General features: G+C 63.5%; 43 protein-coding genes (1 of these 43 running past the window's edge). 20 read left to right on the top strand and 23 right to left on the bottom strand.

What is annotated here, in order from left to right:
• Nucleotides 1-144: the 5' end (the start) of a MerR family transcriptional regulator gene (locus tag CKO23_RS10435; protein ID WP_242482344.1), read on the bottom strand. The gene continues 855 nt to the left of window position 1, outside the view; 144 of the gene's 999 nt are visible here — the first part of the coding sequence; its start codon is at nt 142-144; its stop codon lies off the left edge, out of view.
• A 326-nt stretch (nt 145-470) separates the two neighbouring features.
• Here CKO23_RS10435 and CKO23_RS10430 point away from each other — a divergent pair, with 326 nt between their 5' ends.
• The 4 genes from CKO23_RS10430 to CKO23_RS10415 are packed head-to-tail and all read left to right on the top strand — an operon-like array spanning nt 471 to nt 4,436.
• Complete coding sequence (locus CKO23_RS10430; RefSeq protein WP_200330770.1) at nt 471-1,529, top strand: polyamine ABC transporter substrate-binding protein; 1,059 nt, start codon at nt 471-473, stop codon at nt 1,527-1,529.
• A 21-nt stretch (nt 1,530-1,550) separates the two neighbouring features.
• Nucleotides 1,551-2,687: an ABC transporter ATP-binding protein gene (locus CKO23_RS10425; protein WP_200330736.1), complete on the top strand. Its 1,137-nt coding sequence runs from the start codon at nt 1,551-1,553 to the stop codon at nt 2,685-2,687.
• Nucleotides 2,688-2,718: 31 nt separating this feature from the next.
• Nucleotides 2,719-3,639, top strand: coding sequence for an ABC transporter permease subunit (locus CKO23_RS10420; protein WP_200330734.1), 921 nt, complete (start codon nt 2,719-2,721; stop codon nt 3,637-3,639).
• Nucleotides 3,636-4,436 carry an ABC transporter permease subunit gene (locus tag CKO23_RS10415; RefSeq protein ID WP_200330731.1) on the top strand — a complete coding sequence of 267 codons (801 nt, stop codon included), beginning with the start codon at nt 3,636-3,638 and terminating at the stop codon, nt 4,434-4,436. The genes CKO23_RS10420 and CKO23_RS10415 overlap by 4 nt, the downstream gene beginning before the upstream one ends.
• Nucleotides 4,437-4,551: 115 nt before the next feature.
• Here CKO23_RS10415 and pnp read toward each other — a convergent pair whose 3' ends face one another.
• The 13 genes from pnp to CKO23_RS10350 all read right to left on the bottom strand — a co-directional run bounded on the left by pnp (nt 4,552) and on the right by CKO23_RS10350 (nt 19,217).
• The gene (gene pnp / locus CKO23_RS10410; RefSeq protein WP_200330729.1) at nt 4,552-6,651 is read right to left on the bottom strand and encodes a polyribonucleotide nucleotidyltransferase; all 2,100 of its coding nucleotides are present in this window, start codon (nt 6,649-6,651) and stop codon (nt 4,552-4,554) included.
• A 189-nt stretch (nt 6,652-6,840) separates the two neighbouring features.
• On the bottom strand, nt 6,841-7,110 hold the full coding sequence (gene rpsO, locus CKO23_RS10405) for a 30S ribosomal protein S15 (RefSeq protein WP_200330727.1): 270 nt from the start codon (nt 7,108-7,110) through the stop codon (nt 6,841-6,843).
• Nucleotides 7,111-7,300: 190 nt separating this feature from the next.
• Nucleotides 7,301-8,218 (bottom strand): tRNA pseudouridine(55) synthase TruB, encoded by a 918-nt coding sequence (gene truB, locus CKO23_RS10400; protein ID WP_200330725.1) that lies wholly within the window; start codon nt 8,216-8,218, stop codon nt 7,301-7,303.
• Nucleotides 8,219-8,222: 4 nt separating this feature from the next.
• Nucleotides 8,223-8,618 carry a 30S ribosome-binding factor RbfA gene (rbfA, locus tag CKO23_RS10395; RefSeq protein WP_200330723.1) on the bottom strand — a complete coding sequence of 132 codons (396 nt, stop codon included), beginning with the start codon at nt 8,616-8,618 and terminating at the stop codon, nt 8,223-8,225.
• Entirely contained in the window at nt 8,615-11,365 is a 2,751-nt protein-coding gene (infB, locus tag CKO23_RS10390) for a translation initiation factor IF-2 (RefSeq protein WP_200330721.1), read from the bottom strand. The genes rbfA and infB overlap by 4 nt, the downstream gene beginning before the upstream one ends.
• Before the next feature lie 18 nt (nt 11,366-11,383).
• A complete protein-coding gene (gene nusA, locus CKO23_RS10385) occupies nt 11,384-12,886 on the bottom strand; it encodes a transcription termination factor NusA (protein ID WP_200330719.1) in 1,503 nt (500 codons plus the stop codon).
• A gap of 102 nt (nt 12,887-12,988) precedes the next feature.
• Nucleotides 12,989-13,444, bottom strand: a complete 456-nt coding sequence (rimP, locus tag CKO23_RS10380; protein WP_200330717.1) for a ribosome maturation factor RimP — start codon at nt 13,442-13,444, stop codon at nt 12,989-12,991.
• A gap of 407 nt (nt 13,445-13,851) precedes the next feature.
• On the bottom strand, nt 13,852-14,700 hold the full coding sequence (locus tag CKO23_RS10375) for a hypothetical protein (RefSeq protein ID WP_200330714.1): 849 nt from the start codon (nt 14,698-14,700) through the stop codon (nt 13,852-13,854).
• An 89-nt stretch (nt 14,701-14,789) separates the two neighbouring features.
• Entirely contained in the window at nt 14,790-15,530 is a 741-nt protein-coding gene (locus CKO23_RS10370; protein WP_200330712.1) for an S-methyl-5'-thioinosine phosphorylase, read from the bottom strand.
• A 457-nt stretch (nt 15,531-15,987) separates the two neighbouring features.
• The gene (locus tag CKO23_RS10365) at nt 15,988-16,449 is read right to left on the bottom strand and encodes a hemerythrin domain-containing protein (RefSeq protein ID WP_200330710.1); all 462 of its coding nucleotides are present in this window, start codon (nt 16,447-16,449) and stop codon (nt 15,988-15,990) included.
• A gap of 210 nt (nt 16,450-16,659) precedes the next feature.
• Nucleotides 16,660-17,211 carry a hypoxanthine-guanine phosphoribosyltransferase gene (locus tag CKO23_RS10360; protein ID WP_200330708.1) on the bottom strand — a complete coding sequence of 184 codons (552 nt, stop codon included), beginning with the start codon at nt 17,209-17,211 and terminating at the stop codon, nt 16,660-16,662.
• Nucleotides 17,208-18,299 carry a beta-N-acetylhexosaminidase gene (nagZ, locus tag CKO23_RS10355; protein WP_200330768.1) on the bottom strand — a complete coding sequence of 364 codons (1,092 nt, stop codon included), beginning with the start codon at nt 18,297-18,299 and terminating at the stop codon, nt 17,208-17,210. Before nagZ ends, CKO23_RS10360 begins: the two co-directional genes overlap by 4 nt.
• 141 nt (nt 18,300-18,440) lie before the next feature.
• Nucleotides 18,441-19,217: an ABC transporter permease gene (locus CKO23_RS10350; RefSeq protein WP_242482343.1), complete on the bottom strand. Its 777-nt coding sequence runs from the start codon at nt 19,215-19,217 to the stop codon at nt 18,441-18,443.
• A gap of 206 nt (nt 19,218-19,423) precedes the next feature.
• Between CKO23_RS10350 and ftsH the strand changes: the two genes are divergently transcribed.
• Nucleotides 19,424-21,343 (top strand): ATP-dependent zinc metalloprotease FtsH, encoded by a 1,920-nt coding sequence (gene ftsH, locus CKO23_RS10345; RefSeq protein WP_200330703.1) that lies wholly within the window; start codon nt 19,424-19,426, stop codon nt 21,341-21,343.
• Between the two features lie 268 nt (nt 21,344-21,611).
• Here the strand turns inward: ftsH and CKO23_RS10340 are convergent, their stop codons facing one another.
• From CKO23_RS10340 to rimI, 3 genes are all read right to left on the bottom strand, one after another.
• A complete protein-coding gene (locus CKO23_RS10340) occupies nt 21,612-21,851 on the bottom strand; it encodes a BolA family protein (RefSeq protein WP_200330701.1) in 240 nt (79 codons plus the stop codon).
• A 187-nt stretch (nt 21,852-22,038) separates the two neighbouring features.
• The gene (locus CKO23_RS10335; protein ID WP_200330699.1) at nt 22,039-23,619 is read right to left on the bottom strand and encodes a peptide chain release factor 3; all 1,581 of its coding nucleotides are present in this window, start codon (nt 23,617-23,619) and stop codon (nt 22,039-22,041) included.
• Between the two features lie 111 nt (nt 23,620-23,730).
• Nucleotides 23,731-24,228: a ribosomal protein S18-alanine N-acetyltransferase gene (rimI, locus tag CKO23_RS10330; RefSeq protein WP_200330697.1), complete on the bottom strand. Its 498-nt coding sequence runs from the start codon at nt 24,226-24,228 to the stop codon at nt 23,731-23,733.
• Nucleotides 24,229-24,831: 603 nt separating this feature from the next.
• On the opposite strand from rimI, the gene nifJ reads away from it, so the two are divergent.
• The 4 genes from nifJ to CKO23_RS10310 all read left to right on the top strand — a co-directional run bounded on the left by nifJ (nt 24,832) and on the right by CKO23_RS10310 (nt 31,894).
• Entirely contained in the window at nt 24,832-28,416 is a 3,585-nt protein-coding gene (gene nifJ, locus CKO23_RS10325; protein WP_200330695.1) for a pyruvate:ferredoxin (flavodoxin) oxidoreductase, read from the top strand.
• A gap of 83 nt (nt 28,417-28,499) precedes the next feature.
• Nucleotides 28,500-29,516, top strand: coding sequence for a dihydroorotate dehydrogenase-like protein (locus CKO23_RS10320; RefSeq protein WP_200330693.1), 1,017 nt, complete (start codon nt 28,500-28,502; stop codon nt 29,514-29,516).
• Nucleotides 29,517-29,858: 342 nt separating this feature from the next.
• Nucleotides 29,859-30,167: a DUF485 domain-containing protein gene (locus tag CKO23_RS10315; RefSeq protein WP_200330691.1), complete on the top strand. Its 309-nt coding sequence runs from the start codon at nt 29,859-29,861 to the stop codon at nt 30,165-30,167.
• Nucleotides 30,164-31,894: a cation acetate symporter gene (locus CKO23_RS10310; protein WP_200330689.1), complete on the top strand. Its 1,731-nt coding sequence runs from the start codon at nt 30,164-30,166 to the stop codon at nt 31,892-31,894. The genes CKO23_RS10315 and CKO23_RS10310 overlap by 4 nt, the downstream gene beginning before the upstream one ends.
• Nucleotides 31,895-32,277: 383 nt before the next feature.
• Here the strand turns inward: CKO23_RS10310 and CKO23_RS10305 are convergent, their stop codons facing one another.
• The 3 genes from CKO23_RS10305 to CKO23_RS10295 all read right to left on the bottom strand — a co-directional run bounded on the left by CKO23_RS10305 (nt 32,278) and on the right by CKO23_RS10295 (nt 34,190).
• Nucleotides 32,278-33,255, bottom strand: a complete 978-nt coding sequence (locus CKO23_RS10305) for a GGDEF domain-containing protein (RefSeq protein ID WP_207168506.1) — start codon at nt 33,253-33,255, stop codon at nt 32,278-32,280.
• A gap of 138 nt (nt 33,256-33,393) precedes the next feature.
• On the bottom strand, nt 33,394-33,795 hold the full coding sequence (gene fliS / locus CKO23_RS10300; protein WP_200330687.1) for a flagellar export chaperone FliS: 402 nt from the start codon (nt 33,793-33,795) through the stop codon (nt 33,394-33,396).
• Between the two features lie 71 nt (nt 33,796-33,866).
• Nucleotides 33,867-34,190, bottom strand: coding sequence for a flagellar protein FlaG (locus tag CKO23_RS10295; RefSeq protein WP_207168505.1), 324 nt, complete (start codon nt 34,188-34,190; stop codon nt 33,867-33,869).
• A gap of 550 nt (nt 34,191-34,740) precedes the next feature.
• On the opposite strand from CKO23_RS10295, the gene CKO23_RS10290 reads away from it, so the two are divergent.
• The 5 genes from CKO23_RS10290 (at nt 34,741) to CKO23_RS26355 (ending at nt 48,311) form a co-directional block, all read left to right on the top strand.
• Nucleotides 34,741-42,372, top strand: a complete 7,632-nt coding sequence (locus tag CKO23_RS10290; RefSeq protein WP_200330685.1) for a tetratricopeptide repeat protein — start codon at nt 34,741-34,743, stop codon at nt 42,370-42,372.
• 56 nt (nt 42,373-42,428) lie between these two features.
• On the top strand, nt 42,429-43,310 hold the full coding sequence (locus CKO23_RS10285) for a class I SAM-dependent methyltransferase (RefSeq protein ID WP_200330684.1): 882 nt from the start codon (nt 42,429-42,431) through the stop codon (nt 43,308-43,310).
• Nucleotides 43,311-43,312: 2 nt separating this feature from the next.
• Nucleotides 43,313-44,410 (top strand): DapH/DapD/GlmU-related protein, encoded by a 1,098-nt coding sequence (locus CKO23_RS26360; RefSeq protein ID WP_200330683.1) that lies wholly within the window; start codon nt 43,313-43,315, stop codon nt 44,408-44,410.
• Between the two features lie 589 nt (nt 44,411-44,999).
• Entirely contained in the window at nt 45,000-45,293 is a 294-nt protein-coding gene (locus tag CKO23_RS10275) for a hypothetical protein (RefSeq protein WP_200330682.1), read from the top strand.
• A gap of 426 nt (nt 45,294-45,719) precedes the next feature.
• Complete coding sequence (locus tag CKO23_RS26355; protein WP_274600206.1) at nt 45,720-48,311, top strand: flagellin N-terminal helical domain-containing protein; 2,592 nt, start codon at nt 45,720-45,722, stop codon at nt 48,309-48,311.
• A gap of 547 nt (nt 48,312-48,858) precedes the next feature.
• Here the strand turns inward: CKO23_RS26355 and CKO23_RS10260 are convergent.
• The gene (locus CKO23_RS10260; RefSeq protein ID WP_200330762.1) at nt 48,859-49,389 is read right to left on the bottom strand and encodes an REP-associated tyrosine transposase; all 531 of its coding nucleotides are present in this window, start codon (nt 49,387-49,389) and stop codon (nt 48,859-48,861) included.
• 265 nt (nt 49,390-49,654) lie between these two features.
• On the opposite strand from CKO23_RS10260, the gene CKO23_RS10255 reads away from it, so the two are divergent.
• The 3 genes from CKO23_RS10255 (at nt 49,655) to CKO23_RS10245 (ending at nt 52,757) form a co-directional block, all read left to right on the top strand.
• Entirely contained in the window at nt 49,655-50,086 is a 432-nt protein-coding gene (locus CKO23_RS10255; protein WP_200330681.1) for a flagellar protein FlaG, read from the top strand.
• Nucleotides 50,087-50,129: 43 nt separating this feature from the next.
• The gene (fliD, locus tag CKO23_RS10250; protein WP_200330680.1) at nt 50,130-52,148 is read left to right on the top strand and encodes a flagellar filament capping protein FliD; all 2,019 of its coding nucleotides are present in this window, start codon (nt 50,130-50,132) and stop codon (nt 52,146-52,148) included.
• Between the two features lie 312 nt (nt 52,149-52,460).
• Nucleotides 52,461-52,757: a flagellar protein FliT gene (locus CKO23_RS10245; protein ID WP_200330679.1), complete on the top strand. Its 297-nt coding sequence runs from the start codon at nt 52,461-52,463 to the stop codon at nt 52,755-52,757.
• Nucleotides 52,758-52,880: 123 nt separating this feature from the next.
• Here CKO23_RS10245 and CKO23_RS10240 read toward each other — a convergent pair whose 3' ends face one another.
• A complete protein-coding gene (locus tag CKO23_RS10240; protein WP_200330678.1) occupies nt 52,881-53,966 on the bottom strand; it encodes a phosphoserine transaminase in 1,086 nt (361 codons plus the stop codon).
• A complete protein-coding gene (locus CKO23_RS10235; protein WP_200330677.1) occupies nt 53,959-55,167 on the bottom strand; it encodes an ATP-grasp domain-containing protein in 1,209 nt (402 codons plus the stop codon). The genes CKO23_RS10240 and CKO23_RS10235 overlap by 8 nt, the downstream gene beginning before the upstream one ends.
• Nucleotides 55,168-55,452: 285 nt before the next feature.
• Here CKO23_RS10235 and CKO23_RS10230 point away from each other — a divergent pair, with 285 nt between their 5' ends.
• From CKO23_RS10230 to CKO23_RS26350, 3 genes are all read left to right on the top strand, one after another.
• A complete protein-coding gene (locus CKO23_RS10230) occupies nt 55,453-55,860 on the top strand; it encodes a hypothetical protein (RefSeq protein ID WP_200330676.1) in 408 nt (135 codons plus the stop codon).
• A 111-nt stretch (nt 55,861-55,971) separates the two neighbouring features.
• Nucleotides 55,972-57,534: an ATP-binding protein gene (locus tag CKO23_RS10225; protein ID WP_200330675.1), complete on the top strand. Its 1,563-nt coding sequence runs from the start codon at nt 55,972-55,974 to the stop codon at nt 57,532-57,534.
• Nucleotides 57,535-57,569: 35 nt separating this feature from the next.
• A partial coding sequence (locus CKO23_RS26350) for an AAA family ATPase (protein ID WP_200330674.1) occupies nt 57,570-57,671 on the top strand: 102 nt, incomplete at its 3' end.

The following is a 57,671-nucleotide window of genomic DNA, read 5'->3' as shown; positions in this document are numbered from 1 at the left end:
GGTTCCGGCTTCGGATCGCATCGGAGTCACGACATGATAGCGGCGCTCCCAGACGCGGAGGGTATCGGTCGGGACGCCGGTCAGACGGGAGACGGTGCCAATTCGGAAGGTTTGGCCCGAATCAGGCGGATCAGGATCGGTCAAGACGAGGCCCTCGATAATGAACGGGGTAATCATGGCGTCAATGGGTTCGCCGGCCGCCGCCTCCAAGTCTTGGCATCGGCATGGGGCTCGCCGAAACCGCCTCCTCGGCCCGCCATTGCGCGCCTGGCGTGGGCAGGCGCAGACCCCGGACGCACCGCCCTTGGCCAACGGCGATGTGCGCGGCGACCGACATGCAGTAGGATAGGCAGCTGATCGATTTTGGCTTGCCAACCCGATAGTTACGGCCGAATAACAGACGACCGACCACTGAGGTGCGACAATTGACTAAGCCGTTCTCTGCCTTGCGTTTCCTAGCTCCGCTCCTGATGCTGGGCATCGCCTCGGCCAGCGCCGCCGAGCAGCAGGTGCACATCTACAACTGGAGCGACTACTTCGCCGAGGACACGCTCCCCAACTTCCAGGAGCGCACGGGCATCCGACCCGTGCTAGACGTCTATGACTCCAACGAGGTTCTAGAGGCCAAGCTCCTCGCCGGCAGCAGCGGATACGATCTCATCTTCCCAACCGCGCGCCCCTTCGCCGCGCGTCACATCAAGGCCGGACTCTATCAGCCGCTCGACAAGTCCAAGTTGCCGGGGCTCGACAAGCTCGACCCCGAGATCATGGCCAGTCTGGCATCCAGCGATCCAGGCAACCAATACCTCGTGCCCTATATGTGGGGCACCTCCGGCCTGGGGCTGAATGTCGACAAGGTGAAGGCCGCGCTCGGCGACGATACCAAGATCGATACCTGGGGCCTGATCTTCGACCCGGAGAAGGCCGCCAAGCTGGAAGGCTGCGGCATTTCCCTGCTCGACGACCCGACCGAGGTCTTCTCGGCCGCACTCGCCTATCTGGGCAAGGATCCGAACAGCCTAGCAAAGGCAGACCTGGACGCCGCCAGCGCGCTGATCGCGGGCATTCATTCCCACATCCGCTACTTTCACTCGTCACAGTACATCACAGACCTGGCGAACGGGGACATCTGCGTGGCACAGGGCTATTCGGGCGACGTGCTGCAGGCGCAAGAACGCGCCAAAGAGGCCAACAAGGGCGTCGCGGTGACCTACCGTATCCCGCGCGAAGGCGCCGCGCTCTGGACCGACGTGATCGCGATCCCGAAGGACGCCCCCAACCCCGAGGCGGCACATGCCTTCATCGCCTATCTGTTGGATCCCCGTGTCATTGCGGACGTTTCGGACTACGTCTTCTACGCCAATCCCAACACGGCCGCGACACCCATGATCGACGCCGCGCTGCGCAATGACCCCGAGATCTACCCGCCACCTGAGCTGCGCGCCAAGCTCTTCGTCCCCAGCGAGCGCAGCGACCGCGAGATCCGGACACTGAACCGGCTCTGGACGCGCCTCAAGGCCAATCGCTGACGACCGCGACGGATCCTGCCCATGGCCGTGACCACCGACCGGCGCCTGCTGGAGCCCTGGCAGGATCCGAAGGCGCCGCCCTACCTGCGCATCGACCGCGTCACCAAACGCTTCGGTGACCTCTACGCGGTCGACGACGTCAGTCTGAACATTTTCAAAGGCGAGTTCTTCTCGCTGCTGGGCAGCTCGGGCTGCGGCAAATCGACCCTGCTGCGTCTGCTCGCGGGCTTCGAGTATCCGACCTCCGGCCGGATCTTCATCGATGGAGTGGACGTGACCGACGTGCCGCCCTACTCCCGTCCCGTGAACATGATGTTCCAGTCCTACGCCCTCTTTCCACACATGACGGTGGAGCAGAACGTCGAGTTCGGGCTCAAGCAGGACCGCATCCCCAAGAAGGAGCGACAGGAGCGCGTCGGCGAGATGCTCGACCTGCTCAAGATCACGGAACTGCGCAAGCGTCGGCCGGATCAGCTCTCGGGCGGTCAGCGCCAGCGCGTCGCCCTGGCGCGCAGCCTGGCCAAGCACCCCAAGCTCCTGCTGCTGGACGAGCCGCTCGGCGCGCTCGACAAGCGCCTGCGCGAGAGCACCCAGTTCGAGCTGGTCAACCTGCAGGAGCGCCTCGGCATTACCTTCGTGACCGTGACCCACGATCAGGAAGAGGCCATGACCATGTCCACGCGGATCGCGGTCATGGACGCCGGGCAAATCATGCAGGTGGATACGCCGACGGCCATCTACGAGTTTCCCAACTGCCGCTTCACCGCGGAGTTCATCGGCTCCGTGAACCTCTTCGAGGGCAAGGTGATCGAACGCGAGGCCGATCAGGTTCTGATCGAGGCCCATCACGGCGGCACCCTGCGGATGCGCAGCTTTCACCCGCATCCGCTCGGCACCCCGGTCACGGTGGCGATCCGCCCGGAGAAGATGCGACTGAGCGAGGCCCCCAGTCCAGATGGCGTCAACCAGCTCAGAGGCATCGTCGAGGACATCGCCTACCTGGGCGACGTGTCCATCTATCGCATCCGTTCCAACGGCGGGCAGCTGGTCGAGATGACGCTGACCAACCATCAGCCGCGGACCGAACAGGCGCTGACCTGGGAACAGGCGGTCAGCGTCGAGTGGTCGCCGACCAGCGGCGTGGTCCTGACCGAATGAGCGACGCCAGCTCGACGCCGCGGGCCGCGCCATGAGCCAGAGCACCCGCCATCACCCGAAGGGCCGACGCCGCCTGAGCCGCCTGGTCAACATCGGCGTCCCCTATTTCTGGCTTGGCCTCTTCTTCCTGCTGCCTTTCATGATCGTGCTGCAGATCAGCGTCGCCGAGACGGCACTGGCACAACCGCCCTACACGGCACTCTGGGAGTGGGTCGCGGACGGCCTGCTGCAGATCCAGATCAATCTGCAGAATTTCATGCTGATCTGGGAGGATGACATCTATCTGGCGGCCTTCCTCAATTCGCTCTGGGTGGCGCTGATCTGCACCCTGCTCTGTCTGCTGCTGGGCTATCCCATGGCCTATGCCATCGCGACGGCAGCGCAACGCCGACGCATGCTGCTGCTGATGCTGATCGTGCTGCCCTTCTGGACGTCGTTTCTGATCCGGGTCTATGCCTGGATCGGCATCCTCAATTCCAACGGCCTCCTCAACAGCTTCTTGCTCTGGCTGGGCATCATCGATGCGCCCTTGCAGATCCTGCACACCCAGACCGCCGTCTATATCGGCGTCGTCTACTCCTATCTGCCCTTCATGATCCTGCCGCTCTACGCCAACCTGACACGGCTGGACCCGGCCCTGCTGGAGGCCGCGTCAGACCTCGGCTGCCGACCGCTGCGCGCCTTCTTCAAGGTCACCCTGCCCTTGTCCAAACCCGGGATCATTGCCGGCAGCATGCTGGTGTTCATTCCCGTGGTCGGTGAGTTCGTCATCCCCGATCTGCTCGGTGGCCCCAGCAGTCTCATGGTTGGCAAACTGCTGTGGACCGAGTTCTTCTCCAATCAGGACTGGCCGCTCGCCTCCGCGCTGGCGATCGTGCTGCTCGCGGTGCTGGTGGTGCCCTTCGTGCTGATGCAGCGCCTGCAGCAGAACATGGACGAGGCAGCCTCATGAAGCGACGCGCCTGGCCGTTGATCGGGATCCTGGCGTTCGGATACGCCTTTCTCTACGTCCCCATCCTGCTGCTGATACTCTATTCCTTCAACGAATCCAGGCTGGTCACCGTCTGGTCCGGCTTTTCGTTCAAGTGGTATGGGGCGCTGCTGCACAACCACCAACTGCTGGACGCCGCCTGGCTGAGCATCCGCATTGCCGCGACCAACGCCACCGTCGCCATGGTCATGGGCACGCTCGCGGCCAATGCCTTGGTCCGGCATGGGCGCTTCCGCGGCCGCACAGGTTTCGAGCTGCTGCTCACCGCCCCGCTGGTAATGCCGGACGTCATCATCGGCCTGTCGCTGCTGCTGCTCTTCGTCGCCATGCAGCAGCTCATCGGCTGGCCAACCGGGCGCGGCTTCACCACCATCACCATCGCGCATGTGACCTTCAGCATGGCCTACGTGGCCGTGGTCGTGCGCTCCCGGCTGGGACAGATGGACGCCTCGCTGGAGGAGGCCGCGATGGACCTGGGGGCGCGCCCGCTCGGCGTCTACATGCGCATCACCCTACCGCTGATCGCGCCGGCCCTGCTCTCGGGCTGGCTGCTCGCCTTCACCCTCTCGCTCGATGATTTGGTCATCGCCAGCTTCGTCTCGGGTCCGGGTGCCACGACGCTGCCGATGGTCGTCTACTCCAGCGTCCGCATGGGCGTCTCCCCGCAGATCAACGCACTGGCGACACTCATCGTCGCCGTCGTCGCGCTGGCCGTGGTGATTGCCGGGATCTCACTGGGGCGCAAACCAGGGCGCTGAGCTGGCGCCCCTCGGCGATCGCACGCACGGCCTTCCCGAACGGACATGAGCAAGAACGAAAAAAGGGGCCACATGGCCCCTTTTTTCTACCGCAATCGAGCAGCGTCGATCGGCATTACTCGCCGGGCTCGACCGCCTTCATGCTCAGACGGATGCGGCCCTGCTTGTCGACTTCCAGGACCTTGACGCGCACCACGTCGCCTTCCTTGAGCTTGTCGCTCACGGACTGGACGCGCTCCTCGCAGATCTGGGAGATGTGAACCAGACCGTCGCGTCCGGGCAGGATGGTGACGAAGGCGCCGAAGTCCATCAAGCGGGCGACCTTGCCTTCGTAGATCTTGCCGACCTCGACGTCCGCGGTGATGAGGCGGATGCGCTTCTTGGCCTCTTCGCCGGCGGCCTTCTCGACCGAAAAGATCTTGACCACGCCATCGTCGTTGATGTCGATGGTCGCCCCGGTCTCTTCCGTGATGGAGCGGATGACGGAACCGCCCTTGCCGATGACGTCGCGGATCTTCTCCGGATGGATCTTGAACTCGATGATGCGCGGCGCATGCTCGGACATCTCCAGGCGATGCGAGTCGATCACCTTGTTCATCTCGCCGAGGATGTGCATGCGGCCGTCTTTCGCCTGCGCCAGGGCGATCTCCATGATCTCCTTGGTGATGCCTTCGATCTTGATGTCCATCTGCAGGGCGTTGATGCCCCCGGAGGTGCCCGCGACCTTGAAGTCCATGTCGCCGAGGTGATCCTCGTCACCCATGATGTCGGTCAGGACGGCGAAGCGCTCGTCTTCCTTGATCAGGCCCATGGCGACACCGGCCACCGGCGACTTGATCGGCACGCCGGCATCCATGAGTGCCAAACTGGTCCCGCAGACGCTGGCCATGGAGCTGGAGCCGTTCGACTCGGTGATCTCCGAGACCACACGCACCGAATAGGGGAATTCCTCGATGCTCGGCATGACGGCGAGGACACCGCGCTTGGCCAAACGGCCGTGGCCGATCTCGCGACGCTTGGGGCTGCCGACGCGACCCGACTCACCCACGCAGAAGGGTGGGAAGTTGTAGTGCAGCATGAAGTGCTCGCGGCGCTCGCCGTCGAGTGCATCGATGATCTGCGAGTCGCGCTCGGTGCCGAGCGTGGTGACGACGATCGCCTGGGTCTCGCCACGGGTGAAGAGCGCCGAGCCATGGGTGCGCGGCAACACGCCGGTGCGGATGGTGATCGGGCGCACGGTCTTGCCGTCACGGCCGTCGATACGCGGATTACCGGAGAGGATCGACTCGCGCACGACCTTCTTTTCGAGCTTCTCGATCGCCGCCCGCACCTGGAGTTCAGTCCACTTTGGCGCGTCGCCGCCGCAGAGCTGACCGATGACGACCGCACGCGCGGCGTCGAGCGCGGCGTAACGCTCCTGCTTCACCTTGATCTGATAGGCCGCAGCAACCTGCTCACCGCACCCGCTCTGCACCGCGTCGGCCAGTTCCAGATCGGACTCGGGCGGCGACCACGCCAGCGGCGTCTTGTTGACCTCGGCGGCTAGCTCGCGGATGGCCTGGATGACCGACTGCAGCTGCTCGTGACCGAAGAGCACGGCACCCAGCATGACCTCTTCGGACAGACCCCGCGCCTCGGACTCGACCATGAGCACGGCCTTGTCGGTTCCGGCCACGATCAGATCGAGGTCGGAGTCAGGGCTCAAACCCACGACTGCGGGATTGAGGATGTACTCGCCGTTCTTGTAGCCAACGCGCGCCGCGCCGATCGGACCGTTGAAGGGCAAGCCCGACACCGCCAGCGCGGCCGAGGCGCCGATCAGGGCCGGGACTTCGGGGTTGACTGCCGGATTCAGCGACTTGACGGTCGCGATGATCTGGACCTCACGCGTGAAACCATCGGCGAAGAGCGGACGGATCGGGCGGTCGATGAGGCGTGCGGTGAGGATCTCGCCCTCGCTCGGACGGCCCTCGCGGCGGAAGAAGCCACCCGGAATGCGGCCGGCGGCATAGGTCTTTTCCTGATAGTCGACCGTCAGTGGCAGGAAGTCGCGCTCAACGCCGGGCCGCTTGTCCACGACGACGGTCACGAGAACCACGGTGTCGTCCATGTTGACCATGACAGCACCATCGGCCTGGCGGGCGATCTCGCCAGTCTCCAGCGTGACTGTCTGCTCTCCGAATTGGAATTGCTTAACGATGGGAGTGGGAATCACGGAAAAATCCTCGGGGGTGTTTGGGCCGTCTGGGCTGCGGACCCTGGTGCACTCCGACCTTGGCTCGAGCCAGCAAGAGAACGGGTGGCAGCAATTGCTGTCTGCTCAGAGCGCGGCCGAGAGGCCGCGACGAGCCGGCAAGCAGGAGATCGCAGACCGATCATCCGCTCGCCGAGGTTGGGACGCGTCTTAACGACGCAGCCCGAGACGCGAAATCAGATCACGATAGCGGTCCAGATCCTTGCGCTTGAGGTAGTCGAGCAGCTTGCGGCGGGAGTTGACCATGCGCACCAGCCCGCGACGGGAGTGATGATCATGCTTGTGCTCCTTGAAGTGCTCGGTCAACTGCAGAATGCGCGCGGTCAGCAGGGCGACCTGGACCTCGGGCGAGCCGGTATCCCGGTCAGCACGTGCGTAGTCGTCAACGATCTTCTTCTTGTCCTCGGCGGTCATCGTCATTGCTGGTCTCCTAGATTGTTCAGGATGAAGAAAAGGCCATCCGCCACGACAGAGGCTGCCGCGGGGGATCCTCCCGACAATGACTTCAGGAGGATCGGGCCGGTGAGTAAGACTGGTCGAGATTCTAGTGCCTCGCAGTGGCGCATCCAAACCCGACGGCCGGTGCACTCACTCAAGGCCAGACAGGCTCCTAGATCAGCCGCTTCGGCTGCACCTTGCCGTCTTCGAGGATGAAGCCGACACCGATGAAACGGGCGGAGGGATCGTAGAGCCGCACCAGGCCCTCGGTCGGGGCCTGTGGTACCAACACGGGCTGCCCTTGACGCAGATAGAAGGCCGAATCCTCTGACAGTCGCAGCGCGGGGCAATGCCCCAGCGCCGTATCCAGCGGCAACAGCAGGGCGTCCAGTGCCTGGAAATTCTCTTGCTCGGCGAGCGCAGCCACCTCGTCGAGCGCAATGAACGGCCCGCTGGACTCGAGGTAGGGGCCGACGCCCGTGCGCCGCAGGGCAATCACATGGCCTCCGCAGCCGAGCGCGCGCCCGATATCCTCTGCCAGGGTTCGCACATAGGTGCCCTTGGAACAGTGCACGTCCAGCTCGATCTCCGGCAGCTCAAAAGCCGTCAGCTCGAGCGCGTGGATATCGATGCGGCGCGGCTGACGCTCGACCTCGACCCCCTGCCGCGCAAGCTTGTAGAGCCGCTGTCCCTGGTGTTTCAGGGCGGAGTACATGGGAGGCAGTTGATCGATGCTGCCGGTGAACCGCGTCAGAACTTCCCTGAGGCGCTCCTCGTCGACACCCTCGACGGGCCGCGTCTCGACGACCTCGCCCTCGGCGTCCGCCGTCGTCGTCGTCACACCCAGGCGCACGCGCACCCGATAGCGTTTGTCGGCGTCCAAGAGGAAGGCCGAGAACTTGGTGGAATCGCCAAGGCAGCAGGGCAAGAGACCGGTCGCGAGCGGATCCAGGCTTCCGGTGTGCCCTGCCTTGGCCGCGCGATAGTGCCGCTTGACGCGCTGCAGGGCATCGTTCGAGGTCAGGCCCAGCGGTTTATCCAATAGGAGAATGCCGGTGACGTTGCGTCCCGGATTTCGTCGACGTCCCATGCGCTTAGTGCTCCTGATCCGCGCTGTGCGGATTCGTGGCTTCGGACGTCGCCACAGCCTGATCGATCAGCGACGAGAGACGCTCGCCATAGCCGATCGATTCATCGTGCACGAAGCTCAGCTGCGGGATGGTGCGCAGACGCACCTCCTGCGCGAGCGCATGTCGAAGGAAGCCGGCGAGACGACTGTTGAGGAGCTGGGCCTGCGTCGCCGTATCCTCATCGGCCGGGAAGCAGGTGAAGAAGACCTTGGCATGCGCCAGATCCTTGGTCACACGCACTTCGTGAACCGTGATACTGGCCAGCCGCGGATCCTTCACCTGATCACGCAGCACGACCGAGAGGACGCGCTGCAACTCGGCACCGATCCGCTCCGTGCGATCGAATTCACGTTCGCTCACAGGACGCGGGCCCGCTCGGTGCGCTCGAAGACCTCGATCTGGTCGCCTGGCTGGACGTCGTTGTAGTTCTTGACGCCGATACCGCACTCCATGCCGGACTTGACCTCGCTGACGTCGTCCTTGAAGCGGCGCAGCGACTCCAGCGCACCCTCGTAGATGACGACGTTGTCGCGTAGAACGCGAATCGGGCTGTTTCGACGGATGACACCCTCGATCACCATGGAACCGGCGATGGCACCGAACTTGGACGAGCGGAAGACGTCCCGCACCTGGGCCAAGCCGATGATCTCCTCGGTCACGATGGGGCTCAGGAGACCCGAGATCGCCTGCTTCACATCATCGATCAGCTCGTAGATGATGCTGTAGTAACGCAGATCGAGGCCCTTCTCTTCCACCACGCGGCGGGCAGCGGCATCGGCGCGCACATTGAAGCCGAGCAGAATCGCGTTCGAGCTTACGGCCAGATTGGCATCGGACTCGGTGATCCCGCCGACGCCCGAGGCCACGATGGCGACCTTGACCTCGTCATTGGTGAGCTTGAGCAGGCTGTCCTTGAGCGCCTCGAGACTGCCTTGAACGTCGGCCTTGACGATGAGATTGACCGACTTCAGCTCGCCATCCTTGAGCTGGGAAAAGAGCTGGTCGAGGCTGGCGCCACGCTGCTCGTCGAAGCGACTCTGGCGCAGCTTGGCCGAGCGCAGATCGGCCACCTCACGTGCCCGACGCTCGTCGCTGACCGTCATGACATCATCGCCAGCATTCGGCGTTCCGGAGAGACCCAGAACCTGAACCGGGATCGAGGGCCCGGCCGACTCGACCGGATTGCCGGCCTCGTCGAACATGGCACGCACACGGCCATACTCGCCGCCGCTGACGATGATATCGCCACGCCGAAGGGTTCCTGTCTGAACCAGGACGGTCGCCACGGGACCACGGCCCTTGTCGAGGCTGGATTCGACGATGGCACCGCGCGCAGGCCCGTCCACCGGGGCCTTCAGCTCGAGCACCTCGGACTGCAGCAGAAGGGCGTCGAGCAGCGCGTCGATGCCATCGCCGGTCTTGGCCGAGACCTTGACCATCATGGTATCGCCGCCCCATTCCTCGGGCAGGACTTCGTGCTGCGTGAGCTCCTGCATGACCCGATCCGGGTTGGCGTCCGGCTTATCCATCTTATTGACGGCAACGATAATCGGCACACGGGCCGCACGTGCGTGCTGGATGGCCTCGATGGTCTGCGGCATGACACCGTCGTCGGCCGCGACGACCAGGATGACGATGTCCGTCACCTTGGCGCCGCGTGCCCGCATCGCGGAGAAGGCGGCGTGGCCGGGGGTATCCAGGAAGGAGACCGTGCCCTTCTCCGTCTCGACGTGATAGGCGCCAATGTGCTGCGTGATACCGCCGGCCTCGCCGGAGGCGACACGGGTGCGTCGAATGTAGTCGAGCAATGAGGTCTTGCCGTGGTCGACGTGGCCCATGATGGTCACGACCGCCGGACGCGGCAACGCCTCGAACTGACCTTCCTGCTCCTGCACCTCGTCGATCAGCGTGCCCTCGGCGTCGCGCTCGTCGGCGACGATTGCCTTGTGCCCCATCTCCTCGACCACGATGGTCGCGGTGTCGCGATCCAGCTTCTGGTTGATGGTGACCATCATCCCTTGCTTGAAGAGTTCCTTGATGACCTCGGAGACCTTCACCGACATCCGGTTGGCGAGGTCACTGACCGAAATGCTCTCCGGAACCTCGACATCGCGCACCACGGGCGCCGTCGGCCGCTGGAAGACGTGCTTGTCCTGGAGTTGGGGCTTGGGCGCCTTTTTCCTGCGCCGCGGACCGCGACCGCCGCCGGGGCCATCGACCTCTTCATAGTCAGTGCGTGCGGCGGTGTCCAGATCCCGCGCGCGGATGGCATCCTTACGGGCGGTTTTCTTGCCAGCGCGCTCTTTCTCGACCGGCTCGGCCTTCTTGACGGCTTTCTTGGGCTTGGCCGCTTCGGCAGCCCGGCGCACAACCTCGCCTCCCGCCGCCGCAGGCTCTTCATCCTCGATCGGTGCGGCGTCCTGTCCGGCCTTCAGCTGGGCGATGGACTCGCGCTCGAGGCGTTCGCGCTCTTCCGCTTCGGTGCGGCGGCGTGCCTCTTCTTCGGCACGACGGACCTCCGCTGCCTCACGCTGGCGAATCTCCTCTTCCCGAGCAATACGCTCCTGCTCCTCCTGGTCGGCTAGCCGACGGGCTTCCTGCTCGGCGCGGTGGGATTCGAGTTCGGTGCGGCGCCGCGTCTCGTCGAAGGTCGCGGCGGTCTGCGCCTGCCGCGCGCGTCCGCCGCGGCTGGAGTCGCCGCCCTGACGACGGGCCGACGTGGATGTCCCGCCCGCGGTGGAGCCGGGCTCATCGGCGCGCTTCACATAGGTGCGTTTGCGGCGAACCTCGACGCTCACCGTCTTTCCACCGCGCGGCGCCTGCGGTGGGCGCACCCCCGCGGTGCTGCTGCGCGGGGCAACCGTTGGCTGGCGCAGTTCGCTGACCGACTTACGCTTGAGCGTGACCTGGCTCGGCGCGGCGCTGCCGTCACCATCCTCCTTGCCATGGCTGCGACGCAGATAGCCGAGCAGCTGAATCTTCTCCTGCTCCGTCAACGTGGCGTCGGCACCGCTCGCGGTGATGCCAGCCTCGTTCAGCTGTGAAAGAAGGCGCTCGACCGGAATGCCGACCGTGGAGGCGAGTTGCTTGACCGTGACTTCACTCATGGACTGTCTTTTGTACCTCTATTCCTCTGGGGCATCCGCGAACCAGGGCTCGCGCGCCTTCATGATCAAGCTGGCGGCACGCTCTTCGTCCATGCCCTCGATCTCCATCAGCTCATCGACCGATTGTTCGGCCAGATCTTCGAGCGTCGCCACACCGCGGTCGGCAAGGGCCTCGACGAGGGCCTCATCCATTCCTTCGAGCGTCATCAAGCCCGTCGCGCCCGAATCGTCAGCGACCTCCTCGGTCGCAATGGCCCGCGTCAGCAGGACGTCGTTGGCGCGTTCGCGCAGCATGTCGATGGTTTCGTCGTCAAGCTCGTCGATGGCCTGCATCTCCGCCAGGGGCACATAGGCCACCTCGTCGACGCTACTAAAACCTTCTTCGACGAGCAGCATCGCGAGACTTTCGTCGACCTCGAGCTGCTCCATGAAGCTATGGACGAAACGCAGGGACTCCTGCTCGCTCTTGGCCGCCGCATCTCGCTCGTCCATCACGTTGAGCTCCCAACCACTGAGCTGGGTGGCGAGTCGAACGTTTTGGCCGAATCGACCGATGGCCTGCGCCAGGTTCTCTTCCTTCACCGCGACGTCCATGCTGCGCGCCTCCTCGTCGATGACGATGGAGACCACGTCTGCTGGCGACATGGCATTGATGACGAACTGCGCCGGATTCTCGTCCCAGAGAATGATATCGACTCGCTCGCCGTTCAGCTCGTTGGAGACCGCCTGGACGCGCGAACCACGCATGCCCACGCAGGCGCCGACCGGATCGATGCGCGGATCGGCGGTCCGCACCGCGATCTTCGCCCGTGACCCCGGATCGCGTGCCGCGCCCAGGATCTGGATCAGCCCCTCGCCAACCTCCGGCACCTCGAGCTTGAACAACTCGATCAGCAGCTCGGGCGCTGTGCGGCTCACGAATAGCTGCGGACCTTTCGGCTCGGAGCGCACATCGTAGAGATAGCCGCGCAAACGATCGCCAGGGCGAACCGACTCGCGCGGGATGACATGCTCGCGCGGGATCAATGCCTCGGCGTTGTTACCAAGATCGAGCACGATGGTGCCGCGCTCGGCCTTCTTGACGATGCCGGTGACCAGCTGTCCCCTGCGCTCCGCGAAGGCGTCGACGATCTTCGCACGCTCGGCGTCGCGAACCTTCTGGACGATGACCTGTTTCGCCGTCTGGGCGGCAATGCGGCCAAACAGCTCGGAGTCGATCTCTTCCTCGATGAAGTCGCCGACCCCCAACTCGGGCTCGAGCACCTCGGCGGCGGACTGAGTGATCTGACGCGAAGGCGCCTCCAGCCCTCCCTCCTCGGGGTCCGGAACTATCTCCCAAAGACGGAAGGTGCGGTAGTCGCCCGTCTTACGGTCGATGCTCACGCGCACCTCGATCTCACCGCCGTGCTTCTTGCGGGTCGCCGAGGCGAGCGCCGCCTCGATGGCCTCGAAGATGACACCTTCGGGGACGTCCTTTTCGTTGGAAACGGCCTCAACGACCAGTAGGATCTCTTTGCTCATTCCACCTTTGTCCGACTCAGCGCATTAGGACCCAGACGATTCCGAGCCATCGCGACCAGCTTGCCAGCAACCAGCGCCAGTCTCCGGCCGCTGCATGTCATCTCAGAGTTCCGGCACCAGGCGGCTGGACTCCACCGCACAGAGCGGCACCTCCCATTCGCGTCCGTCCGCGTCTAGCCTGACCACGCCATCCAAGCAACCGAGGAGGCGACCTTCAAGCTTCCGCCGACCTTCGATCTTGTCCGCCAACCGGATGCGGATCCGCTCGCCGACAAATCGCTCGAAGTGCTCGGGGAACACCAGGGGCCGATCCAAACCCGGCGACGACACCTCGAGGTCGTAATGACCCGGAAGAGGATCTTCGACATCGAGCACACCGCTGAGCTGATGACTCACAGCCGTGCAGTCGTCCAAGCCGATACCGCGCTCGTGATCAATGTAGACCCTGAGCGTCGCGCTGCCACCGTGCTCGAAGTACTCCACCCCGACGAGCTCGTACCCCATGGGCTCGACGACCCTGCGCGCCAGAAGTGTGAGCTGACTATCAGCAGATTGCATCGATTCCGCCTTCAGAAACAAAAATTGGGCCAGCGGCCCAACCTCTTAAACCGTGCCGCAGCGCCTTTCGAGGCTCTTGGCACCATTTCACGAGCGACAAAAAAACCCCGAAACGGGGTCCCTGAGACAACGAGCCTGGCGAGCGACTGGATCAACACCATCCTTAAGCGCTCGAACTATACATGCATTGCATGTTTACCGCAAGAGTGACCGCGAATCCGGGCAGGGCCATCACTGATGCGCGCCGGCCAGCTACTGAGGTCGGGCCGACGCCAAGACGCCCAACTTGCACCCTTTTGCAGGGCCTCGTCCCTCGGCTCAGCCTTCTATTTCAGACATCAGTGGTGCCACGAATCAATCGGCCTTGCCGCGCCGATCAGCGACGCAGCGCGGCAAGGCCTACGGCATCAACGCGGCGGCGCGTAGACCCCTGGCGCATAACCCGGGGCGTACCCAGGATAGCCGTAGGGCATTGCCGGGGCAGCGGATCTCATGCGCTCCCAGTATTGACGCATGCGCTGATCGGCCTCGCGGCGCATGGCTTCGTACTCCGCAAGCATCTGATCGCGCTGCTGCTGCATGGCGCTCCAGTCGCCAGGGGCAGGGCTTGCAGGCGCCATCGCGACGCCAGCCGGCGCTTCAGGCACGGGCGCAACCGGCGCCGGCATTGCCGCGACTTGCGCCGCGGGCGCCGGAGCCGCCTGCTGGCTCTGCGCCGGGACCGGCGCAGCCTCCACAACAGGCTCCCGCGCCTTGACCTCGGGCGTGGCGGCTTGTGGCTTTGCCGCAAGCGCTGAGTAGCTCGCCGGGGGCGCGATCTCCACCTGGCGCCGAGGCGCCATCGGCTCTGGCTCTGGCTTGCCAGTGGCCGCGACGGCCTCGACGGCCTTCTCCGCCGCCGGCTCAACCGTTGCCGCCTCAGGCTTCATCAAGGACTTGGCGAAGACCGCCGACTCAGCATCGCTGACGGGCTTGTGGTCCGACGCCTTCTCCGACGGCGTGGCATCGGCCTGTGCGACCTCGGCCTCCACAGCCGGCGTTTCCTCGCCCTTCGACATCCCCGGAAGCGCGGAAATCGGGACGGGACTGAGTTTCGAGATGGAAGAGATCAGCGAGGACGCGGTCGTCTGACCACCGCCTTCACGGTCAATGGAGCTGAGATAGAGATAGCCGAAGGCGATCACGACCGACCAAAGGATGAGCTTCGGCAGGAAGCCGATACCCGAACGAGACGAGGTTTTTTCCGAGCTAGCCATTCTGAATTACTCCTGCAAGCATGCAGTCTTTCTATAATGATCAACGAATTCTCCAATGCCCTGCGTGCTCGAGCCCACAACGACTGCCATCACCGCGCGCCTGCGACGGCCGTGAGCACCGACATCACCCGCTCGACACAGAGGGCGAGATTCTCCTCGATCTCCTTCATGGTTATGATGCTACCGCTCTTACCGGCGGCCCAATTCACAACGAACGCGAGACTCGCATAGCAGAGCCCGAGCTCGCGAGCCAAACTCGCCTCCGGCATGCCTGTCATGCCGACGATATCGCAACCATCACGCTCGTATCGTCTGATTTCGGCAGCGGTCTCGAGCCGTGGCCCCTGGGTTGCGCCATAGGTTCCGTGGTCGACCACCGCATGCCCGTTCCGGGCGCAAACCTCTAGCAGAGACTGCCGCAGCGCGCCACAGTAGGGATCCGTGAGATCGACATGCTCGACCTCGCCGCTGGCACCATCGTAGAGGGTATGCTCGCGACCATAGGTGTAATCGATCACCTGATCCGGAACACTGAGCACGGTCGGTCCGAAGGACGGGGTGATCCCTCCAACCGCGGCCAGTCCCACGACATGCTCGGCGCCACTCGCACGCAACGCCCAGAGGTTGGCTCTGTAGTTGATGCGGTGCGGAGGCAGATGGTGGGCAGGGCCATGCCGGGGAATAAAGAGTACCGCCTCCCCGCCCAGACGGCCACGCGTCACCGGCGCAGAGGTGGCACCGTACGGCGTCTCCATTTGACGCGCGTCCAGCAGCTCCAGATCGGGCAGGCTCTTGAAGCCAGAACCCCCGATAATCGCGAGAAGACCCATGCATCCACCGCCATCGATAAAGACGCGCAAGTCTACCGAAGAGCGCCCGGGAAACCAAACCCGGCAGGGCCGGCGGCACACGGATCTAACAGACTATGTGGAGCAAGCTCAACGCACCGACAGCACAGGCGCGGATCGAGCGACGGGCTCGCCAGCGCGTTTGCGCGTTGACTGGATCTGGCAAGAAACGGGGGTTCTTGCCCTGCTCGACCCCATCCGAGTAACAACCAAGACCCGACGAGCGGCCACGGCGGCGTAGTCGACGCCCTGAGCACCCATGCCAATGGGGCTCCGGCTCCTCTTCCCCGCGCGGATTCCAGAGACGCCTTGAGCAGATGAGATGGCGAAGACGCCACGAGTCTCCCGCGCTCAATCTGGCGGAATCAGGTCGCCGAGCCTCGGCTCAATGCCCGCGGTTGACGCCGAGGGCGGGCTAACGCAGGAGCCAAGCGCAGGGTCAATAGGCGGAGCGGTCTGAGCCGGGCTGCTCCTGGAAAAGCCCGATCTCCACGAGTTTGGGAAAGAGCACCTGCTCTTCGCGATCGATGCGCTGCGCCACCATGCCGAACACCTCATGGGTCTCCGCCAAGAACTCCTCGGTGAAGTTGAAATCGCAGTTCTTCAGCCAGCGCTTGTGATAATCGTCGAAGATCTTTCGCAGCGGCTTTTCGCCACTGATGAACCCCCAGGCGATCGACTTGACCCTGGGGTCCTCATGAATCAGCAACGTCGGGTAGATGCTGCGGTCCTCTTCCGCCAGATGGCGGCGAACCTTCACGCCCAAATCGCATAACAGCTCGTAAGCCGTCTTTGCATTGGGCCGGATATGCAAGAGATCGGGCCTGAGGATCGCCTTCAGATCATCGATCATCTGCCTCAGCTCCGCATGGGAATTGCGATAGTCCTCCAAGGTCGACATCAGCCATCCTCCTTCAAAAGGCGAGCAACGCGGCACAGGGGGGCGTTGCTTCGCGTTATTCGAGTCCGAGGCGCCCCTCGAAACGATTGGGCGCCACCATTGCGGTCGGCATCACACACCTTGAAGGGGATGTATAACAAAAGCGGTCGATAGTCAAAAAGTCATTAATTATATTGGCATTTTATCGAATAGCATCATGACGCCGCGGCGTCAGACATCCTCGTCGGCCACGGCATAGATGCCGCGGACATTGCGGAAATAATTCTTGTAGTCCAGACCATAGCCGTAGAGGTAGCGGTCCGGCACCCGCACCCCGACGACGTCGACTTCGCACTGGTGCGGGCGTTGCTTCTCGACGAGCACGGCGGAATGCACGCTGGCCGCACCATCCTCATGGCAGGCGCGAATCACCTGATCCACTGTCACCCCTTCGTCCAGGATATCGTCCAACACCAGGACATGCTCGCCGCGGATGGCCTCCGACGGACGATGACGCCAGGTGATCTCTCCACCCTTGGTCGCGCCGCGATAGCGCGTCGCGTGGATGTAATCGAGGCGCAACTGGAAGTCGAGCCGCGGCAGGAGCAGGCCGGTCACGATGGCGGCACCCGTCATGACGCAGAGCACCAAGGGGTCTTTCCCGGCCAATCGCCGCGTGAGCTCCAGGGCCATGCGGTCCAGCGCCACCTCCATGTCCTCATGTGTCACCAGGCATTCCGCGCGGGCCGCCACGGCGGAATAGGTCGTCGAGTCGAGCTTCATCCTGCTTTCTCCGGGTCTGTTGGGTCGTCGTCTCTCGGGGCGTCGAGCCCGAGATCCAGGGTCTCGAGTGCTTCGAGCTGAGCGACGTAACGGACGGCACGCTGCCACTCGGGCTGCTCATGCAGCCTCAACCGCTCGCCGCACTTGCGCCCGTGCATGCGCAGCAGTCGCAGATTGGCGGCCGGATCGCGATGATCCGCAAAGGCATCCAGGATCCGCACGGCCGCCGGTCGATTGTTGCAGATCAGCAGCATGTCGCAACCTGCCTCTGAGGCAGCACGGGCGCGTTCTGGGTAGTCGCCACCTGCATCCGCGGCGCCCATATTGAGGTCATCGCTGAAGATCACGCCCTGGAAGCCGAGCTGGTCGCGCAGGATCCCTTTGAGCCAGACTGGCGAGAAGCCCGCGGGGCGCGCATCGACGCTCGGATAGACCAGGTGCGCGGGCATCACCGCCTCCAGCCCCTGATCGATCAGCCGCCGGAAGGGCACCAGATCCTCGATCTCCAGGTCCACGAGCCGGCGTCTGTCTTCGGGCAGCTCGGCATGCGAGTCCGCCGACACACCACCATGCCCCGGGAAATGCTTGCCGACGGCAGCCATGCCGGCCAGCCGCACGCCCTCGCACCAGGCAGAGGCCAGATCGCAAACCCTCTGCACATCGCCCCCGAAGGCCCGATCCCCGATCACATGACTGATGCCGCGATCCAAGTCCAGCACGGGCGCAAAACTGAAATCCACCCCCACCGCGCGCAGTTCCGCGGCCATCAGCCAGGCCAACGAGGCGCTGACCTGGCGGGCACGCTTGGGATCGGAGACGGACAATGCCCCGAGCCGGCCCGCGGGCGGCAGCCGCGTGAAACCCTGACGGAAACGTTGAACGCGCCCGCCCTCCTGATCGACGCCGATCAGCAGGCTGGGGTGACGTAGCACATGGATTGCGTCGGTCAGCTCGGCGAGCTGCTCGGGCGACTCGAAGTTGCGCGTGAAGAGAATCACACCACCCACGGCGGGATGACGCAGGATCTCGCGGTCTTCGGCGTCGAGCGCCGTCCCGCCAAGATCGACCATGATGGGGCCAAGCGACATGTTAGGCATTCGCAAACGCGGTCATTGAAGGGGAATGCGTGAGCTGCATCCGGAAAACGAAGGGGCGCCAATTCGGCTAAAGGGTCTTTGTAGCATAGGCACGCCAGGGCGGGCGAGCCCGCCAGGACCAAACCACAGGCCTCAGCCCGCCTGGAGACGTACGTCCAAGCCGTCCCTCAAGGCATCGCCAAGCAGATTCACCGAAAGCACGACGGCGAAGATCGCCAATCCTGGAGCCAACACCAGATGCGGGGCGACCAGCAGATAGGACACGCCATCGCGGACCATGTTGCCCCAGGAGGCCTCCGGCGGCTGCACGCCGAGACCGAGGAACGACAACCCCGCCTCTGCGACGATCGCGGAGGCGACCCCAAAGGTCGCTTCCACCAGCAGGGGAGCGAGCGCAAGGGGCAGGAGGTGGCGGAAGAGGATGGCCGCGCCCGCGCATCCGAGCGCGCGTGCGGCGGCGACGTGATCCCGGCCGACCAGCGAGAGTACCTGGGCGCGCGTCAGCCGCGCGTAGCCGACCCAGCCGACCGTCACCAGCGCCAGAATGACGTTGTCGACACCCGGCCCCATGACCCCGGCGAGCGCGATGGCCAGCAGGATGCCCGGAAACGCCATGAAGAGATCGATCAACCGGGCCACCAGCCTATCCACCCAGCCACCCAGGAGGCCCGCGAGCCCCCCGATGAGCGTGCCGACCAGGGCGCTGATCGCGACGACCCCAACGCCCACGATCAATGAGGTGCGCGCCCCGGCAAGCAGACGATCCAGCACCGGGCGCCCGAGATCGTCGTTCCCCAGGAGCGACAGCTCGCCGGGCGGCGCGAGGATGGCGGAGAGATCGACGCGATTGGGCGTCAAGCCCGCCAGCGGGGCGAACAAGGCGGACAAGACCCAGAGGACCAGGAACAAGCCCGCAACTCGCAAAGTCCAACCAATGCGCAAACCTGATAAGCTCCGGTCGAGAGTAGGCGTCGCGCCGCTCGATCTGGCGCGCCGATCGAGCCTTCGCTCCAACCACTCTGTTGGATTTCCAGCCCCAGACCCGATCTGTGCTGTTAAGTGAAAAGCGGTGGCAGCAGCGTACCGCTTCAGGTCAACGAGGATAGCCTTAAAGAATGAATGCTAAAAACCTGAACATCCTTCTCTGGATTGCCGTTACCTTCTGGCTCGTGATGATGCTCAACAGCCTCACCTCGCCGGGACAGATCGAGCCGCGCAACCTGAGCTACAGCCAGTTCCTACAGGAGTTGTCAGACGGCTCGGTCAAGGAGGTCACCATTCAGGATCAGACGATCAAGGGCGTGCGCAGCGACGGCTCACGCTTCGAGACCTATGACCCGGGCGATCCGGGACTTGTGGGCGACCTGCTGAAGAACTCCGTCACCATCCGCGCCAAGCCGCCGGAGGAGCAGAGCGTGCTGATGCAGATCGTCGCCGCCTGGCTGCCCTTCGTGGTCCTGGCGGGTGTCTGGATCTGGTTCATGCGCCGCAACGCAGGCGGCGGTGGTTCTGGCGGCATCTTCAACTTTGGCAAGAGCCGGGCACGCCAGCACGCCGAGGGCGAGGTGAAGGTGACGCTCCGCGACGTCGCGGGCGTCGAGGAGGCCAAGGAAGAGGTCGGCGAACTGGTCGACTTCCTGAAGAATCCGCAGAAGTTCTCCAACCTGGGCGGGCGCATTCCGCGCGGCGTGCTCATGGTCGGCCCACCCGGCACAGGTAAGACGCTGCTCGCCCGCGCCATCGCCGGCGAGGCCAAGGTGCCCTTCTTCAGCATCTCGGGCTCTGACTTCGTCGAGATGTTCGTCGGCGTTGGCGCCTCGCGGGTGCGCGATCTCTTCGAGCAGGCGAAGAAGAGCGCCCCCTGCATCATCTTCATCGACGAGATCGACGCTGTCGGCCGCAAGCGTGGCGCTGGCCTCGGCGGCGGTCACGACGAGCGCGAGCAGACGCTCAACCAACTGCTCGTCGAGATGGACGGGTTCCAGGGCAATGAGGGCATCATCGTCATCGCGGCCACCAACCGTGCCGACGTGCTCGACCCCGCGCTGCTGCGACCCGGCCGCTTCGACCGCCAGGTTGTCGTGGGCCTTCCGGATCTCGCGGGCCGCGCGGCCATCCTCGAAGTGCATATGCGCAAAGTCCCGATCGCCACTGACGTGGACGCACGGACCATCGCGCGCGGCACGCCCGGCTTCTCGGGTGCCGACCTCGCCAACTTGGTCAACGAGGCCGCCCTGTTCGCCGCGCGCGCCGGACGCACCGACGTCTCCATGGACATGTTCGAGAAGGCCAAGGACAAGATCATGATGGGTGCCGAACGACGCAGCATCGTCATGTCCGAGTCCGAGAAGAAGCTCACGGCCTATCACGAGGCTGGTCACGCCATCGTCGGCCGTCTGGTGCCGGAGCACGACCCGGTTCATAAGGTCAGCATCATCCCTCGCGGCAGAGCACTGGGAGTCACCCTCTTCCTGCCCGAGCGCGACCGCTACAGCATGAGTAAGCGCCAGCTCGAAAGTCAGATCTCCAGCCTCTTCGGCGGCCGTCTGGCGGAAGAGATGATCTTCGGACCCGAGCAGGTGACCACGGGCGCCTCGAACGACATCGAACGCGCGACCGACATCGCCCGCAACATGGTGACCCGTTTTGGGCTCTCCGACGGCATGGGGCCACTGGCGTATGCGGAGGACGAGGGCGAGGTCTTCCTCGGTCGCTCCGTGACCCAGCAACGCCAGGTCTCCCCGGAGACCGCGCAGGCGATCGACAAGGAGGTGCGAGTCATCATCGACCGCAACTACCAGCGCTCGAAGCGCCTGCTCGACGAGAACATGGACAAGTTGCACACCATGGCCGAGGCGCTCTTGAAGTTCGAGACCATCACCAAAGAGCAGATCGAAGACATCATGGAGGGTCGCGCGATGCGCGAGCCGGAAGATGACGCTGGCAGCTCCACCCCCAAGACCGGCGGCGGCAACGGCGCGGCCAAGGGCGGCGCAACAGCCAAGCAACCACCGATCCCGATCGGCGGTGTTTGACCGGCTTAGCGAGATCGGCTGACGCCCAAGAAAAAGCCTCCGCATGATATGCGGGGGCTTTTTTCGTTCGAGATTGCGGCTTGATCAACCGCAGTCGGTAGGATGGGCAAAGTCCGCACTCGGCGCTTGCGCCTCACCTCGGCGCTGTAGGGGCGTGCCCATCCTGCAAGGCACTGAGCTGGGATGATGGGCACGCCCGCCGACCCTCGGCGCTACGAACGAAGCGCATCGCACGGGCTTTGCCCATCCTACACGCTCAAACGACCGATCAGCCTTGTGCCGCTTGCTGAGTCGGGGTGCGGGCCTTGACGGAAAGCGCATGGAGTTCGCCGCTCGCGACCTGATCCTTGACGGTCTCCATCACCAGACGCTCGCGCTTCAAAAGGGACAACCCCTCGAAGACCTCGCTGACGATGATGGCCTCGAAATGGCTGCCGTCACCCGTGACCTGGACCTTGGCCCCTGGAATACCGGTGCGGATGAGCTGGACGACTGCTTCTGTTTCCAAAATTCACTCCTGAGCAAGACCTGAATTGAAGGCTCTCTCGATCAGTGACGGACGACGGCGGGTCTGGCATACGCCCTCACGAGCCGGCGGCATTTTTCCCCGCGCGACACAAGAACGCCGCCGCAACCGTCAACGCCCCACTGGCAACTGGCAACTGGCAACTGGCAACTGGCAACTGACAAGCCCCCTACAACTCGCGTGTCGCCAGGAAACGCACCTCGGGCCAACGCTCCTCGGCCAGGCTCAGATTCACCATGGTCGGTGCCAGATAGACCAACTGGTCGTCGCCATCCAGGGCGAGATTCTCGTAGCACTTATCCCGGAATCGCTCCAACATCTTGGCGTCGGCACAGTCGATCCAGCGCGCCGTCTTGACGCTCACCGCCTCGACGATGGCGTCCACGCCGTACTCGTCCTTGAGGCGATAGGCCGCGACGTCGAACTGCAGGATACCGACCGCGCCAAGAATGAGGTCGTTGTTCTTCAGCGGGCGGAAGGACTGGGTCGCCCCCTCCTCCGAGAGCTGCAGCACGCCCTTCTGCAGCGCCTTCATGCGCAAGGGATCCTTGAGGACGACACGGCGGAAGAGTTCCGGAGCAAAGTAAGGAATCCCCTCGTACTTGATGTCCTCACCCTCGCTGAAGGTATCCCCAATCTGAATGGTCCCGTGATTGTGCAGACCGATGATGTCGCCTGGCCAGGCCTCCTCGACATGGCGACGCTCGTCGGCCTGGAAGGTGATGGCATTGGCCACCTGGATGCTCTTGCCGATGCGCACGTGGCGCATCTTCATGCCCTTCTTGTAACTGCCGGAGCACACGCGCATGAAGGCGACGCGGTCGCGATGGGCGGGGTCCATGTTCGCCTGAATCTTGAACACGAAGCCGGTGAAGGCGGCTTCGTCGGGTTGAATCAGCCGCTGACGGGTCTCGCGCGGGCGCGGTGCGGGCGCATAGTCCACGAAGGCATCCAGCAGCTCGCGCACGCCGAAATTGTTGATGGCCGAGCCGAAGAAGACCGGCGTCTGCTTGCCCGCCCGATAGGCATCGAGATCCAGCGGATGACTGGCCCCTTGGACCAGCTCCATCTCATCGCGCAGCTCCTGCGCCTGATCCCCCAGAATCTCGTCCATCCGCGGGTTGTCGATCCCATCGATGATCTCGCCCTCGGCAATCTTACCGCCGTGCTGGGCACTGAACAGATGCGTTCGACCGGTACGCAGGTCATAGACCCCTTTGAAACGCTTGCCCATGCCGATCGGCCAGGTGACCGGCGCGCACTTGATCTTCAGGATATCCTCGATCTCGTCGAGGACGTCGATGGCATCGCGCCCTTCGCGGTCGAGCTTGTTGACGAAGGTCAGAATCGGCGTATCGCGCAGCCGGCAGACGTCCATCAGCTTGATGGTGCGTTCTTCGACGCCCTTGGCGACGTCGATCACCATAAGCGCGGAGTCGACAGCGGTCAGCGTCCGGTAGGTGTCTTCGGAAAAGTCCTCGTGGCCTGGGGTGTCGAGCAGGTTGACGATGGACGCGCCATAGGGGAACTGCATCACCGACGAGGTGACCGAGATACCGCGCTCCTTCTCCAGCTCCATCCAATCCGAGGTGGCATGGCGCGCCGCCTTACGGCCCTTGACCGTGCCCGCGAGCTGAATGGCGCCGCCGAAGAGCAGCAGCTTCTCGGTCAGCGTGGTCTTGCCGGCGTCCGGGTGGGAAATGATGGCAAAGGTGCGGCGTTTGCCCAGTTGCTCTTCGAGCTCGCTCATAAAGCTGCCAGTCAGGTGGTGTTCGCGCTGGTTAAACCTGGAAGTATACCCGGTTGCCGAGCACCGATGACAGCGGATGAGGTCACCGCACCGCCGCCGCGCCCGCCCACCTCAGACGAGGTCGGCGCCCGCGCCGTCCAGCCCCACGAGCTCGCGGGCCAAGACGGTCGCGTCCTCGCGCCCCCTGTGGGACGGGTAATAGCTCCGTCGCGTCCCGATCTCGCAAAAACCCTCGGAGGCATAGAGCGCCCGCGCGCCGACGTTGGATGCGCGCACCTCCAGGAAGGCGGTCTCGGCCCTGCGCTTGACGGCCAGCGCGAGCAGATGCCTCAGCATCCTGCGACCCAGGCCCTTGCCCTGCCAGCTCGGATGGACGCAGAGATTGAAGACGTGACACTCGCCAACCGCCACCGACATGATGCCGTAGGCAACGATGACCCCCTCGATCTCACCCACCCAGCAGCAATAGCCGACGCGCAGGCAATCCCTGAAGACGCCCTCCGCCCAGGGAAAGTCGTAGGCCGCGCATTCGACCGCGAGGACTGTCGCGAGATCGCTCTCCCGCATCGGTCGAAGTAACAAGGATGGTGTTTCCGCCACGTGGCTCATTCAATCGCGCCCCAAAGTCCAGGAAAGCGCTGGCGTCGACCAAGCGCAGACAGCGTTGCGACACCCTAATCGATGTTGCGACACCTGATCGATAGGGCGCGGACGCGATGTAAACCGATGCCGTCAACGTGCGTGATCGGGCTGTTCGAGCACCCAGGCCGCACCGCCCCCTTCACAATCGGCGACAAGCGACCGACACTATGCGGGCGACACGATGCGGCCGACACTATAAGGGAGGTGACGCCGATCATGTCACGACTGATTCATGGAAAAAGCCTGCTAAGACCGTCCCCTTCAGCCTCCATTTTGGGTCTATAGTAGCCATTGCGTTTCACCGAGCGCTGGATCCGGCGGATGAGCCGCCACGTTCTGACCACCGGAACAGGCTGACTTGGATTCGATCACAACTGCTTCATGCCCCCAATCAGATCAAACCGAGCGCGCGCCGAGCCTGGCGCGCCCTGCCGCAGCCCCTGGCGCTCCGCGTCGATGGCGCGCGATTCGCAATCATCCCTTCATCAACCACGGTTAAGGCTGGCGAGGTTCTAGACTTCGTCGAGACTTAACGGTCACCCCCTTTCCACCCACCAAGCGGACAGTTCGATGTCTCACAAGAGCATGGCCACACTCGACGGCAATGAAGCCGCCGCCTATGTCGCGCATATGACCAACGAGGTCATTGCCATCTACCCGATCACGCCCTCCTCGAACATGGGTGAGTGGGCGGACGAATGGTCCTCGCAGGGCATCAAAAACCTCTGGGGCACGATCCCCGACGTGGTCGAGATGCAAAGCGAGGCAGGCGCGGCGGGCGCCATTCACGGCGCCCTGCAAGGCGGGTCCCTGGCAACCACCTTCACGGCCTCCCAGGGCCTGCTGCTGATGATCCCGAACATGTACAAGATTGCCGGCGAGCTGACGCCCGCGGTCTTCCATGTCTCGGCACGCGCGCTGGCGGCACAGGGTCTGTCGATCTTCGGCGATCACTCCGACGTCATGGCCTGCCGCGCGACCGGATACGCCATGCTCTGCGCGGCATCCGTGCAGGAAGTCATGGACTTTGCGCTCATCGCCCAGGCGGCAACCCTGGAGAGCCGGGTGCCCCTCGTGCACTTCTTCGACGGCTTCCGAACCTCCCACGAGGTCGCCAAGATCGAGCGGCTGCCGGTCGAGGTGATCCGCGCCATGATCGACGAGGATCTGGTCTGCGCCTTCCGCGAGCGGGCGCTGAACCCGGACCATCCCCGCCTGCGCGGCACATCCCAGAATCCGGACGTCTACTTCCAGGGCCGCGAGTCGGTCAACGCCTACTACGCGGCGGCACCCGGCATCATTCAAGGCGTCATGGACCGCTTTGCCCAGCTGACCGGTCGCCACTATCGGCTCTTCGAGTACGTCGGCGCACCCGATGCCGAGCGCGTCGTCATCCTCATGGGCTCGGGCATCGGCGCCGCCGAGGAGACCGTCGAGCACCTGAGCGCGCGCGGCGAGAAGGTCGGCCTGATCAAAGTCCGGCTGTTCCGACCCTTTGATGCGGACGCATTGCTGAACGCCCTGCCGGCGAGCGCCCAGCGCATCGCCGTTCTGGATCGCACCAAGGAGCCCGGCGCCGACGGCGAGCCGCTGTACAAGGACATCGTCACCGCCATCGCGCAGGCCTTCTCGGATGGACGCCTGAGCGCCATGCCGCGGGTCACGGGTGGCCGCTACGGCCTCGGATCCAAGGAATTCACGCCCGCCATGGTCAAGGGCGTGTTCGACGAACTCGCGAGGGACACACCCAAGAACCAGTTCACGGTCGGCATCATCGACGACGTCACCAACAGCAATCTGGACTGGGATCCGGCCTTCAAGGCGGACGCGATCGACGGCGTGACGGCCTGCGTCTTCTACGGCCTGGGTTCCGACGGCACCGTCTCCGCGAACAAGAACTCCATCAAGATCATTGCCGAGGAGACGCCCAATTACGGTCAGGGCTACTTCGAGTACGACTCCAAGAAAGCCGGCGCCATCACCATCAGCCACCTGCGCTTCGGCCCGCGCCCCATCGACAGCACCTATCTGATCGGCGACGACGAGGCCAGCTTCGTCGCCTGCCATCAACCGACCTTCGTCACGCGCTACGACCTGCTCGACAAGGCCCGCCATGGCGGCGTCTTCCTGCTGAACGCAGCGACCCCGGCCGACCAGATCTGGAACGAGCTGCCACGCAAGATGCAGCAGACCATGATCGACAAGCAGCTCTCCTTCTATGTCATCGACGCCTACGGCATTGCCGGCCAGACGGGCATGGGGCGGCGCATCAATACCATCATGCAGACCTGCTTCTTCGCCATCTCGGGCATCCTGCCCAAGGACGAGGCCATCGCCCACATCAAGACGGCGGTGAAGAAGACCTACGGCAAGAAGGGCCAGCGCCTGCTCGACCGCAACTACGAGGCGATCGACGCGGCGCTCGCCGGGCTGCACCAGGTCACGGTGCCGAATCAGGTCACGAGTACCTTCGACCGACCGCCTGTCGTGCCGAACGACGCGCCGGAGTTCGTGCGCCAAGTCACCGCGACCCTGATCGCCGGCAACGGCAATCAGCTTCCCGTCAGCTTGATGCCGGCCGACGGCACCTGGCCGACCGGGACCACCCAGTACGAGAAGCGCAAGCTGGCGCTCCAGTTGCCCAAGTGGGACGAAACGCTCTGCACCCAGTGCGGCAAATGCCCGCTGGTCTGCCCGCACGCCGCGATCCGCGCCAAGGTCTACCCAGGCGAACTCACCGAGCAGGGGCCAGCGAGCTTCCAGCACGCCCCGATCAAGGGCAAGGACTTCCCCCAGGGCTACCGAGTCACCTATCAGGTGGCGCCGGACGATTGCACCGGCTGCGGACTCTGCGTGGAAGTCTGCCCCATCCGCGACCGCCAGGATCCCCACCACAAGGCCCTGAACATGGTCGAGGCCAGCGAGACCCAGGTGGCCGAAGAGGCCAACTGGGACTTTTTCCTGACCCTACCCGAGTACGACCGCACCCAGCTGGATGCGACCAAGATCAAGCACGCCATGATGATGCAGCCCCTCTTCGAGTTCTCGGGCTCCTGCGTCGGCTGCGGCGAGACGCCTTACATCAAGCTCGCGACGCAACTGTTCGGCGACCGCATGCTGATCGCCAACGCCACCGGCTGCTCCTCCATCTACGGCGGCAACCTGCCGACCACGCCCTACGCCACCAATGCGGACGGTCGCGGCCCGAGCTGGAACAACTCGCTATTCGAGGACAATGCCGAGTTCGGACTCGGCCTGCGCCTGGCGGTCGACAAGCAGACGGCGCACGCGCGGGAGCTGGTCGCGATCATGGCGAGCCAGATCGGCGAGGATCTGGCAACCGGGCTGCTCCAGAGCGATCAGTCGACCGAGGCCGGCATCCACGAGCAACGCCAGCGCGTCGCGGCCCTGCAAGCCAAGCTCAAGGGCATCGACACGCCCGAGGCACGCACCCTGGCGTCCATCGGCGAGTCCCTGGTCAAGCGCAGCGTCTGGATCATCGGCGGCGACGGCTGGGCCTATGACATCGGCTACGGCGGCGTCGATCACGTCCTCTCGACCGGACGCAACGTCAACCTCCTGGTGCTGGATACCGAGGTCTACTCCAACACCGGCGGGCAGAACTCCAAGGCCACGCCGATGGGCGCAGTCGCCAAGTTCGCGGCCGGCGGCAAGCCGACCTTCAAGAAGGACCTGGCCATGATGGCCATGGCCTACGAGAACGCCTACGTCGCTCAGGTCGCATTCGGCGCCAAGGACGTGCAAACCGTGCGCGCCTTCCTGGAGGCCGAATCCTACGACGGCCCCTCGGTCATCATCGCCTACTCGCCCTGCATCGCCCACGGCGTGGACCTCTCCAACAATCTGCGTCAGCAGGACTTGGCGGTGACCTCCGGGCATTGGCCGTTGTTCCGCTACGACCCCAGACGCACCGAACGCGGCGAGAACCCGCTGCTCATCGACTCCAAGCCGCCGAGCATCCCCTATCAGGACTTCATCAACACGGAGACACGCTTCAGCCTGCTCACCAAGACCCACCCAGAGGCCGCCGAACGCTTCTTGAGTCTGGCTCAGAAGCATGTGCAGACACGCTTCACGCTCTACGAGCAGCTCGCGCACCTCGCGGTTCAGAAGGCCCCGGCCTCCAACAAGTAGCGAAGCGAACGGTCGGCGGGCAACGTCACCCGTTGCCCGCCGACGATCACCCATGAATTCCTTGATGTGAGGGACAGCAGGCAATGAACCTGACAACCAACTACCTCGGGCTGACGCTCAAGAACCCACTGGTACCTTCGGCCTCGCCACTCTCGAAAAGCGCCGATGTGGCGCGCGAACTGGAAGACAAGGGCGCCGCCGCCATCATCATGTACTCGCTCTTCGAAGAGGCGATTACATCGGAGTCGGAGTCGATGGTGCGCTTCCTGCACCATCAAGAGACCGGTTTTGCCGAGAGCACGGGCGGATTCCTGCCCGATCACCAGGACTTCGAGAACGGCCTGCAACGCTATCTCGAACAGATCCGGAAGCTCAAGGCCGCCCTGGAGATCCCGGTGATCGCGAGCCTCAACGGCGTCACGCCCAGCGGCTGGATCGACCACGCGACCGAGCTGGAGCAGGCCGGGGCGGACGCCCTCGAACTCAACGTCTACTATGTCGCGGGCGACATCGGCCAGACGGGCACTCAAGTCGAAGAGCGCTACCTGACGCTCTTGAAAGCGATGCGGAGCAAGGTGCGGATCCCGATCAACATGAAGCTCTCACCAGCCTTCAGCTCGGTCGGGCACTTCATCAAGCAGCTCGCGGACGCCGGTGCCAATGGCGTCTCGCTGTTCAACCGCTTCTACCAGCCGGATATCAATATCGATGGTCTGCGCCTGCAATCGCGGCTCTACCCGTCGACCTCGGCGGAGGCGCTGCTGGCGATGCGCTGGATCGCCATCCTCTACGGCCGGATTCCCGGGCTGTCCCTGGGAGCCACCGGTGGCATCCATACGGCGGAAGATGCGATCAAGCTCCTTCTGGCCGGTGCCGACGTCGCACACATGTGCAGCGCACTGCTCGACAAGGGGCCGACGCACCTGGGCCTCGTTCTGCGCGGAATCGAGGACTGGATGGACGAACACGGCTTCGAGTCGGTCGAGGATTTCCGGGGCCGTGTCAGCGCGCTGAGCGTACCCAACCCGGACGAGCTCGAGCGCTCGAACTATGTCCATGTCCTTGACAGCTATAGCCCATCCTCAGGGGCCATGATCTAACCCCAGCACGCCCAAGGCGTCGGACGGGATCGGCTGAATCGGGCCGTTCCGCCCGACGCATCGAGAGACCAATCGGGATCCAGCAATTCAGGAGATTGATAGATTCAATCCATGCCCGATTGACCTTCCGACCAGCACACTGAAGAATCGGCGCGGCTTAGTACGTCCCGCGCACAGGATTCCCGAGCGACAACAAAAACAGGCTGTCCGTCCTACGGAAGTGGCAGCTACCATGCGCGCGTCATTGAAAGCACCAACCGGAGTCGTCCCATTGCGGCTTGCCGCCGTGAGGCGCTGCGCGCCACTCGACCCTCGCACATTCACCCAACCGCAGGCATTTCTATGCACCAAGACTCGGTCGATGCCATCAAGGCACATCCGCGTTACCAGGAGCTCGTGCGTTCACGCAAGCGCTTCGCCTGGACGCTGACGTTCATCATTCTCGCCATCTACTACGGCTTCATTCTCACCATCGCCTTCGCGCCCTCCTGGCTGGGAACCCCCATCGCCGCCGGCGCAACAACCACCATCGGGATGCCGATCGGCGTGCTCATCATCATCTCCGCCTTCATCCTGACCGGCATCTATGTCGCCAAGGCCAACAGCAAGTTCGACGCCTTGACCAAGGCTGTCCGCGAGGAGTTGCAATGAGACGCTACGCAACCTGGGGGGTGCTCTTCGCACTCTTGACGCCTTTCATCCTGATGGCCGCGCCCGCGCTGTCCGGCGCCGTCGAGAAACAGGCGGTCAACTACACGGCCATCTACATGTTCCTGGCGTTCGTCGCCGGCACCATGGGCATCACCTACTGGGCGGCCAAGCGCACCCGCTCCGCCAAGGACTTCTATACCGCGGGCGGCGGCATCACCGGCTTCCAGAACGGGCTGGCGATCGCCGGCGACTACATGTCCGCGGCCTCCTTCCTGGGTATCTCCGGGTTGGTGTTCGCCTCCGGCTACGACGGTCTCATCTACTCGATCGGCTTCCTGGTCGGCTGGCCCGTCATCATGTTCCTGATCGCCGAGCAGATCCGCAACCTGGGTAAGTTCACCTTCGCGGACGTCAGCTCCTACCGCTTCGGCCAAACCGAGATCCGCACCATGGCGGCCATCTCCTCGCTGGTCGTCGTCGCCTTCTACCTCATCGCCCAGATGGTCGGCGCGGGCAAGCTCATCCAATTGCTGTTCGGTCTGGACTACTGGATCGCCGTCGTCATCGTCGGCGGACTCATGATGGTCTACGTCATCTTCGGCGGCATGACCGCAACCACTTGGGTGCAGATCATCAAGGCCGTTCTGCTGCTGTGCGGCGCAACCTTCATGGCCATCGCGGCGCTCGCCACCTTCGGCTTCTCGCCCGAGGAGATGTTCCGGCAGGCCGTCGAGGTCCACCCCAAGGGTATCGCCATCATGTCGCCCGGCTCGCTCGTCACCGACCCGGTCAACGCCATCTCGCTCGGCCTGGCGCTCATGTTCGGCACCGCCGGCCTACCGCACATCCTGATGCGGTTCTTCACCGTCCCGGACGCCAAGGAGGCGCGCAAGTCGGTCTTCTACGCCACCGGCTTCATCGGCTACTTCTACATCCTGACCTTCATCATCGGCTTCGCGGCCATCGTCCTGCTGCTGCAACACCCCGAGTTCTACAAACCCGAAGCGATCGCCGCGGACGGCAGCATCATCAAGGGGCAGCTCGTTGCCGGCCTCGATGGCGGCACCAACATGGTCGCCATCCGTCTCGCCGAGGCCGTCGGCGGCAACCTCTTCCTGGGCTTCATCTCGGCCGTCGCCTTCGCCACCATCCTCGCCGTCGTCTCGGGCCTGACCCTGGCCGGCGCCTCCGCCATCTCGCATGATCTCTACGCCAGCGTCATCGCGCGCGGGCGCAGCAATGAGAAGACCGAGATTCGCGTGTCCAAGATCGCGACCTTCATGCTGGGCCTGGTCGCCATCGGCCTGGGCATCGCCTTCGAGACCCAGAACGTCGCCTTCATGGTCGGCCTGGCCTTCGCCATCGCCGCCAGCGCGAACTTCCCCGTGCTGGTCGCCTCCATCTTCTGGGGCAAGATGACCACCCGCGGCGCCCTCATCGGCGGCTTCGTCGGACTCATCTCGGCGGTCGTGCTGACCATCCTGTCCAAGGCGGTGTGGGGCGATGTACTGGGGCATACCGCCCTGGTCGATGGCAAGGAAGTGGCCATTGGGCTGATCACGCTCAACAACCCGGCCATCATCTCGATGCCGCTGGCCTTCTTCTTCATCTGGATCGTCTCGCTGATGGACAACTCGGAGCGCGCCAAGCAGGAGCGCGTCGCCTTCGAGGCACAGAAGGTCCGCTGCGAGACCGGCATCGGGGCCGAAGGCGCCAGCGCGCACTGAGGCGCCAAGCACCCTCTGAAGGTTCGAGAGACAGGGACGTCTCACCCAATACCAAGCAGAGGCACATAAAAAACGGGGCAATTGCCCCGTTTTTTGTTAAGTCGAAGAACGCCCCCGTCCTGGAAATCCCTTCGTTAGACATGGCCTAGAACCTCGTTCCAGCCAGTCGTCTTCTGGATGGACGAGCGCAGCCCATCACCAAGAGCACGGGATTCGCTGGACTTCGCTCTCGCTCGTCTACCCTACCGGTCCAGCCTGCGATCAAGGTATGGTCGGGCCTTGCGCAAACCCGGCTCAAGATCTGAGGGGAGGATCCACGGGCCACCCCGGCCCCTGGTCAAGCATCCGCTGCGCCTCTGCCAAACCCACCTAAGGGCATTTGCCTAATGGGTCGTGCCAAGCGGTTCACGGCGCCGGCATTCCGCGGTGCTCGAACCGGCCAATACCCGGTTCGACCCAGCGCGCTTGGCGGCATAGAGGGCCTCGTCGGCCTGCTGATAGAGTTTGTCCAGGTCCATGTCCTTGCGGAGGGTCGCCACGCCAATGCTCACGCTCGCGGCCACCTGCTCGCCGCCGGACGTCTCGATCGGCTGCTCCGACAAGGCGTGACGAATGCGCTCGGCACATTCCAGGGCGTCGGCCAAGTCTGTCCAGGGTAGCAGCACCACGAACTCGTCCCCGCCCATGCGCACGCAGAGATCCGCCGTGCGCGTCACATGCATCAGGGTCTCCGCCACCCGGCAGAGCAGGCGATCGCCGACCGGATGCCCGTAGGTATCGTTCACCGCCTTGAAGCGGTCCAGATCCATGACCAGCATGGAGATCGGCTGATGGTGCCGCACACTGTCCGCCAACCACTGGGCACCCTGCAGGTTCAGGGCACGACGATTGCCGAGCCCCGTCAGCGGATCGCGCTCCAGCTGCTGACTGACCTTGAAGAAGCGCAACGCATTCTGAATGGCCGGCGCAGCCAGACCCAGCAGCCCCTCGATGCGGACCTGCTCATCCTCGGAGAAGCGGCGACCGCGCATCAGCTTCAGGGTGCCCATCTCCACGCCGTTCAGTGTCAACAGATATTCGAGCCGATTGCGGTCGGGCTTGCCGCCCTTCATGATCTCTGCCGCATCGGAACGTCGGTACTCCCAACCGGTGTGCTCGACCAGGTCAGCGAGGAACGCGTTCAAGGTCGCCATCACCGTATCGAGCTCCAACGAGGCCGTGATCGCTTGCAGGAAGGCGATCGGGTCGACCCCCTGCTCTGGCATGTGAAATTGCCGCTCGGCGGAGGTGACGAGTGACAGATGAGGCGGCTCGGTTTGAATGGTCGAATTCACGGCGGCGTTCCGAATCAGCTTGGTCATGCCATGTTCAAGCGAATGGCGTGCCACGAATTTTTTGCTTTTAGAACAGAGTGGTAGACAACGCCGTCGAACGAGGTGACGGGTTTCCGTCGTTCTTGTGCTCTGTAAGCAAGTGCTCGGCATGACGTCGTCTCGACCTCAGATCGCGCGGCGCAGCTGCTCGGGCACGGCATCCCAACCGGACTTGATCTCGCGCAGCAGACGAGCGACCTCGCTCAGCGCCTCCGCGTCGTTCTTGGCACTGCCCTCGAGCAGGCGTCTGGCCATATAGTCGTAGAGCGCCGCCAACTGTCCCGCCAACTCGCCGCCCTTCTCATGGTCGAGCATGCCCGCCAGCCCATTGATGATCGAGATCGCCCGACCCAACTGCTCGCCCTTGGCCCTGAGATTGCCGTTCGCGATCGCACCGCGCGCGACCGCAATGCTCTCAAGCGTGGCCTCGAACAGCATCTGAATCAGGCGATGCGGATCGGCGACGGCCGCCTCGGCGAAGTGACCCGACTCACGATAGCTATTGATCTCTCTGCGCATGGCGTACATGGTTCCTCACTCCTGAAAGAGTGGCGATGAATTGACTCTTTGATGGGCCTTCGCCTCGACTGGTTCAGCCGTCAGGTCAGACGACTCCAATCGATGCGCCCCCGCTTAAACACAGGCCCCAGGCATGCCAGGGCTTCCTCGAACGGGATCTCGCGAACGACCTCGTGGCTGGCCCGGTCGATCACGCGGATGACGATCCGCCCTGTCTCCGCATCGGACGCGCATTCGATCCTCCGCCGAACCCGCTGGAGATGATCGGAGAGCAGCTCGACGAAACGCAGCGGCTGCGCCGACCGTCGATGAAGCTCCGCCAAACTGAAGGACCCCGAAGCCTGAGGGTTGGCACCCCGCTCCAAAGGCCGCTGCCGCTGCCGGAGGAACTCGAGCGCGGTCACGTCGCCGACTGTTTGACGACTCTTGGCACCAGTCAGTCCAGAGACCGTGTTTAGCGACGATTTCTTGACATCCAGTCCGACAGGTATCGATTTCTCTGACATAGACGCTCTCTTTCTCTCGCTCACTGTCGAAGCAAGGCAGAATCACCGGAACCCTTCGAAGGGCCGCGCTCGTCAGATCTTCGGACGTAGCCACCTGACCTGACCTGCTGCACTCACAGCCCAGGTAACGGCGGTGTGGCAGTTTTCTTTAGCTCGTAGCTCGCGAAGCATGCTCAACTCTCGGATTTACGGACACTCGAATGCGTCGATCAGGATCGTGCATGCCGCTCGGTTTCAACGGCTTAGGCATCGAGCCCCATTCTCAGAACCAAGCACCATCAAGAAATCACTGCAGAAGAAAACAGGCGCATTTCCTGCTTAACGACAGCGAGACAAAGGGAACCGTGCTGACTGTTTCAAAGCCACGAGGATCAAGCCACGGTCGCCCTCCCCCACTTGCCAAGACGAAGCGAGCCTCTCGAAACGCAGAAAACGGGACACCGATCACATGCCCGAGTTCACCCTCGACCAACTTCTAGAACAAGCCGTCGAGCATCACCTTTCCGGTCATTTGCAGAAAGCCGAGCCCTTGTATCGCGCCATCCTGGAAGCACAGCCCGATCACGCCGAGGCCAACCACCACCTTGGGCTGCTACTCGCAGCGACTGGCCAGGCCGCCGAAGCCCTTCCATGGCTGAAGGCGGCACTGGAATCGAACCTCGCACAACCGCACTACTGGCTCAGCTACGCAACTGGCTTGTATCAAGCCGGGCGACCAGAGGCCGCGCAAGCCCTACTGACCCTGGGGCAAAAAAACGGTCTCAGCGCGTCAGACGTCGAAGCCCTTTCGCGTCAGCTCGAGCGCAGCCCGAGCCCCGAGGCGCATCGCGATGCACGACCGGCGGAGCATGAAACCCAACGGGTACCTTTGGTCGGCTCCCACGCGCCCCCCTGCCCGGAGGAAGAGAGAGATTCAGAGCGCCTGCGTCAAGACGCCCAGGGCAGCCAGTGCGAAGAGGCGCATGAGACCGTCCAGCAGGCGTTCTACACGACATCGAAGCAGCGTCAACGGCTGATCGAACTCTTTCGAATAGGGAATTTCGTCGAGCTGGAAGCAGGTGCGCGACAGCTCACGGAGCAGTACCCGGCAGATGGTTTCGCCTGGAAGGTCTTGGGTAGCGCACTCCTCAAGCTTGAGCAAGGCGAAGCGGCACTCGCCGCGCTCCGCAGAGCTGTTTTCCTCACTCCGCGCGACGCGGAACTCCAGAACGCAATGGGCGGCATCCTCAAAGCGCGCGGCCATTCGGATGATGCCCTGGAAGCTTATCGCCAAGCCCTGGCACTGAAACCGGACTATGCCGAAGCGCACTTCAACTTCGGCGTGCTGCTCCAGGATCTAGGCCGTTCGACAGAGGCGGAAGCGTCTTATCGACGCTCGCTAAGCCTGAACCCCGAGAGTTTCGAGACACACTGCAAACTGACCCTAGCCCTCAAGCATCAGGGTCGGCTGTCCGAGGCAGAGGCATCCTGCCGCCAAGCGCTCTCCCTCGCACCAGACAACATCGAATCGCTCAACAACCTCGGCAACCTGCTCACCGAGCTCGGCCGACAACCTGAGGCGATGGACGTGCTCCGGCACTTGCTGGAAGTCGCACCGGAGTTTGCGGAAGCGCACAACAACCTAGGCAATGTACTCCAATATCTGGGGCGACATGACAAGGCGGAGCAGAGCTACCGTCGCGCCTTGACGTTGAACCACAACCTCACCGAGGCGCATAGCAATTTAGGGCGGGCGCTACAAGACCTGGGCCACCTAAACGATGCGGAAACGAGCTTGCGTCGCGCCCTGGCGCTGGATCCGAACCACGCAAAGGCGCACTACAACCTTGGCATGGTGCTCGAGGATCTGGCTCGACGAACCGAGGCGGAGGCCAGCTACCGCCGCGCCCTGGCCATCCAGCCGAATGACCCCAAGGTCTACAGCAACCTCCTCTTCACCCTGGCCTACACCGGATATGCTGACCCGGCATCACTCCGACGCGAGGCCGAAGGCTGGGAGCACGCAATCCTGAGTCAAGCCGAGCGCGACACTGCCCACCATCGACGCTTCGCGCTTCCCCATCTAGAGGAACGCCCACTGCGCGTCGGACTACTGTCGGCAGAGCTGGGACAACATGCGGTCGCCCACTTTCTACTGCCCTGGCTGCGCGCCCTCGACCGCACCCGCATCACCCTGATCATGTATCCCACCAAGGCACGGCGGGAGCCCAAGGTGGCCGCCCTGCGCGCGCTCGCCGATGCCTGGACGCCCCTGGTCGGCCTGAGCGACAGCGAGGCCGCCGAGCGCATCCGCGCCGACGCGATCGACATCCTCATCGACACCAGCGGCCACACCGCCGACAACCGCCTGGGAGTCGTTGCCCACCGCGCCGCACCCGTGCAATGCCATTACATCGGCTACTTCGCCAGCACCGGACTAACCGAGATGGATTGGTTTCTGGCCGATGAGACCCTGATCCCGCCAGAGCTGGACGCGCACTTCACCGAGCAGGTGTGGCGCCTGCCGCGTCCCTGGCTGGCCTACGATCCGCTGGAGGACGCCCCGCAGCCGGCCTGGCAGCCAGATCCCGACGGCACCCTCTGGCTCGGCAGTTTCAACAACCTCAACAAGGTCCGCGAGGACAGCCTGAGGCTCTGGGCCAAGGTGCTGCATGCCCTCCCAGAGGCACGCCTCCTGCTCAAGGACGCCAAAGCAGAGGATCTCGCCACTCAGACCCGGATCCGTGCCGGCCTCAGCGAGGCCGGAATCGACCCGCAGCGAGTGGTCTTCGCCGGACGCTCACCGGCCTGGCATGAGCACATGACGCACTACGACCGGGTCGACATCGCCCTCGACACCCTGCCGATGAACAGCGGCACCACCGCCTTCGACGCACTCTGGATGGGCGTTCCGCTGGTCACCTTGGCCGGCGATTGGATGGGCGGACGCATGGGCGCGGCCATCCTGACCGCGATCGGACGCACCGACTGGATCGCACGCAACGCGGAGGACTATGTCGCCACTGTCGTGACCTTGGCGCGCGATCTGGAAACCCGCCGTGCCCTGCGCGCGACCCAGCGCGAACGGATGCGCCAAAGTCCGCTCTGCGATGGCGAGGGACTAGCGCGCGCGCTCGAAGACGCCTTCGAGCAGATGTTCGATCAGGCGTCGGAGCAGCAAGCCAAAGGCCGCCTAACAGGTCCGCGCGTCAAGGCGATAAGCGCCGAGGGAAAGGCAGCCAAAGCGAATAGCCATGGCCGCATGGAGGTTATCTTGAGCAAGCACGACCACGAGACGTTGATACGCCTGTGGGAGACAGGGGCATTGAGCGAGCTCGAGATCGCTGCCCGCAGAGCCACGGAACAGTCACCAGCGGATGGCTTCGCATGGAAAATGTACGGCGGCGTATTGATGCGAATCGGCCGAGCCGACGAAGCACTGGTCGCGCTCGAACAGGCGGTGTCATTGAACGACACGGACGCCGACACGCATAAACTGTACGGTTGTCTCTTGAGCAGTCTCGACAAGAACGATCAGGCGTTGGCGGAATTCGACAAAGCAATTGCCCTGATGCCGTCACAGGCCGGGGTTTTCCATAATAGGGCGAATGTAAACAGCGCCTTGGGGAGATGGAGTGCGGCTGAAAGCGATTATCGTCACGCGATCGCACTGAATCCGGAATACGACCCCGCCCACATTGGCCTGGGAGCTCTACTCGGCAAGACAGGTCGCCTCGCTGAAGCCGAGCGCAGTCTTCGCTCCGCCCTCGCGATCAACCCAAAGTCTATCGACGCGCATAATCTGCTCGGTCAAGTTCTCACGAACCTCAAATTTCTTTCGGAAGCGGAAAGCTGTTATCAGAACGCATTATCCCTCGATCCAGAGAATTTGATGACTTTATGCAATCTTGGCGGCCTATACCGTGACTGGGGAAAACTTGAAGAGTCCGAAAGGATCTTGCGTCGTGCCCTTGCAATTAAAGAAGACTATCATTTCGCACACAATCATCTCGGCTTGACCCTGCAACACCTAGGACGACTCCGCGAAGCCGAAGACAGCTACCGTCGCGCACTGTCGATCGAGCCCGACAATCCGAACATTCATAGCAACTTCCTATTCACGCTGGCTTACACGGGCTTGCGCGAGCCAACGGCCTTGCGGCACGAAACCGAGGGCTGGGAGCAAGCCGTGCTCAGCAGCACCGAGCGCGAGGCCGCACGGCACCGAGCCTTCGCGCCGCCACCTCCGACCGGCCGCCCCTTGCGCCTCGGCCTGCTTTCGGCGGAGCTCGGCAAGCATGCCGTGGCGGTCTTCCTCTGCTCCTGGCTGCGCGCATTGGATCGCCGCCGCTTCAGCGTGTGGATGTATCCGACCAAGGCCAGGCCCGAATCCGAGGCCGCGCCGTTGCGCGCGCTCGCCGATGCCTGGATACCCCTCATCGGACTCAGCGACCAGGACGCCGCGGCGCGCATTCGCGACGACCAGATCGACATCTTGATCGAGACCAGCGGCCACACCGCGGCCAATCGTCTCGGTGTCATGGCGCGTCGGGCCGCACCCGTGCAATGCCACTATGTCGGCTACTTCGGCACCACGGGACTGAGCGCGATCGACTGGTTCCTCGCCGATGCGACGCTGGTACCACCCAGCCTCGATGCGCACTTCACCGAAGGTGTCTGGCGCCTCCCGCGCCCCTGGCTTGCCTACGACATTCCGCAAGACGCCCCTGAGCCCGCCTGGCAGCCTGCTCCAGACGGCACCCTCTGGCTCGGCAGTTTCAATAGTCTCACCAAAGTCCGCGAGCAGTCCTTACAGATGTGGGCCAAGGTCCTGCAGGCGCTTCCGGAAGCGAAGCTCTTGCTCAAGCAAGCCAAGGCCACGGACGCGGCCACGCAAACGCGCATTCGCACCACCCTGGCCGCGACAGGGATTGCCGAGCATCGCCTCGTCTTCGCCGAGCCGACACCCTCTTGGCCCGAGCACATGGCACAGTACGACCGGCTCGACATCGCCCTCGAAACCTTTCCATTGAACAGCGGCACCACCGCCTTCGATGCACTCTGGATGGGCGTTCCGCTGGTCACCCTGGCCTGTGATTGGATGGGCGGACGCATGGGGGCGGCGATCCTCACCGGACTCAATCGCCCGGAGTGGATCGCCCAAGATGCCGAGGACTATGTCGCCAAAGTCGTCGCGCTCGCCCGCGATGTCGACAGGCGCCGCGCACTGCGCTTCGAGCAGCGCGAGCAGATGCGCCAGAGCCCGCTGTGCGACGGCGCTGGGCTGGCGCGCGCACTCGAAGACGCATTCGAGCAGATGTTCGCTCAGTGGTGGGAGCAGCAATCGACAGCGTCCGTCCGCGGCATGGACGTCGAGCACGAGCCTATTGACGAGGCACGTCTGCCGAACCCTTCCAGAAAGCAGCCACAACCAATGACGCGGCAAACGGCCTCGCTCCAGCCCACGGAGCCGCTGCCAGCTGCGCCCTCCCCGCCCACGCTCGAGCAAACCCTGCTTCGAGCGCTCGCGTATCACCAAGCCGGCAACTTGCAGGATGCGGAGCCGCTCTATCGCGAGATCCTCGAGACGCATCCCCAGCACCCAGAATCCAATCATTTTCTGGGCGTGCTTCTCCTACAGGCTGAACGGCCGCTCGAAGCCTTGCCATGGCTCCGCCACGCCCTCGAAGCGGATGCCTCACAGGAGGCATTTTGGCTCGCCTATGTCGATGCGCTGCATCGCTCGGGACAGAACGCCGCCGCGCGCGAGATCTTGGCGCTCGGCCGACAGCACGGACTCAAAGAGGAGGATGTCGAGGCATGCTCGCAGATGCTGGATTCGAGTCCAACAGCGGCATCCTCTCCGATTGAGCGCGACGCTCACGGCCGCTCGCCGATCGTTGGCAGCACAACACCACCGGATGCCGTGGCGATGCCGCGGACAGCAATGGTCTCCGCCAAGCATCCGAATAAGACAAAGGGAAAAAAGCGCGATCGCCGCAACAAGGCTCAATCGACGGAATGCAATACGCGCGCCAAACTGCTCGACTTACTCACAAACGGCCACCTCACCGAGCTTGAGGCCGCAGCGCAACAAGCCATCGAGCGAGCACCGACTGACAGTTTCGCATGGAAGCTCTACGCAAGCGCGCTCACGCGCCTCGGCAGACCCGAGGAAGCATTGCAGGCCATCGATCAGGCGATTCGCCACAACCCCAGGGACCCCGACAACGACAACATCCGGGGCGGAATCTTGATGACACTCGAACGCACCGACGAGGCCGTGCGCGTCTTTGCCCGCGCCCTGGAGATCGATCCCAAGCACGTCAGAGCGCTCTATAACCAAGCCTCCGCCTATCATCGGCTTGGTCAGGCCGCGCAGGCCGAACAGCGTTACCGGGAAGCGATTCGCTGGAATCCGCGCTATGCCCAAGCCCACAACAACCTAGGCAATCTGCTCCTTGAGCACGGACGCCTCCAAGAAGCCGAGCGAAGCTTCCGCCAGGCCATCGAATGCCATCCGGAACTCACCGAGGCGCACGTCAATCTTGGCAATGTATTGGAAGACATGGGCCGCCTTCACGAGGCGGTGGCGAGTTACCAAGATGCCTTGGCTCTAGATCCCAAGCGCGCTACCGCTTATTGCAATCTCGGGGTCGCGCTTCGCAACCTCAGTCGGCTCGCTGAATCCGAGCAATGTTATCGTCAGGCTCTCGCATTACGCCCAAACTATGCCGATGCCCTCAGCAATCTCGGATGGACATTGAGTTCGCTAGGACGACTGCAGGAAGCGGAAGACAGCTACCGCCGTGCATTGGCGATCGAGCCGGGCAATCAGCGAATTTATAGCAGCCTGCTGTTCACACTCGCCTATACGGGACTCCGCGAGCCAGCTGTCTTGCGCCGCGAGGCCCAGTGCTGGGAGCGCGCAGTGCTCAGCGCGGATGAGCGCGATACAGCGCGGCACCAAACCTTCAGGATCCCGAGCCAGACCGGCCGACCGCTCCGTGTTGGTTTGCTCTCGGCCGAACTCGGCAACCATCCAGTGGCCCGATTTCTCCTCCCCTGGCTACGCGCCCTCGATCGCCGCCGCGTCAGTGTGCGGATGTATCCAACCAAGGCCAGGTCCGAATCCGAGGCGGCACCGCTGCGCGCACTCGCCGATGCCTGGACACCCATCGTCGGGCTCAGCGACCAGGACGCCGCCGCACGCATTCGCGCCGACCGGATCGACATCTTGATCGATACCAGCGGCCACACGGCAGACAATCGCCTCGGCGTGATCGCGCGGCGGGCCGCCCCCGTGCAATGCCATTACATCGGCTACTTCGGCACGACCGGACTCACCGAAATGGATTGGTTCTTGGCCGACGATACCCTGGTTCCTCAAGCACTCGATGATGGCTTCACCGAGCAGGTGTGGCGCCTGCCGCGCCCCTGGCTGGCCTACGACATTCCCGAGGATGCCCCGACACCCGCCTGGCAGCCCGCCCCTGACGGCACTCTGTGGCTCGGCAGTTTCAATAACCTCAACAAAGTGCGCGAGCAGAGCCTGCTGCTGTGGGCAAAGGTCTTGCACGCGCTGCCTCAAGCACGGCTTCTGCTCAAGGACGCCAAGGCGACGGATCCAGCCACACAGAAGCGTATCCACGCCTGCCTGGCCGAGGCTGGAATCGCCGAGCACCGCCTCGTCTTTGCGGGGAAAAACCGCTCCTGGACCGAGCACATGGCCCAATACGACCGACTCGACATCGCCCTTGACACCCTGCCGTTGAACAGCGGCACCACCGCCTTCGATGCCCTCTGGATGGGCGTCCCGCTGGTCACCTTGACCGGCGATTGGATGGGCGGGCGCATGGGCGCGGCCATTTTGGCGGGTATCGGACGCACCGACTGGATCGCGCGCGATGCCGAGGAGTATGTCGCAACCGTCGTCGCCCTGGCGCGCGATGTGGAGACTCGTCGTGCTCTGCGCGCGACCCAGCGCGAACGGATGCGTCACAGTCCACTCTGCGATGGTGCGGGGCTGGCCCGCACGCTCGAGGCGACCTTCGAGCATATGATCGCGCAAGTGAAGGGTTATTCCGGATCAAGAACCTAAAGAGAGAGCTCGCGATGACGCCGCGCACACATCGAACACGCGATAAAGATAGCTTGATGACATTTCCATCCCCCCAGCCAGTGACAAGCCGAGCCGAAGCGAATCGCAGAGTGGCGCTCGCCATCGAACAATGGAAAACGAGTACCGCCGAGCAAGCGAATAGTATCGCCGACCTCATCGAGCGGGAATATCCCGACCAGGAACCGCCAGATGCCTTTTGGGACACCGCCTCATCGTCGGCGTTTCGCGATTTCTTTGTCTGGGGACACGATCATGACTTCGGCTGCGGGCGCGTGCGCAGAGGCGCGATGGCAACTCGGCATCTCGAAATCACGGCGGAAGCCATGGAGCATGGTCTACTCGCGACAGACCTGACCGGGACGCGAGTCTTGGACGTTGGCTGCTGGAGCGGAGGGGATGTCCTCGTGCTCGCGGGGCTTGGCGGCGAGACTACCGCGATCGAGGAGCATCCGATTGCCGCAAAGGCAGCCCGGCGCCTACTGGAGCTCTCCGGCTGTTCCGTCGAAGTGATCGAAGACAGTCTCTATTCCGAGCGCGTGGACTGGGTGCACCAGTTCGATTACGTGTACTGCTCCGGCGTTATTTACCATGTCACCGACCCGCTTCTGTTCGCGCGAATTCTATTTGCGTATCTGAAGCCGGGTGGCGCCATTCTTCTCGAGTCAAAAGCGGTCTTCGGCGAGGACAGCATCTGCGGCTATTCTGGCACCATGGAAAAGGGTTGGAACTGGTATGCGCCGAATGAAATCGTGTTTGGCCGATGGCTGGTAGATGCGGGATTCGACGCCTCGAGCGTGCGCGTGCTCCGGCGCGCCAACGGACGTTTACTCGCATGGGCCAAGAAGCACGAGGCTTGCGCGATGCGCGAAACGGCTGGCTTCTCGCGCCCTGGAAGCTGGCTCGAAGGAGTGGTCTGAGTATGATCAGTCGAGGAATACACAAAGACGCCATCATCGACTCTGAAGGCATCTGCGAGCTTCCGCAGACCACCGTCATGGAGCCTGGTAGCGTCATCCACGTCGGTCGGGAAGGGAGAATCCAGCTCGGCGAGCGCAACATCATCCACTCGAACGCCAGTATCCGCATCGCTCGCGGCTGGCTTGTGACCGGCGATGACGTGTCGTTCGGACCTGGCTGCCACATCTTCGAGCCGCACGCCGGACTCGAAATTGGCCGCGATTGCCAGATTTCCAGCGGAGTCCTCATTGGCGGCCTCAACCATGGGCAGATGCGCCCGGATCTCCCCATGCGTCGTCAACCGACCGAGAGCCTTCCGATCCGTATCGAGGACGACGTCTGGGTCGGAATGGGAGCGATCATTCATCCAGGCGTCACGATCGGAGCCGGCGCCGTCATCGGCACTGGCTCCGTGGTCACCCGCAGCATTCCCCCGAACGCGGTGGCCTGGGGATCACCCTGCCGCGTTCGGCGGATGCGCAACGGAACCGGTCTCTTCTCCTCGACAACGGATGGGCCGATCCGGCTGCACCTGGGATGCGGTTCGCGCTACATACCCGGCTTCTTTCACCTCGACGCCCAACTCTTCCCGCACGTCGATCTCGTCACCGATGTCGCCCATCTGGACGCCATTCCAAGTGCGACGGTCGATCTGATCTACGCCTCCCATCTCCTCGAGCACTTCGGGCGCTGGGAGTTTCGCGCCGCGCTCACGGAATGGCGCCGCGTGTTGAAGCCGGGCGGTCGGCTGCGACTGGCCGTGCCCGACTTCGCGGCGTGCGCCAAGCTCTATTATGAGCAAGGATTGGCCGATGGTCTCACCGGACTCATTGGCCTGATCTGTGGAGGGCAGCGCGATTCGCACGATTTCCACAAAATGATCTTCGACGAGCCCTTCTTGACCCGCGAACTGCAAGGGCTTGGCTTTCGGCAAGTTCGGCGATGGGACTGGCGCGCAACCGAGCACACCGAGGTCGACGACTACTCGCAAGCGTACATCCCTCATCTCGACAAAGAGGACGGAACCCTAATGAGTCTGAATCTCGAGGCGATGCGATGAGCCGTCACGCCGCACACGCGTCTCGACGACGGCAAGACTGCCCGGCATGCCTAGCGCGAGTACTCTGAATGACCACGAACCGGTTTGGCAAAGCGCAGCGTGACCATCTTGCCAGCGCCAGTTTTGAACGAGGGGCACGCCCGCCCAACTCCAGTGCTTCAATGAAGCCGCCGAACTCGGACTTTGCCTATCGGGATCTCTATTTTCGGCGAGGCTCCGCACGCTTCTTCACTTCTCTCACTTTGCAGACGGAGCAAGTATGGCGGAATCTTGACGGTCGACCGACAGTCGCGACCCAGGCCCGTGACGTCTTCTCGACGCATCCCTACGCGCATCACATGCACGGCGGGTTAGGATGGAATTCTCCGCCCAGATCGATGCCTCGTCCGGCCGAGCGAGAAGCATCAGCATGCTATTTTTACGGGCATTATAGCAACATTCGTCATCCGCCCCGGAGGTCGCGATGGGAGAAGTGAGAGTTACCGCTCGTATCCGCAATTTTGTTGATGTCGCGCTTGCGGAGCGTGGCGGCGGAGATCCGGACCAAGTGGCATCGAGCGAGCTTGATTGTCTCGTCGATACGGGCGCCTTGATGATCCTGTTGCCGGAAGACGAGGTCGGAAAACTCGACCTGTCCCGTGGCGGGCGGGTCATCGTTACCTATGCTGACGATCGTCGCGAAGAGCTGCCGACGGCGCGGGGTCTGGAGATCACGATTCTAGGGCGAACCATGGTGACCGATTGCGTGATCGGCCCTCCCCTTTGCGAGCCACTGATCGGACAGCTCGTCCTGGAGGAATTGGATCTGATCGTGGATTGTCCGCGCCGTCGTCTTGGACCGCGCCCGGAATCGCCGAATTTACCGCTGCTCAAGCTGAAATAGCGGCAAGATGGGCAGGCTGCGCTTTGCCCATCCAATCCACATCCCAGACATCCGGAAAACCTCCGCACGGGCAAGATGGGCACGCCCGTCAACGCCCAGCGCCCCGTCTCAACACCGCATGACGGGCTTCGCCCATCCTACAACCCTGCGGCCTCCGGCCCGGCTTTTGTTGACTTCAAGCGCAACTCGATCGCCTCCGAGGGATTCTGCGACCTGGGTCACAGCCCGGCGCGGTGCCGTTCAACGGCCCCATTCAAGTTTTCTCCGGCACGGTCGATAACTTGAGCGAACCGAATCAGATTGAAGTCTTCCGGTTCAGAACGACGGACGGTTCAGAACGACGGACGCTTCGGCGATTCGACGATCCATGACGGACCTCAACCCGTCGCTTCCGCAACCAGTCGAACCCCCTCACGGAGAGCGATCATGCCCCAAGTCATCAACACCAACGTCTCCTCGCTGAATGCACAACGTCAGCTGAACAATTCCCAGAAGATGATGGAGCAGACCATGGCACGTCTGTCCTCCGGTCTTCGCATCAACAGCGCGAAGGACGACGCCGCCGGCATGGCGATCTCCGACCGCTTCACTTCCCAGATCAAGGGCATCAACCAGGCCAGCCGCAACGCCAATGACGGTATCTCGATGGCGCAGACCGCGGAAGGCGCCATGGGCGAGATGACCAACAACCTGCAGCGCCTGCGCGAGCTGGCGATCCAGTCCGCCAACGCCACCAACAGTGCCAGCGACCGCTCGGCGTTGAACGCAGAGGCACAGCAGCTCATCGCCGAGGTCGGGCGTATCTCCGAACAGACCGAATTCAACGGCATCAAGCTGCTCAACGGCTCGGCGAGCAATCAGAAGTTCCAGATCGGCGCCAACGCCGGACAGACCTTCGAGCTGTCCATCGGCAAGATGACGACGGACAAGCTCGGTGGCGGCCAGGCCGCCACCCTCAGCGCGACCGGCACCGACGTCGCCATCAGCACCGGGGATCTGCTGATCAATGGCGTCTCGATCGGTGGCTCTTCCGCATCCGATGATGCCTACTCCACGGACAACGCCGCCGCCAGCGCGATCGCCAAGGTCGCCGCAATCAACAAACACACTGACGAGACGGGCGTCGTCGCTACAGTCAACGCAACCGTGGCCGCAGGGTCGACGCAAAAGCTTCCGACCGCAGCGACCGACGGCACCATCACCATCAACGGCGTCACTACCGAAAACATCGGCATTGGTACGGGCGATGCCGAGGGTAACCGTAAGGCCGTGATCGAGGCCATCAATGCCGTCTCCGGCGAAACAGGCGTCACTGCGGTCGATACCGGCCGCGCGGAGACCGGTATCAATCTGGTTGCCGCCGATGGGCGCAACATCGAGGTCAGTTTCGATACGCTGACCGCCGCCGATACGGGGATCGCCGCCGCCGACACCTACGAGGGTGGTTACAACCTCCGTTCCGTCGACGGTACGGCGATCTCGATCACCGCCGGCACAGGTGACATCGCGAACGCTGGGGTGGCCGAAGGCGTCTACGATTCCAACACAGGAACGGTCTCCTCGACGAACCGGCACAGCGACGCCGCCTTTGTCGGCACGGGCGATGTCTCGAGCGGTGCCGATGTGTCCGGCGCCAACGCCCACACGTTCGATATCTCGCTCTCAGGCGGCGATGCGGTGACAGTCGTTCTGGATCAGAACTTCGCCACTGCTGCCGCCCTCAGGAACGGCCTGCAAACCGCGATCGACGGTGCGATTGGCAGCGGAGTCGTGACGGTCGGGCTCAGCGACGATACCGGCGATGACGCCATTCAGCACCTCACCCTCATGTCCAATGAGCGCGTCGACATCTCGAATGTCGGCGCCATCGCCGGCGGCGCCGACGACCCGCTCTTGACCGCGCTCGAAGGCGCATCCTTGGGCGGCCCAGACTCCTTGCGCGAGGGGGATTTGGTCATCAACGGCGTGGCGATCCAGGCGGCCAAAGCCTCGGACGACACCTACTCCAACACGGACGCGGTCAGCAGTAACAAGGCCGCCAGCGGCATCGCCGTTGCCGCGGCGATCAATGCCTCATCGGCGGAGACCGGCGTCACCGCCACGGTTCAAGCGACCGAGGTGGACGGCGGGAAAGGCACGGCGAGCACGGCGACAGACCGCGCCGGGGTCCAGGGTGCCGTTTACATCAACGGCGAGGTCTTCCAGATGACCTTGACCGACGACGCCGAGAAGGACAGGGCCACGGCGATGTCCGAGATCAACGCCATCTCCGGCAAGACGGGCGTCACCGCGGAAGATACGGGCACCGGCCTCAGGCTCACCGCCGCGGACGGTCGCAATATCTCGATCGTGATCGATACCAATGCGGAAGCCAACACCGGCGCGCTCTCCGACAGCGGCCTCAACAAGAGCATCGACTTCTCGGGCGTGGAGATCGGCCTCGATGCCGGTGAAGACGGCATTGCCGAGTATGACGTGACGGCCATGCTGAATGGCGTCGCCAACGGCGCCTCGACAGTAACGCCGCTCGACATCGAAGCCACTGGCTACACTGACCTGGCGAACCGACTCGCCGAGACGACGACGTCGAAGGTCACGCTCAGCTCGGCCGGTCAATTCACCGTCGCGGCCGGCGAGAACGGCAGCGCGGAGCTCGAGGAAATGGGCTTCCAGGTGGGCACCTTCGGCGGCACCGAGGGTGGGCAGTTCCTGAAGGACATCGACATCTCCACCGCGGAGGGCGCGACCAAAGCGCTGGAGGCGGTCGACAATGCGCTGCAGAGCATCAACAGCGAGCGGGGCAACCTGGGTGCGGTGCAGAACCGGCTGAGTTCGACCATCTCCGCCATGTCGATCACCTCGGAGAACCTCAGCGCCTCGCGCAGCCGGATCCAGGATGCCGACTTCGCGGCCGAGACCGCGGAACTGAGCCGCATCCAGATCCTCCAGCAGGCCGGCACCGCGATGCTCTCGCAGGCCAACGCCTCGACCCAGAACGTGCTGTCCCTGCTGAGATAGCACGTAGGATGGGCAAAGCCCGCGCGAGATGGGTGGAGATTGGCTCCACGGCTTGGCGGGCGTGCCCATCGTCACCGCTCCGAGGGATGGGGGTGGGATTGGCCTTGGTGGCTGGGAGGATGGGCACGCTGCGCTTTGCCCATCCTACGAGGGAGAGACGGACCAACGGATGTCGGATGGGCAAAGCCCGTGCGAGGTGGGTGGAGATTGGCTCCAGGGCTTGGCGGGCGTGCCCATCGTCACCGCTCCGAGAGATGGGGGCGGGATTGGCCTTGGTGGATGGGAGGATGGGCACGCTGCGCTTTGCCCATCCTACGGGGGAGGGACGGACCAACGGATGTAGGATGGGCAAAGCCCGCGCGAGATGGGTGGAGATTGGCTCCAGGGCCTGGCGGGCGTGCCCATCTTCACCGCTCCGAGGGATGGGGGCGGGATTGGCCTTGGTCGCTGGGAGGATGGGCAAAGCCCGCGCGAGGTGGTTGGAGATTGGCTCCAGGGCTTGACGGGCGTGCCCATCGTCACGCTGGGTGAGGAGCAGTCAATGCCGTTAGCGGTCCCAGTCGAGGCCAGGGATGTCGGGCGGAGGGGTGCTGCCCCAATCGGGCAGATAGAGGCCGGCGGCGACGGCGCGACGGAAGGAGCTATGCGGCCATTCGATCGGCGCTTGGCAGTAGCGATGTTTGACCGGGTTGTAGTGGATGTAGTCCATGTGTCTGCGCCAATCTTCTTCGTCGCGGATGCAGTGCTCCCAGAAGCGTCGCTGCCAAATGCCTTTTTCACGCTTGCGGGTCTTGGATGCGGAGCAGGGTTGGGCGTCGAGACCGGTGGAGAAGAGGCGTTTGATGACCATCCAGCGGGTTGAGAAGTCTATATCCGCGGGCGGCAGACGCCAGATTGTGTGCAGGTGATCAGGGAGGATGACGATGGCCTGGATCTCGGTGGGGTAGCGTTGAATCCCGATCCGAAAGGCGCGCCGCAGGTGCGCGATGTGCTCGGTCAGCAAGGGACTCCGCTCCGCGGTCACCAGGGTGAAGAAGTAGCAGGCTTCGGGTTGATAGTGGCGGCGATAGTCGGCCATGGTCATGACACCGATCGTGAGCGAATCAGATTACACGATAGGTGAAGAGATAAGTAGCCGTAGGATGGGCAAAGCCCGCGCGAGGTGGGTGGGGATTGGCTCCAAGGCTTGACGGGCGTGCCCATCAGGGACGCTCACGCGGACCGGGGCGGGTTTGGTGGCTGAAAGATGGGCACGCTGCGCTTTGCCCATCCTACGGGGTAGGTTTTACGGGGTAGGTTTTGGTTTTTTTGCCAACGATAGCGAGGCAATGACGATGGATTCCATGCAAGCTCTGACGGGCACGGCGCCGGCAGGCACCTTGCCGAAACGAGAGGCAGCGGATGCCGCCAGGCGGGATGCGGTGGCCACGGAGATTCAACCGCCGTCCAACAGCGCGGCATCGGCTTCCACGGAGGTTGTCTCCGCACTGGCGGATACGGCCAGCAGCGGAACGGCGGCCCGACGCGGCAGGGACGAATCGACCAAGGAGCAGTCGCGCGAGGATGTCGAGGAGGCGGTGAGCGGCATCAACGACTTCTTCAAGTCCGTCGAGCGCAGCATGGAGTTCTCACTGGATGAGGAGGGCGACCGCATGGTGGTGAAGATCAAGGACTCCAACGGCGAGGTGGTCAAGCAGATCCCCTCGGAGCAGGCTCTGGAGCTAGCACGTCGTCTGGATGAGGTCAAGGGATTGCTGCTGGAGGAGCAGGCCTGACGCGCGGCAACTGCGCGGGCTCGTCAACGAGGAGAGATCCGTCATGACAACCATCACATCCACGGGGCTTGGCTCAGGCGTCGACGTCAACAGCCTGGTTTCCCAGCTGGTCGCTGCCGAGCGCAAGGCCACGGATACCCGCTTGGACACGCAAGAGGCGCAGATCCAGGCCAAGATCTCCTCCTGGGGCACCATCAAGAGTGCCTTCTCGGATCTCAAGAGTGCGTTGACCACACTGAAGTTGCCGAGCACCTTCCAGAAGCTCGCCGCCAGCTCCAGCGACGACGGCGCGATCAGCGTCTCCGCCGCCACCAATGCCGACGTGGGCAGCTACGCGGTCGAGGTGCAGAAGCTGGCCCAGAATCACACCCTGGCCTCCATGCGTTTCGACGACCTCAGCGACACCCTCGGGACCGGGACGCTCACCCTCAAGTTCGGCAAGACCGACTACGACGCCGGCACGGACACCTACAACGGATTTACGCAAAACGCCGAGCGATCGACCGCCAGCATCATCATCGATTCTTCCAACAACACCCTCACTGGGGTGCGCGACGCCATTAACAGCGCCAACGCCGGCGTGCAGGCCAGCATCATCAACGATGGCGAGGGCTACCGCCTGGTGCTCAACACCAAGGACGGCGGGGCCGACAATAGCCTGCAGATCAGCGTCGCGGATAGCGATGGGAATCATACGGACACGGCGGGACTTTCTCAGCTGGCCTTCAATGGCAGCGCGACCAACATGGATCAGACGCTAGCGGCACAGAACGCCGAGATGCTGATCAATGGGCTGCGCGTGACCAGCACCACCAATACGGTCACCCAGGCGCTCAAGGGTGTCACCCTGAATCTGCATGCGGCACAGGTCGGCAAGACGGTTCAGATTGGGGTGAGTCACGACAACAGCGCGGTCACCGAGGCCCTTGAGGGCTTCGTGACCAAGTTCAACGATCTGAACAGCACCGTCAGCTCCGCGGCCGATTACGACAGTGTCAATGGCCTCGGCGGGATCCTGCAGAGCGACGCACTGGTGCGCAGCGCCATGTCTCAGGTGCGCAATCTGCTGAGCACTGCGGTACAGGGACTGACCGGGAATGTCAAAACCTTGGTGGACATCGGGATCAGCACGGAATCGGACGGCTCGCTGACGCTCGACAGCTCCAAGCTGAGCAGCGCGCTGAGCAGCGATCCGACGGGTGTCACCGGCCTCTTCACCGTTCAGGGTCGAACCACGGACAGCGGCATCACCTATCTGGGTGGCACGACCAACACCCAGGTCGGTAGTTATGGGATCGAGATTACCCAGATGGCGACCAAGGGTCATTTCGAGGGAGGGACTCTGACGACCACGACGGTCGATGCCACGAACGATAGCTTCAAAATCAATGTCGATGGCAAGGAGTCCGGGTTGATCACCCTTAGCCAGGGCGATTACACGACCGAAACCTTGATCGCGGAACTCCAGTCGCGCATCAACGGCGACAGTACCTTGAATGGCGCCGGCATCAGCGTCGAGGTGAGCTTCAATACCACTGAGAACCGCTTGGAGATCACCTCCAAGAACTATGGATCCACCACGGGCGTCGCCCTGCTCGATGTCGAGGGGCTAGGGCTCGGCCTGGACGACGGTACCGCCTTCCAGGGCGATGACGTCGCGGGCACCATCGGCGGATTCGCCGCCGAAGGCACGGGCCAGAACCTGAAAGCCACCGAGGGTAACGCCAAGGATCTGTCGATCGCGGTGGAAAGCGGCGTGGCCGGGGAGCGCGGGAGCGTCAGCTTCAGCCGCGGCATGATCGACAGCCTGGACAAGGTTCTGACTGGCCTCTTGAGCAGCAACGGCACCATCACGTCGCGTACCGAGGGCTTGCAAAAGAGCCTGGACCAGATCGATGACGATCGTGCGGCGCTCGACCTCAAGATGGAAAAGTACGAAGACCGCCTGCTCACGCAATTCAACGCGATGGACTTGGTCGTCGCCCGGCTGCAGTCGACCAGTGATTATCTGACCCAGCAATTGAGCAGTTTGCCTTATGCGTACAATAACAATAACACTTGATACGGCAGCGCCCGCGCGCTTCGGCGAGTTCCGGACATGACCGTAACCAAGACGACGCGGGTCGATAGATCGGCCATCGGTAGGATGGGCAAAGTCCGCGCTCCGAAATCGAATGCGGCCTCGGCGCTTGACGGACGTGCCCATCGCGCAAGGCTCGGAGCTGGATTGATGGGCACGCCCGTCGACCCTGTGCGCTCAAACTGAAGCTCATCGCGCGGGCTTTGCCCATCCTACGGGCTGTGGCGTCGATGCCAACTCCGCCGATTAGAGATAGGCCGTTCCGCCGAGGTGACCCTGAGAGTGACGAGCCCCATGAACACCGGTATCGACGAGGTCATCCGCCTTTCCGAGGCGATGCTGGAATGCGCGCACGCGGAGGATTGGGACGCCTTCGCGCGCTTGGAAACGCAGCGCGATCACGCCATCAGGACGGCCTTCGCCCCCCCCTTGGAATTGCCGGCGGAGCGTTTCGAAGCCAAGGTCCGGATCATTCAGGAGATGGACGAGAAGCTCGTCGCAGTGAGTCGGCAGCACCGCAACGGGTTGCAGCAGGAGGTCTTGACGCTCGTGCGGGCACGAAAATCTGCGCGTGCTTACAACACGGACTGAGCTGCTTGGCCCTGAGGGCGGTGGTTCGGTCTCGCCTGCCGAGCGGGCGGCCAAGCTGGTCGATTCCCAGGGAAACAACAGACCGACCGCACCGACCACTGACATGGGGTGTGGCGCAGCTCTTCATGCGGTGGCGAAGCGGCGCATGAAGTCGCAGAGGGCGTCCACGGCCTCGATCGTCATGGCGTTGTAGACAGAAGCGCGAATTCCGCCGAGCGAGCGATGGCCCGCCAGGCCGCTGAACCCCGCCTCGCCAGCCTGGCGCAGGAAGTCGGCTTGCAGTTCCGGCGACGGCAGTCGGAAGGATACATTCATGAGCGACCGATCCGCCGGATCCAGCGCCCAGCCTTCGTAGAACCCCGCACTCTCGTCGATGACCTGATATAGCCGCTCGGCCTTGCGGGCGTTGATCACCGCCATCTGCTCCAAGCCTCCGACCTCATGTAGCAGCCAACGGGTCACCAGCAGCACCACGTAGATGGCGAAGACCGGTGGCGTGTTGTAGATGGAGCGCGCGTCCAGATGGGCACGATAGTCCAGGATCGGCGGTATACCAGCCGGCACCTGCTCCAGCAGATCTCGCCTGAGTATGGCCAGTGTGACGCCCGCCGGCCCGAGGTTCTTCTGCGCGTGGGCATAGAGCATGTCGAAGCGCGCGGCGTCGAAGGGCCGCGACAGGAAGTCCGACGACATGTCGCAAACGCGCGGCACCCCCTCGAGACCGAGGAGGTCATGAAACTGGATCCCTTCCACCGTCTCGTTGGAGACGTAGTGAAAATAGGCCGCATCGGGGGAGAAGTGCAGCGCCTCGGGGCGCGGAAGACGTCGGAACCCAGATGGCTCGCCGTCCCAGAGGACGCGCACATCACCCTCGAAGCGCGCCGGCGGGATCGACTTGCTGCTCCAGTATCCGGTTCTCAGATACTCGGCCGTCTTGCCGCTATCACGCAGCAACAGCATGGGGATCATGGAGAACTGGAGCGTCGCCCCGCCCTGCAGCAAGATCAGGGCGTGACTCTGGGGCAGTCCGAGCAGACGGCGAATGTTGTGCTCGATCTCTTCGACGACCGCGGCGAACCAATCGGATCTGTGGCTGATTCCCAGAACGGAGAGCCCGACCTCGGGGACGCACTGGATCGCCTGCTGGGCCTCGGCGAGAACCCCGGCGGGCAAGACGCCAGGGCCGCCGGAAAAGTTGAGCTCATTCATCGCGACGCTCGGCCTCCCCGCCCTGATGGCGAAGTGCGCACGTCATCAGCATCGCTCGAAAGGCCGCGAAGACTTTCTGCATGGTCGCCTCCTTGTAGGGATAGAGATCAGATGGGTCCATGGCATGCACGACCATGGCGGGATCGACCTCGAAGACGAGCAGGCGCCCGTCTTGTGTCTCCGCGCAATCGATGCCTAGGTAATCGAGCCCCATGGTGTGATGGATCGTCGACAGCGCGTCTTGGTGGCGGATGGCGAACGCCTCGTCGAAGGTTTCCATGAAACGCGCCTCCTCCGCCCGGTTGGCTGGATTCCCCTCCATATCTGCGTTCAGGTAGTGGATCATCCAGCGACTCGAAATACCCATGTGGCAGGCGAACGGCCGACCTGCGATCAGGACGATACGGTATTTTCGAAACAGACCGTCGGTGCTGCGATAGTCGACGAAACGTGACAGATAGAAGTCATTGCCCGGCATGGACTCCAGCCGCTCAGCGAGGGCGTGCTGCGTATCCAGCTTACAGAGGTCATGGCCGGCATGGGAATCACGCGGGCGCAGGATGCAGGGGAAATCCATGTCTTCCGGCAGCTTGAGCTGGGTGGCGATCGCCGCGACCGCCTCGCGGCTCAGCGCCCAGGTGCGGGGCATCTCAATTCCCGGTCGACCATGCAGCAGCCCCGCCGCCGTGTCGCGTGCGACGGCCATGATGCGCTCGGGGCGGTTGATCACCGGCCCGCGCCAGTCCGCGAGCAGCCGCGCCCAGGTCGCGAGGATGGACCGATTGGCTTCGGACTCTCCGACGGCGACGAAAAGCACATCATGGTCCGGAAGCCGTGTCGAATCCGTCTCCTCACCCGTGACGTAGACGATGTCCAACTGGATGTCGGAATCCTCGAGGAGACACTCGATGGGCACGTTCGCCATGAGACCGCCGGGCGCCATGAGCGCCAGGAGCCGAAGCCGCACTGGCTCCCGAACCGGGAGCCCATAGTGGCGGGTGACGCGCAGCGCCTCCTGCTGGAGCTTCAGGGCAAGCTCGGCATTGCCGCTGAACTGGAGGATGACGGCCGCGTCCAGCAGGGCGCCCGCTTCCCGCGGATCAGCCGTCGCCTTTTGGATCAGTGCCTGATAGAGCGGCGCCAGATCGGCGCCCGAGAGCTTGTGGCGGAGCAGAACGGCAAGGCCGAGTGCAGGCTGCATGGATACGTTTCCCTTGTGAGGCTGGATAGGTCAGATGGGCAAAGTACGCGCTCTAGTGCGAACGCCGCCTCGGCACTGAACGGACGCGCCCATCTGGCAAGTCTCGGAGCTGAAACGTTAGGCACGCCCGAGCAGCATTCACACTCCGAACGCAACTCATCGCTCGGGCTTCGCCCATCCTACCAATCTAGCGGCATGGGGTGCGGCATCATCGCGGGGACGACGTGAGCCTATGAATTCACGTTACACTCGCAAACATGCTTTCGACGCGGAGGAGTTGCAGTCATGGCGCTGGCCGAGGAAGACATTGCCTTTATCAAGAAGCACTTAGGCGAGTGGCTAGCCGAGCAATCGCTGGGCAAGCCGCCAGCGGTCTACGAGATCGAGCTGCGCGAGCGGATGGTGCGGGTGGAAGAGGAGCTGAAGCACCAGCGCGAGCTGATGCGTCAGGGCTTCGAGCAGATGGACAAGCGTTTCGAAGCCATGCAGGCGACCATGGACAAACGTTTCGAGCAGGTCGACAAGCGTTTTGAGCAGATGGAGAAACGCTTCGAGCAGGTCGACAAGCGTTTTGAGCAAGTCGACAAGCGTTTCGACGAAATGCTCAAGCGTCACGATCAGCATTTTCTCTGGGTCATTGGCTTCATCGCCACCAGTGCCGGGCTCATCATCACCGCCATGCGGTTTCTTTAGCGACTCGACCTTGCGCGTCGTCGTGGGTCGGCCGAGCTTCGAGGTGGAGACGCTGGCCGCGGGGGCGATGGACTAGAATCAGAGGCCGAGTCGCCACCCAGGAGCGCTGCCATGGCCCGTCTGAAACTGCCCATTGGAATCCAGACCTTCTCCAAGTTGCGCGAAGACGGCTGCTACTACGTCGACAAGACGCCGCTGATGCTCAAGCTCGTCGAGGAAGGCACGCATTACTTCCTCTCGCGCCCGCGCCGCTTCGGCAAGTCACTGCTGCTCGACACCCTCGCGGAGCTGTTCGAGGGGAACGAGCCGCTGTTTCGCGGGCTCCATGCCCACGAGCGCTGGGATTGGTCGCGCCAGGTGCCGGTCATCCGACTGAGCTTCGCCGAGGGGGTGCTGCATAGCCGCGCCGATCTGGATGCCAAGATCGAGGAGCTGCTGGCGGAGAATGAGGCGCGTCTGGCGGCGAGTGGCCAGGCGCTCAGTCTCTCCGGGCGCTTTTCGCAGTTGATCCGTCAGGCCCACGCCGTCACCGGCGAGCGAGTGGTGGTGCTGGTCGATGAGTACGATAAGCCGATTCTCGATAATCTGACCCGCCCGGAGACCGCCCGCGAGATGCGCGATGGGCTGCGCAACCTCTACTCGGTCATCAAGGGCCAGGACGCTCACATCCGTTTCGCCTTTCTCACCGGGGTGAGCAAGTTCAGCAAGGTGAGCATCTTCTCGGGGCTGAACAACCTGCGCGACATCACCGTGTCCGCTGACTACTCGGCGCTCTGCGGTTATACCGAGCGCGATCTTGAAACCGTCTTCGCACCCGAGCTTGAAGGGCTGGACCGCGACGAGATCCGCCGCTGGTACAACGGTTACAACTGGACTGGGGAGTCGGTCTACAACCCCTTCGATGTGCTGCTGCTGTTTCAGGAACGCGAATTCCACGCCTGGTGGTTCGAGACCGGCACCCCGACCTTTCTGGTGGATATCCTCACTCAGCGCGGTTTCTTCACACCCGATCTGGCCCATCTGCGCGCCGACGAGGGATTGCTCTCGACCTTCGATGTCGACCACATCGCCAATGAGGCCCTGCTGTGGCAGGCGGGCTATCTCACCCTGGCGGGTTCGCGCCGCACCGGGGCGCGACTCGAATACCGCCTGGCCTATCCGAATCTGGAGGTCGAGAGCGCGCTCAACGATAGTCTGGCCAAGGCGCTGATCGGTCAGCCGAGCCTGGCCAGCGCGCTCACCGGACGGCTCTACGATCTGCTGGTGGCCGGGAAGCCGGCGGCCCTGCACGCCCATTTCGACGCGCTCTTCGCCGCCATTCCGCACCAATGGCACCTCAAGACCCCGATCGCCCAGTACGAGGGCTATTACGCCAGTGTCGTCTACAGCCACTTCGCGGCGCTCGGGCTGGATCTGACCCCCGAGGAATCGAGCTGCGCCGGACGCCTGGACCTGGCGCTGCGTTTCAATGGGCAGGTCTATCTGTTCGAGTTCAAGGTGGTGGAGCTGGAGCCCGAAGGCCGCGCGTTGCAGCAGATCAAGGATCGCGGCTACGCCGACAAATACCGCGCGGGCGGTCAGCCGATTCACCTGATCGGGGTGGAGTTCAGCCGCGAGCGGCGCGCGGTGGTCGGCTTCGAGGTGGAGACGCTGACCGCGGGGGCGATGGACTAAAATCACAGGTCGAGTCGCCATCCAGGAGCGCCGCCATGGCCCGTCTGAAACTGCCCATTGGAATCCAGACCTTCCGTGAGATCCGCGAGGAGGGCTGCTACTACGTCGATAAGACCGCCCTGGCCCTGAAGCTGATC

Origin of the sequence: Thiocystis violacea, assembly GCF_016583565.1 — a bacterium.
GTDB lineage: Bacteria > Pseudomonadota > Gammaproteobacteria > Chromatiales > Chromatiaceae > Thiorhodococcus > Thiorhodococcus violaceus_A.
Note: the sequence above shows the minus strand (reverse complement) of the source record. Positions and strands in the feature narration are given on the sequence as shown.

Bases quoted from the DNA above. Each gene is read 5' to 3' on its own strand.
- CKO23_RS10235 (WP_200330677.1), bottom strand. From the start codon at position 55,167: ATGCAGCCTGCACTCGGCCTTGCCGTTCTGCTCCGCCACAAGCTCTCG.
- CKO23_RS10370 (WP_200330712.1), bottom strand. From the start codon at position 15,530: ATGGGTCTTCTCGCGATTATCGGGGGTTCTGGCTTCAAGAGCCTGCCC.
- CKO23_RS10305 (WP_207168506.1), bottom strand. From the start codon at position 33,255: ATGACCAAGCTGATTCGGAACGCCGCCGTGAATTCGACCATTCAAACC.
- CKO23_RS10365 (WP_200330710.1), bottom strand. From the start codon at position 16,449: ATGTCGACCTTGGAGGACTATCGCAATTCCCATGCGGAGCTGAGGCAG.
- CKO23_RS10430 (WP_200330770.1), top strand. From the start codon at position 471: ATGCTGGGCATCGCCTCGGCCAGCGCCGCCGAGCAGCAGGTGCACATC.
- CKO23_RS10315 (WP_200330691.1), top strand. From the start codon at position 29,859: ATGCACCAAGACTCGGTCGATGCCATCAAGGCACATCCGCGTTACCAG.
- ftsH (WP_200330703.1), top strand. From the start codon at position 19,424: ATGAATGCTAAAAACCTGAACATCCTTCTCTGGATTGCCGTTACCTTC.
- fliS (WP_200330687.1), bottom strand. From the start codon at position 33,795: ATGTACGCCATGCGCAGAGAGATCAATAGCTATCGTGAGTCGGGTCAC.
- truB (WP_200330725.1), bottom strand. From the start codon at position 8,218: ATGGGACGTCGACGAAATCCGGGACGCAACGTCACCGGCATTCTCCTA.
- CKO23_RS10425 (WP_200330736.1), top strand. From the start codon at position 1,551: ATGGCCGTGACCACCGACCGGCGCCTGCTGGAGCCCTGGCAGGATCCG.
- CKO23_RS10375 (WP_200330714.1), bottom strand. From the start codon at position 14,700: ATGGCTAGCTCGGAAAAAACCTCGTCTCGTTCGGGTATCGGCTTCCTG.
- CKO23_RS10260 (WP_200330762.1), bottom strand. From the start codon at position 49,389: ATGGCCGACTATCGCCGCCACTATCAACCCGAAGCCTGCTACTTCTTC.
- CKO23_RS10420 (WP_200330734.1), top strand. From the start codon at position 2,719: ATGAGCCAGAGCACCCGCCATCACCCGAAGGGCCGACGCCGCCTGAGC.
- nifJ (WP_200330695.1), top strand. From the start codon at position 24,832: ATGTCTCACAAGAGCATGGCCACACTCGACGGCAATGAAGCCGCCGCC.
- nusA (WP_200330719.1), bottom strand. From the start codon at position 12,886: ATGAGCAAAGAGATCCTACTGGTCGTTGAGGCCGTTTCCAACGAAAAG.
- CKO23_RS10320 (WP_200330693.1), top strand. From the start codon at position 28,500: ATGAACCTGACAACCAACTACCTCGGGCTGACGCTCAAGAACCCACTG.
- nagZ (WP_200330768.1), bottom strand. From the start codon at position 18,299: ATGTCGCTTGGCCCCATCATGGTCGATCTTGGCGGGACGGCGCTCGAC.
- rpsO (WP_200330727.1), bottom strand. From the start codon at position 7,110: ATGACGATGACCGCCGAGGACAAGAAGAAGATCGTTGACGACTACGCA.
- CKO23_RS10285 (WP_200330684.1), top strand. From the start codon at position 42,429: ATGACATTTCCATCCCCCCAGCCAGTGACAAGCCGAGCCGAAGCGAAT.
- CKO23_RS10245 (WP_200330679.1), top strand. From the start codon at position 52,461: ATGAACACCGGTATCGACGAGGTCATCCGCCTTTCCGAGGCGATGCTG.
- CKO23_RS10335 (WP_200330699.1), bottom strand. From the start codon at position 23,619: ATGAGCGAGCTCGAAGAGCAACTGGGCAAACGCCGCACCTTTGCCATC.
- CKO23_RS10225 (WP_200330675.1), top strand. From the start codon at position 55,972: ATGGCCCGTCTGAAACTGCCCATTGGAATCCAGACCTTCTCCAAGTTG.
- infB (WP_200330721.1), bottom strand. From the start codon at position 11,365: ATGAGTGAAGTCACGGTCAAGCAACTCGCCTCCACGGTCGGCATTCCG.
- rimI (WP_200330697.1), bottom strand. From the start codon at position 24,228: ATGAGCCACGTGGCGGAAACACCATCCTTGTTACTTCGACCGATGCGG.
- CKO23_RS10230 (WP_200330676.1), top strand. From the start codon at position 55,453: ATGGCGCTGGCCGAGGAAGACATTGCCTTTATCAAGAAGCACTTAGGC.
- CKO23_RS26360 (WP_200330683.1), top strand. From the start codon at position 43,313: ATGATCAGTCGAGGAATACACAAAGACGCCATCATCGACTCTGAAGGC.
- fliD (WP_200330680.1), top strand. From the start codon at position 50,130: ATGACAACCATCACATCCACGGGGCTTGGCTCAGGCGTCGACGTCAAC.
- CKO23_RS10360 (WP_200330708.1), bottom strand. From the start codon at position 17,211: ATGAAGCTCGACTCGACGACCTATTCCGCCGTGGCGGCCCGCGCGGAA.
- CKO23_RS10310 (WP_200330689.1), top strand. From the start codon at position 30,164: ATGAGACGCTACGCAACCTGGGGGGTGCTCTTCGCACTCTTGACGCCT.
- CKO23_RS10290 (WP_200330685.1), top strand. From the start codon at position 34,741: ATGCCCGAGTTCACCCTCGACCAACTTCTAGAACAAGCCGTCGAGCAT.
- CKO23_RS10240 (WP_200330678.1), bottom strand. From the start codon at position 53,966: ATGAATGAGCTCAACTTTTCCGGCGGCCCTGGCGTCTTGCCCGCCGGG.
- rimP (WP_200330717.1), bottom strand. From the start codon at position 13,444: ATGCAATCTGCTGATAGTCAGCTCACACTTCTGGCGCGCAGGGTCGTC.
- CKO23_RS10415 (WP_200330731.1), top strand. From the start codon at position 3,636: ATGAAGCGACGCGCCTGGCCGTTGATCGGGATCCTGGCGTTCGGATAC.
- CKO23_RS10255 (WP_200330681.1), top strand. From the start codon at position 49,655: ATGCAAGCTCTGACGGGCACGGCGCCGGCAGGCACCTTGCCGAAACGA.
- CKO23_RS26355 (WP_274600206.1), top strand. From the start codon at position 45,720: ATGCCCCAAGTCATCAACACCAACGTCTCCTCGCTGAATGCACAACGT.